The 49,655-nt window shown below is 68.8% G+C and carries 50 protein-coding genes; 22 read left to right on the forward strand and 28 right to left on the reverse strand.

The window, feature by feature from the left end:
• Positions 1-103 precede the first annotated feature (103 nt).
• From mltG to fabD, 5 genes are all read right to left on the reverse strand, one after another.
• The gene (mltG, locus tag OCL97_RS17505) at positions 104-1,168 is read right to left on the reverse strand and encodes an endolytic transglycosylase MltG (RefSeq protein ID WP_370690163.1); all 1,065 of its coding nucleotides are present in this window, start codon (positions 1,166-1,168) and stop codon (positions 104-106) included.
• 44 nt (positions 1,169-1,212) lie between these two features.
• Positions 1,213-2,496, reverse strand: coding sequence for a beta-ketoacyl-ACP synthase II (gene fabF, locus OCL97_RS17510; RefSeq protein ID WP_377371123.1), 1,284 nt, complete (start codon positions 2,494-2,496; stop codon positions 1,213-1,215).
• 76 nt (positions 2,497-2,572) lie between these two features.
• Complete coding sequence (locus tag OCL97_RS17515; RefSeq protein WP_056019455.1) at positions 2,573-2,812, reverse strand: acyl carrier protein; 240 nt, start codon at positions 2,810-2,812, stop codon at positions 2,573-2,575.
• Between the two features lie 140 nt (positions 2,813-2,952).
• On the reverse strand, positions 2,953-3,693 hold the full coding sequence (gene fabG, locus OCL97_RS17520; protein WP_377371124.1) for a 3-oxoacyl-[acyl-carrier-protein] reductase: 741 nt from the start codon (positions 3,691-3,693) through the stop codon (positions 2,953-2,955).
• Positions 3,693-4,637 (reverse strand): ACP S-malonyltransferase, encoded by a 945-nt coding sequence (fabD, locus tag OCL97_RS17525; protein ID WP_304774725.1) that lies wholly within the window; start codon positions 4,635-4,637, stop codon positions 3,693-3,695. The genes fabG and fabD overlap by 1 nt, the downstream gene beginning before the upstream one ends.
• Positions 4,638-4,796: 159 nt before the next feature.
• Between fabD and OCL97_RS17530 the strand changes: the two genes are divergently transcribed.
• The 3 genes from OCL97_RS17530 to ku are packed head-to-tail and all read left to right on the forward strand — an operon-like array spanning position 4,797 to position 7,566.
• On the forward strand, positions 4,797-5,891 hold the full coding sequence (locus OCL97_RS17530) for a zinc-binding dehydrogenase (RefSeq protein ID WP_377371125.1): 1,095 nt from the start codon (positions 4,797-4,799) through the stop codon (positions 5,889-5,891).
• The gene (locus tag OCL97_RS17535) at positions 5,888-6,658 is read left to right on the forward strand and encodes a dienelactone hydrolase family protein (protein WP_377371126.1); all 771 of its coding nucleotides are present in this window, start codon (positions 5,888-5,890) and stop codon (positions 6,656-6,658) included. The genes OCL97_RS17530 and OCL97_RS17535 overlap by 4 nt, the downstream gene beginning before the upstream one ends.
• 53 nt (positions 6,659-6,711) lie before the next feature.
• Complete coding sequence (gene ku, locus OCL97_RS17540) at positions 6,712-7,566, forward strand: non-homologous end joining protein Ku (RefSeq protein WP_377371127.1); 855 nt, start codon at positions 6,712-6,714, stop codon at positions 7,564-7,566.
• A gap of 11 nt (positions 7,567-7,577) precedes the next feature.
• Here the strand turns inward: ku and ligD are convergent, their stop codons facing one another.
• Positions 7,578-10,214 carry a DNA ligase D gene (gene ligD, locus OCL97_RS17545; protein WP_377371128.1) on the reverse strand — a complete coding sequence of 879 codons (2,637 nt, stop codon included), beginning with the start codon at positions 10,212-10,214 and terminating at the stop codon, positions 7,578-7,580.
• A 213-nt stretch (positions 10,215-10,427) separates the two neighbouring features.
• On the opposite strand from ligD, the gene OCL97_RS17550 reads away from it, so the two are divergent.
• Positions 10,428-12,092, forward strand: coding sequence for a M10 family metallopeptidase C-terminal domain-containing protein (locus OCL97_RS17550; RefSeq protein ID WP_377371129.1), 1,665 nt, complete (start codon positions 10,428-10,430; stop codon positions 12,090-12,092).
• A 7-nt stretch (positions 12,093-12,099) separates the two neighbouring features.
• Here the strand turns inward: OCL97_RS17550 and OCL97_RS17555 are convergent, their stop codons facing one another.
• From OCL97_RS17555 to OCL97_RS17570, 4 genes are all read right to left on the reverse strand, one after another.
• Entirely contained in the window at positions 12,100-13,689 is a 1,590-nt protein-coding gene (locus tag OCL97_RS17555) for a methyl-accepting chemotaxis protein (protein WP_377371130.1), read from the reverse strand.
• Positions 13,690-13,698: 9 nt separating this feature from the next.
• Positions 13,699-14,022 (reverse strand): hypothetical protein, encoded by a 324-nt coding sequence (locus tag OCL97_RS17560; protein WP_377371131.1) that lies wholly within the window; start codon positions 14,020-14,022, stop codon positions 13,699-13,701.
• A gap of 123 nt (positions 14,023-14,145) precedes the next feature.
• Positions 14,146-14,400: a hypothetical protein gene (locus OCL97_RS17565; RefSeq protein WP_377371132.1), complete on the reverse strand. Its 255-nt coding sequence runs from the start codon at positions 14,398-14,400 to the stop codon at positions 14,146-14,148.
• A gap of 76 nt (positions 14,401-14,476) precedes the next feature.
• A complete protein-coding gene (locus OCL97_RS17570; protein ID WP_215340899.1) occupies positions 14,477-14,686 on the reverse strand; it encodes a cold-shock protein in 210 nt (69 codons plus the stop codon).
• A 222-nt stretch (positions 14,687-14,908) separates the two neighbouring features.
• On the opposite strand from OCL97_RS17570, the gene OCL97_RS17575 reads away from it, so the two are divergent.
• From OCL97_RS17575 to OCL97_RS17590, 4 genes are all read left to right on the forward strand, one after another.
• Positions 14,909-15,052, forward strand: a complete 144-nt coding sequence (locus OCL97_RS17575) for a hypothetical protein (protein WP_304774744.1) — start codon at positions 14,909-14,911, stop codon at positions 15,050-15,052.
• A gap of 90 nt (positions 15,053-15,142) precedes the next feature.
• Positions 15,143-15,712, forward strand: coding sequence for a carboxymuconolactone decarboxylase family protein (locus tag OCL97_RS17580; RefSeq protein ID WP_304774746.1), 570 nt, complete (start codon positions 15,143-15,145; stop codon positions 15,710-15,712).
• Positions 15,713-15,714: 2 nt separating this feature from the next.
• On the forward strand, positions 15,715-16,515 hold the full coding sequence (locus tag OCL97_RS17585; protein WP_377371133.1) for an SDR family NAD(P)-dependent oxidoreductase: 801 nt from the start codon (positions 15,715-15,717) through the stop codon (positions 16,513-16,515).
• Positions 16,512-17,243: a peptidylprolyl isomerase gene (locus tag OCL97_RS17590; protein ID WP_377371134.1), complete on the forward strand. Its 732-nt coding sequence runs from the start codon at positions 16,512-16,514 to the stop codon at positions 17,241-17,243. The genes OCL97_RS17585 and OCL97_RS17590 overlap by 4 nt, the downstream gene beginning before the upstream one ends.
• On the opposite strand, the gene OCL97_RS17595 is transcribed toward OCL97_RS17590, so the two are convergent.
• Both OCL97_RS17595 and OCL97_RS17600 read right to left on the reverse strand, forming a co-directional pair.
• Positions 17,209-18,012 (reverse strand): thioesterase family protein, encoded by an 804-nt coding sequence (locus OCL97_RS17595; protein WP_377371135.1) that lies wholly within the window; start codon positions 18,010-18,012, stop codon positions 17,209-17,211. The genes OCL97_RS17590 and OCL97_RS17595 overlap by 35 nt on opposite strands.
• A 58-nt stretch (positions 18,013-18,070) precedes the next feature.
• Positions 18,071-19,045 carry a phosphoribosylaminoimidazolesuccinocarboxamide synthase gene (locus OCL97_RS17600; RefSeq protein ID WP_377371136.1) on the reverse strand — a complete coding sequence of 325 codons (975 nt, stop codon included), beginning with the start codon at positions 19,043-19,045 and terminating at the stop codon, positions 18,071-18,073.
• A gap of 70 nt (positions 19,046-19,115) precedes the next feature.
• Here OCL97_RS17600 and OCL97_RS17605 point away from each other — a divergent pair, with 70 nt between their 5' ends.
• The 7 genes from OCL97_RS17605 to OCL97_RS17635 all read left to right on the forward strand — a co-directional run bounded on the left by OCL97_RS17605 (position 19,116) and on the right by OCL97_RS17635 (position 25,010).
• The gene (locus OCL97_RS17605; protein ID WP_377371138.1) at positions 19,116-19,682 is read left to right on the forward strand and encodes a peroxiredoxin; all 567 of its coding nucleotides are present in this window, start codon (positions 19,116-19,118) and stop codon (positions 19,680-19,682) included.
• A gap of 193 nt (positions 19,683-19,875) precedes the next feature.
• The gene (rpsF, locus tag OCL97_RS17610) at positions 19,876-20,247 is read left to right on the forward strand and encodes a 30S ribosomal protein S6 (RefSeq protein WP_304774756.1); all 372 of its coding nucleotides are present in this window, start codon (positions 19,876-19,878) and stop codon (positions 20,245-20,247) included.
• 18 nt (positions 20,248-20,265) lie between these two features.
• Positions 20,266-20,544, forward strand: a complete 279-nt coding sequence (gene rpsR, locus OCL97_RS17615; protein ID WP_215340908.1) for a 30S ribosomal protein S18 — start codon at positions 20,266-20,268, stop codon at positions 20,542-20,544.
• Positions 20,545-20,556: 12 nt separating this feature from the next.
• Entirely contained in the window at positions 20,557-21,141 is a 585-nt protein-coding gene (rplI, locus tag OCL97_RS17620) for a 50S ribosomal protein L9 (RefSeq protein WP_304774758.1), read from the forward strand.
• A gap of 240 nt (positions 21,142-21,381) precedes the next feature.
• On the forward strand, positions 21,382-22,884 hold the full coding sequence (locus OCL97_RS17625) for a replicative DNA helicase (protein ID WP_377371139.1): 1,503 nt from the start codon (positions 21,382-21,384) through the stop codon (positions 22,882-22,884).
• Between the two features lie 163 nt (positions 22,885-23,047).
• Complete coding sequence (gene alr, locus OCL97_RS17630; RefSeq protein ID WP_377371140.1) at positions 23,048-24,142, forward strand: alanine racemase; 1,095 nt, start codon at positions 23,048-23,050, stop codon at positions 24,140-24,142.
• A gap of 136 nt (positions 24,143-24,278) precedes the next feature.
• Positions 24,279-25,010 (forward strand): DUF4386 domain-containing protein, encoded by a 732-nt coding sequence (locus OCL97_RS17635; protein WP_377371142.1) that lies wholly within the window; start codon positions 24,279-24,281, stop codon positions 25,008-25,010.
• On the opposite strand, the gene OCL97_RS17640 is transcribed toward OCL97_RS17635, so the two are convergent.
• A complete protein-coding gene (locus OCL97_RS17640; RefSeq protein ID WP_377371143.1) occupies positions 24,985-26,178 on the reverse strand; it encodes a Yip1 family protein in 1,194 nt (397 codons plus the stop codon). The genes OCL97_RS17635 and OCL97_RS17640 overlap by 26 nt on opposite strands.
• 136 nt (positions 26,179-26,314) lie before the next feature.
• Here OCL97_RS17640 and radA point away from each other — a divergent pair, with 136 nt between their 5' ends.
• From radA to OCL97_RS17665, 5 genes are read left to right on the forward strand one after another with little or no spacing between them, the layout of a single operon-like run.
• Positions 26,315-27,682 (forward strand): DNA repair protein RadA, encoded by a 1,368-nt coding sequence (radA, locus tag OCL97_RS17645; protein WP_377371144.1) that lies wholly within the window; start codon positions 26,315-26,317, stop codon positions 27,680-27,682.
• Positions 27,683-27,687: 5 nt separating this feature from the next.
• On the forward strand, positions 27,688-28,308 hold the full coding sequence (locus OCL97_RS17650) for a CvpA family protein (RefSeq protein ID WP_304774768.1): 621 nt from the start codon (positions 27,688-27,690) through the stop codon (positions 28,306-28,308).
• The gene (purF, locus tag OCL97_RS17655) at positions 28,305-29,795 is read left to right on the forward strand and encodes an amidophosphoribosyltransferase (RefSeq protein WP_305337214.1); all 1,491 of its coding nucleotides are present in this window, start codon (positions 28,305-28,307) and stop codon (positions 29,793-29,795) included. The genes OCL97_RS17650 and purF overlap by 4 nt, the downstream gene beginning before the upstream one ends.
• Entirely contained in the window at positions 29,792-30,790 is a 999-nt protein-coding gene (locus tag OCL97_RS17660; protein WP_377371145.1) for a bile acid:sodium symporter family protein, read from the forward strand. The genes purF and OCL97_RS17660 overlap by 4 nt, the downstream gene beginning before the upstream one ends.
• 10 nt (positions 30,791-30,800) lie before the next feature.
• Positions 30,801-31,556: an SDR family NAD(P)-dependent oxidoreductase gene (locus OCL97_RS17665; protein WP_304774774.1), complete on the forward strand. Its 756-nt coding sequence runs from the start codon at positions 30,801-30,803 to the stop codon at positions 31,554-31,556.
• On the opposite strand, the gene der is transcribed toward OCL97_RS17665, so the two are convergent.
• The 5 genes from der to OCL97_RS17690 form a co-directional block, all read right to left on the reverse strand.
• Positions 31,501-33,102, reverse strand: a complete 1,602-nt coding sequence (der, locus tag OCL97_RS17670) for a ribosome biogenesis GTPase Der (RefSeq protein WP_377371146.1) — start codon at positions 33,100-33,102, stop codon at positions 31,501-31,503. The genes OCL97_RS17665 and der overlap by 56 nt on opposite strands.
• A gap of 24 nt (positions 33,103-33,126) precedes the next feature.
• Positions 33,127-34,518, reverse strand: a complete 1,392-nt coding sequence (locus tag OCL97_RS17675) for a PQQ-like beta-propeller repeat protein (RefSeq protein ID WP_305761180.1) — start codon at positions 34,516-34,518, stop codon at positions 33,127-33,129.
• Positions 34,515-35,285: a tetratricopeptide repeat protein gene (locus OCL97_RS17680; RefSeq protein ID WP_377371147.1), complete on the reverse strand. Its 771-nt coding sequence runs from the start codon at positions 35,283-35,285 to the stop codon at positions 34,515-34,517. Before OCL97_RS17680 ends, OCL97_RS17675 begins: the two co-directional genes overlap by 4 nt.
• A gap of 95 nt (positions 35,286-35,380) precedes the next feature.
• Complete coding sequence (locus OCL97_RS17685) at positions 35,381-36,238, reverse strand: SDR family NAD(P)-dependent oxidoreductase (protein WP_377371148.1); 858 nt, start codon at positions 36,236-36,238, stop codon at positions 35,381-35,383.
• Positions 36,239-36,254: 16 nt separating this feature from the next.
• Entirely contained in the window at positions 36,255-36,857 is a 603-nt protein-coding gene (locus OCL97_RS17690; RefSeq protein WP_377371149.1) for a TetR/AcrR family transcriptional regulator, read from the reverse strand.
• Between the two features lie 97 nt (positions 36,858-36,954).
• On the opposite strand from OCL97_RS17690, the gene OCL97_RS17695 reads away from it, so the two are divergent.
• Positions 36,955-37,938, forward strand: coding sequence for an aldo/keto reductase (locus OCL97_RS17695; protein ID WP_377371150.1), 984 nt, complete (start codon positions 36,955-36,957; stop codon positions 37,936-37,938).
• Between the two features lie 3 nt (positions 37,939-37,941).
• Here OCL97_RS17695 and OCL97_RS17700 read toward each other — a convergent pair whose 3' ends face one another.
• Both OCL97_RS17700 and crcB read right to left on the reverse strand, forming a co-directional pair.
• Entirely contained in the window at positions 37,942-38,928 is a 987-nt protein-coding gene (locus OCL97_RS17700) for an RluA family pseudouridine synthase (RefSeq protein WP_305337218.1), read from the reverse strand.
• Positions 38,925-39,308 carry a fluoride efflux transporter CrcB gene (gene crcB, locus OCL97_RS17705; protein ID WP_377371151.1) on the reverse strand — a complete coding sequence of 128 codons (384 nt, stop codon included), beginning with the start codon at positions 39,306-39,308 and terminating at the stop codon, positions 38,925-38,927. Before crcB ends, OCL97_RS17700 begins: the two co-directional genes overlap by 4 nt.
• A 95-nt stretch (positions 39,309-39,403) precedes the next feature.
• Here crcB and OCL97_RS17710 point away from each other — a divergent pair, with 95 nt between their 5' ends.
• Positions 39,404-40,663 carry a hypothetical protein gene (locus tag OCL97_RS17710; RefSeq protein WP_377371152.1) on the forward strand — a complete coding sequence of 420 codons (1,260 nt, stop codon included), beginning with the start codon at positions 39,404-39,406 and terminating at the stop codon, positions 40,661-40,663.
• 41 nt (positions 40,664-40,704) lie between these two features.
• Here the strand turns inward: OCL97_RS17710 and OCL97_RS17715 are convergent, their stop codons facing one another.
• From OCL97_RS17715 to OCL97_RS17750, 8 genes are all read right to left on the reverse strand, one after another.
• Positions 40,705-41,193 carry a CC0125/CC1285 family lipoprotein gene (locus OCL97_RS17715; protein ID WP_377371153.1) on the reverse strand — a complete coding sequence of 163 codons (489 nt, stop codon included), beginning with the start codon at positions 41,191-41,193 and terminating at the stop codon, positions 40,705-40,707.
• Between the two features lie 81 nt (positions 41,194-41,274).
• A complete protein-coding gene (locus tag OCL97_RS17720) occupies positions 41,275-42,033 on the reverse strand; it encodes an RluA family pseudouridine synthase (protein WP_377371154.1) in 759 nt (252 codons plus the stop codon).
• Positions 42,030-43,337, reverse strand: a complete 1,308-nt coding sequence (locus OCL97_RS17725; RefSeq protein ID WP_377371155.1) for a replication-associated recombination protein A — start codon at positions 43,335-43,337, stop codon at positions 42,030-42,032. Before OCL97_RS17725 ends, OCL97_RS17720 begins: the two co-directional genes overlap by 4 nt.
• Before the next feature lie 49 nt (positions 43,338-43,386).
• Positions 43,387-44,802: a Do family serine endopeptidase gene (locus OCL97_RS17730; RefSeq protein ID WP_377371156.1), complete on the reverse strand. Its 1,416-nt coding sequence runs from the start codon at positions 44,800-44,802 to the stop codon at positions 43,387-43,389.
• Between the two features lie 155 nt (positions 44,803-44,957).
• On the reverse strand, positions 44,958-46,184 hold the full coding sequence (locus OCL97_RS17735) for an MFS transporter (RefSeq protein ID WP_377371157.1): 1,227 nt from the start codon (positions 46,182-46,184) through the stop codon (positions 44,958-44,960).
• Between the two features lie 136 nt (positions 46,185-46,320).
• Complete coding sequence (locus OCL97_RS17740; RefSeq protein WP_377371158.1) at positions 46,321-47,625, reverse strand: MFS transporter; 1,305 nt, start codon at positions 47,623-47,625, stop codon at positions 46,321-46,323.
• 157 nt (positions 47,626-47,782) lie between these two features.
• On the reverse strand, positions 47,783-49,033 hold the full coding sequence (locus tag OCL97_RS17745; protein WP_377371159.1) for a TCR/Tet family MFS transporter: 1,251 nt from the start codon (positions 49,031-49,033) through the stop codon (positions 47,783-47,785).
• Positions 49,034-49,090: 57 nt separating this feature from the next.
• On the reverse strand, positions 49,091-49,558 hold the full coding sequence (locus OCL97_RS17750) for an SRPBCC family protein (protein ID WP_304774807.1): 468 nt from the start codon (positions 49,556-49,558) through the stop codon (positions 49,091-49,093).
• Positions 49,559-49,655: the final 97 nt, after the last annotated feature.

Genomic DNA, 49,655 nt, shown 5'->3' on the forward strand with positions numbered 1-49,655 from the left:
CCGGGATGACGACACCTGGACAGGTCGGCACGACCCCTCATCCGACCCTGCTCCGCAGGGCCACCTTCTCCCGCAAGGGGAGAAGGAACCCGAGTCGTCTGGCTCAAGGTTCCACCGTCACCGCCGGCGCGTCGACGGGCGCGCCGCCGGCCAGGCCGGGCTCGGGCGCCGCCACCGCCGGCGCCGACCCGCGGGTGCGCTCGATGGCGCGCCATTTGGCGACATTGGCGTTGTGCTCGGCCAGCGTCGAGGCGAAGACGTGCCCCCCCGTGCCGTCGGCCACGAAATAGAGCTCCGTGGTCTTGGGCGGGTCCAGCACCGCGGCGATGGCCGCCCGGCCCGGATTGGCGATCGGCGTCGGCGGCAGGCCGTTGATGGCGTAGGTGTTGTAGGGCGTCTCCGCCGCCAGTTCCGAGGCGCGGATGCCGCGCCCCAGCGGCCGGCCCTGGGTGATGCCGTAGATGATGGTCGGGTCGCTCTGCAGCCGCATGCCCTGGCGCAGGCGGTTGATGAACACCGCCGCCACCCGGGGCCGCTCACTGGCCTGGCCCGTCTCCTTCTCCACGATGGAGGCCAGCGTGATGGCCTCCTCCGGGGTGCTGAAGGGCAGGCCCGGCTGGCGCTTGGACCACAGGCTGGCCACGAGCTGGTCGCGGGCGTCCATCATCCGGCGCAGCACGGCCGAGCGGTCCTCGCCGCGCTCGTACTGATAGGTCTCGGGCAGGATCGAGCCCTCGGGCGGGGCGGCGGCCACCCCGGTCAGATCGCTCTTAGCGGCCAGGGCCTCCACCACCATCTCGCTGGTGCGGCCCTCGGGAATGGTGATCTGGTGGCGGACGATCTTGCCGTCGCGGATGTCGGCCAGGATGCTGGCCATCGAGGCGCGGCTGGCGATCTCGTACTCGCCGGCCTTCAGCCTGCGCGCCGCGCCCGTCACCTGGGCGGCGGCCACGAAGATCGGGGCCGAGCGGATCACCCCCTCGTGCGACAGGGTCGAGGCGATCTCGGGCAGGCTCGAGCCGTGCCGCAGCATGACCGTGGTCATGTCGCCACTCTTGGCGGTGGGGCCGGGGCCCTGGAACGACCAGGCCACCCACACCGCCACCAGCATGCCGGCCACCGCCAGCGTCGCGGCGGCGCTCAGCAGCATGATCATTAGCCTGCGCATGGGGGAGAGGCCGCCGGCCTTCTTGGGCGCTCGGGGCCTCTTGCTCACGTGACCTTCTTGAACACAACCGACGCGTTGGTCCCGCCGAAGCCGAAGCTGTTGGACAGGGCGTACTCGATCGCCATCGGTTTCGCCTTGTGCGGGATCAGGTCGATGACCGTCTCAACCGAGGGATTGTCCAGGTTCAGGGTCGGCGGCACGATCTGGTCGCGGATGGCCAGGCAGGCGAAGGCCGCCTCGATGGCGCCCGCCGCGCCCAGCAGGTGGCCGGTGGCCGACTTGGTGGAGGACATGGAGATGTCCTTGGCGTGGTCGCCCATCAGCCGGGTGACCGCGCCCAGTTCGATCTCGTCGCCCATGGGGGTCGAGGTGCCGTGGGCGTTGACGTAGTCGATCTCGGACGGCGGAATGCCGGCGTCCTTCAGGGCCATCTGCATGGCGCGGAAGCCGCCGTCGCCGTCCTCGGCCGGCGAGGTGATGTGATAGGCGTCGCCGGCCAGGCCGTAGCCCACGACCTCGGCGTAGATCTTCGCGCCGCGCGCCTTGGCGTGCTCGTACTCCTCGAGGACGACAATGCCGGCGCCCTCCCCCATCACGAAGCCGTCGCGGTCCTTGTCATAGGGACGGCTGGCCTTGGTGGGGGTGTCGTTGAAGTTGGTCGACATGGCGCGGGCGGCGATGAAGCCGGCCATGCCCACCGGACAGATGGCCGCCTCGGCCCCGCCGGCGATCATGATGTCGGCGTCGCCGTACTTGATCAGCCGGGCGCCGTCGCCGATGGCGTGGGCGCCGGTGGCGCAGGCCGTCACCACCGAGTGGTTGGGGCCCTTGAAGCCGTAGCGGATGGAGACCTGGCCCGAGGCCAGGTTGATCAGGGCCGAGGGGATGAAGAACGGGCCGATGCGGCGCGGGCCCTTCTCGTGCAGCTCGATGGCGTTCTTCTCGATGGTGGCCAGGCCGCCGATGCCCGAGCCGATGATGACCCCGGTGCGCTGCTTGTCTTCCTCGGTCTCCGGAACCCAGCCCGAATCCTTCACCGCCTCGTCGGCCGCGGCCATGGCGTAGAGGATGAAGTCGTCCACCCGGCGCTGGTCGCGGGCACTCATGGTCTGGTCGGGGTCGAAGGAGCCCGGAACGTCGGGGCCGCCACCGCCGCGTCCGTCAACGCGCGGCACCTCAAAGGCCACCTGACAGCCATAGTCGGCCGGATCAAAGGTGGTGATCCGGCCTGCGCCGGACTTGCCCTCAAGGAGCGCCTTCCAGGTGTGCTCGGTTCCCTGCCCCAAGGGGGTCAGCAGACCGATGCCGGTGACCACGACTCGACGCATAGCGGGGCTCCAAAACGCAGACCGCCGCGGCTCATGTGAGCGTCGCGGCGGTCAAATCTTGAACGAACTCTGGGCCTTAGGCGCCCAGACGCTCTCCGATGAACTTCACCGCGTCGCCGACGGTCTGGATGTGCTCCGCCGCGTCGTCGGGGATCTCGATATCGAATTCTTCTTCGAAGGCCATCACCAGTTCGACGTTGTCGAGGCTGTCGGCGCCCAGATCGTCGATGAAGCTCGCCTTCTCGGTGACCTTCTCCGGATCGGCGTCGAGGTGTTCGATGACGATCTTACGCACGCGCTCGAGGATGTCGGACATCAGGTTTAGTTCCTCAATTAGTCACTTGATCCATCCGTGACCGCCGACATGTTGTCAACCGGTACGGAGCTTCGATTTCGGCCTTGGCCCAACCGCTTCGGGCGTGGCCGTAGCATGTTCGGTTGGCGGAGGCCAACAGGTTAGATCATCGCCATGCCGCCGTTCACATGCAGGGTCTGCCCCGTCATGTAGGCGGCCTCATCGCTGGCCAGATAAACGCACGCCGCGGCCACGTCGCTCCCCAAACCCAGGCGACCGGCGGGAATTGTCGCCAGGATCTGGCCCTTCTGGGCCTCGTTCAGGGCGTCGGTCATGGGGCTCTCGATGAAGCCCGGCGCGACGCAATTGACCGTGATCCCGCGGGTGGCGACCTCCTGGGCCAGGGCCTTGGAAAACCCGATCATGCCCGCCTTGGAGGCCGCGTAATTGGCCTGGCCGGGATTGCCCATCACCCCCACCACCGAGGTGATGCCGATGATCCGGCCCGCCCGGCGCTTCATCATCCCGCGCATGGCCGCCCGACTGAGTCGGAAGTAGCTCTCCAGGTTCACCTTCAGGACGGACTCCCAGTCCTCGTCCTTCATGCGCATCAGCAGCCCGTCCTTGGTGATGCCGGCGTTGGCCACCAGGATGTCGAGCGGCGCGCCGGCGGCCTCCTCGGCCTTGGCGATCAGGCCGTCCACTGATTCGGCGTCGGCCAGGTTGGCCGGGGCGATGGAGGTGCGCTCGCCCAGCGCCTTCGCCAGCTCGGCCAAGACCGGCTCGCGGGTCCCCGACAGCACCACGTGCGCGCCCTGGGCGTGCAGCGCCCGGGCGATATGGGCGCCGATGCCGCCGGTCGCACCGGTGACGAGGGCGGTCTTTCCAGTCAGGTCGAACATCAGAGGCTGCTCGCGAAGGCTTCAAGGTCGGCAGGCGTATTCAGCGGCGTGGCCTCGGCGTCCGGCGCGATGCGCTTGGCCATGCCCGACAGGACCTTGCCCGAGCCGGCCTCGGCGAAGCGGGTCACCCCGCCCTCCTCCACCAGCCAGATCATGCTCTCGCGCCAACGGACGCGGCCGGTGACCTGTTCCACCAGCAGGCGGCGGATCTCTTCCGGGTCCAGCGTCGGACGGGCGGTGATGTTGGCCACCAGCGGCGCGCGGGGCGCGAGGATCGTGGCGGCGCCCAGGGCCTTGGCCATCTCGTCGGCCGCGGGCTGCATCAGCGGGCAGTGGAAGGGCGCCGAGACGTTCAGCGGGATGGCGCGGGCCCCCAGCTCCTTGGCCTTCTCGATGGCGGCGTCGACGGCGGCCTTGGCCCCGGAGATCACCACATTGCCGTTGTTGTTGTCGTTGGCGACAACGCAGACGCCGAAGGCCGAGCCCGCCTTGGCGGCCTCCTCGGCCAGGGCCACGTCGCTCTTGGGACCGATCAGGGACGCCATGGCCCCCTCGCCCACCGGCACGGCCCGCTGCATGGCCTGGCCGCGCAGCTTCAGCAGGCGCGCGGTGTCGGCCAGGCTGATGGCGCCGGCGGCGGCCAGCGCCGAGTACTCACCCAGCGAGTGGCCGGCCACGAAGGCGGCCTTGTCGACCCCGATCTTGAATTCCTTCTCCAGGGTCCGGCTGACCGCCAGGCTGACGGCCATCAGGGCCGGCTGGGCGTTCTCGGTAAGGGTGAGCTGATCCTCCGGCCCCTCCTTCATCAGCTTGAACAGCTTCTGGCCAAGGGCGTCGTCGACTTCCTGGAACACTTCGCGCGCGCTGGCGAAGGCTTCGGCAAGGTCGGCGCCCATGCCCACGGCCTGGCTGCCCTGGCCGGGAAAGAGAAAGGCGAGGCTCATCTGGGGCTCCCTTCGGCGCGCGTTGGCGCCACTTCGATTCAAGGGCGGAGGGTTAGGGGATTGCGCCCCGCCGGGCAAGGCGGCCCGCATTCCGCAACGACAGGCTGGAAATCGCCACGCTCCCCCCGCAAGCTGGTCAAAACCCTGGGAGGGAAAGCCATGCGCGCCGTCATCCGCCGCAACAAGCAGCTGGTCTGCGATGAGATCGAGGAGCTGACCCCCGGCGCTGGCCAGGTCCTCGTCAAGACCCTCGCCTGCGGGATCTGCGGCTCGGATCTGCACGCCCTGCACCACATGGAACACATGATCGAGACCACCCGCCGCGCCAGCGGCGGGGATGGCGGCGCCATGGGCGGCGGCTTCGACCCCACCGCCGACACGGTCTTCGGCCACGAGTTCTGCGCCGAGATCCTGGAACACGGGCCTGGGACCACGGGCCTGTTGAAGCCCGGAACCCGCGTGGTCAGCGTACCGGCCACCATCACCGGGACCGGCGTCGAACTTCTGGGGTATTCGAACAACCTGCCCGGCGGCTTCGCCGAGCGGATGATCCTGTCGGAGATGATGCTGCTGGAGGTCAAGAACGGCCTGCCCACCGACCAGGCGGCGCTCACCGAGCCCTTCGCGGTCGGCGCCCATGCCGTGGCCAAGGCGCGGCTCGACAAGGACAGCGTAAGCCTGGTGATCGGCTGCGGGCCGGTGGGCCTGGCGGTGATCGCGGGCTTGAAGGCCAAGGGCCACGGCCCGGTCATCGCCGCCGACTACTCCCCGCGTCGTCGCGCCGCCGCCGAGATGCTGGGCGCCGACGTGGTGATCGATCCGGCCAGTGAGAGCCCGCACGCCCGCTGGGAGGCCTTTGGCGTGCCGACGGCCCGCGCCGCCCAGAACATGGCCAGGATGATGGGCAAGACCTTCGGCCAGCCGGTGGTCTTTGAATGCGTGGGCTCGCCCGGCATTCTGCAGCACCTGATCGAGGCCAGCCCCGCCGGCAGCCAGATCGTGGTGGCCGGCGTCTGCATGGAGACCGACAAGATCGAACCGGCCATCGCCATCACCAAGGAGATCGAACTCACCTTCGTGTTCGGCTATTCGCCCGAGGAGTTCGCCCACACCCTGCACCAGATCTCCGAGGGCGTGATCGATGTCAGCCGCGTGGTCACCGGCAAGGTGGGCCTGTCCGAAGTGGCGCAGGCCTTTGTCACCCTCGGCGACCCCGAGGCCCATGTGAAGATCCTGGTGGAGCCCGGTCGTTGAGAACCTCCTTTATAAGCTTTCCCACCTCCGCCGGCCTCAACGTCGCTGGCCTGTTGCGCACGCCACGTGACGCCGGCGACCCGGTCGGCGCGGTCCTGATCTGCCACGGCTCCGACGGGGTCGATGGGCGCGGCGAGTACTATGCGGGCGCGCTCAACGCCGCCGGCTTCGCCACCCTGGAGATCGACATGTGGGCGGCGCGCAGCACGTCCCGCGGCGCCGCGGGCCGCCCGCGCTCGCCCATGGAGACCTTGCCCGACGCTTTCGGGGCGCTGAAGTTCCTGGGCGAGCAGCCGGAGATAGATCCTGCCCGCGTGGGCATCCTCGGCTTTTCCTGGGGCGGGGTGGTCAGCCTGCTCAGCGCCACCAAGGGCCGGGCCGATCCCCTGCGCGGAGACCTGGCGGGCTTCGCGGCCCACGTCGCCCACTACCCAGTCTGCTACGCCTATGCCGCCGATCCGCGCATGGCCCTGACCGACCTGACTGGCGCGCCGATCCTGATCCAGACCGGCGACATCGACACCTACGATCATCCCGACGCCGGGGAGAAGCTGGCGGCGGCGCTGGCCGCCCAGGGCACGGCGCCGGTCCGCAACATCACCTATGCTGGGGCGGGCCACGGCTTTGACCGCGATCTGCCGGCCCAGACCATCAACGACCCCTTCGCCCACAACGGCGCGGGAGGACCGGTGCTGATGGAATTCAACAAGCCGGCCGCCGAGGCGGCGCGCGCCGAGGTGGTCGCGTTCTTCACCGCGGCGTTCTAGGCAACACAGCGCCGCCTGACGCGTTCACGGACTCGAACTTCGTGGAGGGTATCATGGCGGCGCGTCCAACCTGGCAGGGGCACCTTCGGCTCTCGCTCGTTTCCTGTCCGGTGGCCCTCTACACGGCCACCAGCCGGACCGGCGACGTGTCCTTCAACATGCTCCACAAGACCACCCACAACCGCATCCGGATGATCCCCACCGATCCGGAGACCGGGCCGGTCGAGCGCTCCGATATCGTCAAGGGCTACGAGATCGAGAAGGACCACTACGTCGTGGTCACGCCCGAGGAAATCGACAGTGTCCGGCTGGAGAGCACCAAGACCATCGACATCGACAAGTTCGTCGACGCCGAGGAGATCGACCGCCTCTATTGGAACGACCCCTACTTCCTGGTCCCGGACGGCAAGGTGGCCGTCGAGGCCTTCACCGTCATCCGCGAGGCCATGCAGAAGGCCGGCAAGATCGCCCTAGGCCGCCTGGTCATGCACCAGCGCGAACGCATGTTGGCCATGGAGCCGCGCGGCAAGGGCCTGGTGGCCTACACCCTGCGCACCTTCGACGAGGTCAAGAAGCCCGAGAGCTTCTTCGACGACATCCCGGAGGTGAAGGCCGACAAGAACATGATCGAGATCGCCGCCAAGATCATTGAGCAGCAGGAGGGCGATTTCGACGCTTCGGAGTTCAAGGACCGCTACGAGGAAGCCCTGCGCGCCTTGATCAAGGAAAAGGAAAAGGGCGCGGGCCGCAAGGTCACCGTCGACGAGCCCAAGGGCGCGGAAGTCATCGACCTCATGGAGGCCCTGCGCCGCAGCCTGGCCGGAGACAAGAAGGGCGCGGGGAAGGCGACCAAAGCCCCCGCCAGGAAGGCCGCCGCCAAGTCCGCGCCGGCGAAGAAGCGGGCCTGACCCCCCTTCCCCTAAACCTTCCCCAGCCGCTTGATCGCAGGCGCCAGGGGCCGCTCGCTATCGCAATATTCCTCCCACGCCGTCAGCTTCTTCAGAAGGCCCGGCACGGTGCGGATCGTGTACTTCGCCGGATCGAGGCCCTTCTTCACCTGGCTCCAGGTCACCGGCAGGGACACCGGCGCGCCCGGACGGCCGCGGGGTGAGAATGGGGCCACCGCCGTCGACATGCGGTCATTGCGCAGATAGTCGAGGAAGATGCGGCCGCCCCGGTCCTTCTTGGCCATGGTGATCAGGAACTTGTCCGGCGCGTCCAGGGCCATGGCCTTGCAGACATCCCGGGCGAAGGCCTTCGCCGTCGGCCAATCCACCTTGCCGGCCTTCAACGGCGTCACCACGTGCAGACCCTTGCCGCCGGTGGTCTTGCAGAAGCTGACCAGCCCCAGGACCTCCAGCCGGTCGCGCACCTCGCGCGCGGCCTCGATCACGGAATCGAAGTCCACGTCGGGCGCGGGATCGAGGTCGAACACCAACCGCCCCGGAACCTCCGGCTTGAAGGGCTCGCAGTTCCACGGATGCAACTCCACCGCCCCGATCTGGGCGGCGGCAACCAGGGCCTCGGGACGATCGATCTGCAGATAGGGCTTGTGATCCCCCGACACCTCGACCTCGGTGAACAGGGCTGATGACCCCCGCGAGGCGTGCCGCTGGAAGAACGTCTCACCGCCGGCGATGCCGTCCGGCATGCGGATGATGGAACAGGGCCGGCCCTTGATATGCGGCAGGATCACGTCGGCGACCGTCTCATAGTACCGGGCCAGGTCCAGCTTGGTGACCGGCTTGCCGTCGTGAGCGTCCGGCCAAAGCGGCTTCTCGGCGCTGGAGATCGTCACGCCCATCACAACCGATGAGCCCCTCGGCGACACGGTCTTCGAAACGACGGCCTTAGGCGCCGGCTCGGCCAGGTCGGCGCTTTCGGCCGGCGCCGGGATCTCGGCCTCCACCTCCTGGGCCGGCTTGTCAGCGCGCAGGCCCTTGAAGGCGGCCTGCCGGATCGAGCCGTCGCCCGTGAAGCCGGCATATTCAATCTCGGCCACCAGTTCGGGCTTCACCCAGTGAACGCCGGCGGCTTTCTTGGGCGCGCCCTTGCCGCTGAAGGGGCTCTTGTCTGTCTCCAGGGCCTTGAGCTTGGGCATCAGGCTGTCGACCTTGCCCCGGCCAAAGCCGGTGCCGATCCGGCCGACATGGGCCAGGTGGCCCTCGCGGTAGACCCCGGCGATCAGCGAGCGGAAGGCGTCGCCCGTCGTCGTCCAGCCGCCGATAACCACCTCATGGCCCTGGCGGCATTTCGACTTGGCCCAGGTGTCGCTGCGGCCCGAGCGATAGGGCGCGTCGATCCGCTTGGAGATGATGCCTTCCAGGTCCATGCGGCAGGCCGACTGCAGCACCGCGTCGCCCGCGGTGAGGAAGTGGTCGACATAGCGCACATTGGCCGGCGGCATGGCCAGCAAGGCCTTCAGCCGTGCCTTGCGCTCCGAAAGCGGCAGGGCCCGCAGGTCTTCGCCGTCCACGAACAGCAGGTCGAAGACGAAGAAGATCAGGTCATCGGTCTTCCCCGCCGAGATCGCCGCCTGCAGGGCCGCGAAGTCCGGCGCGCCGGTATGATCCAGGGCCACCACCTCACCGTCGATGATGCTGTCGGGCAGGCCGGCGCCGGCCTTCACGATCGCCTTGAACTTGGCCGACCAGTCCAAGCCCTTGCGGGTCTTCAGGGCCGCCTCGCCGCCCTGGGTGCGCAGCTGCATCCGGTAGCCGTCGAACTTGATCTCGTGGGCCCAGCCCGGCCCCTGCGGCGGCTTTTCCAGCGACTTGCAGAGCTGCGGCTCCACGAAGTCCGGCAGGGTCGCAACGGTCTTGGCCTTGGGGGCCTTGGCCGGCCTGGCGGCGGTCTTGGTCATCTTCGGCGAGGCTGCGGCTGTCGAGTTGGCGTTCTGATGACTCTGCCAGACTGCGTCGGCGGCGGTCTTGGAGGCGGTCATGAAGGGCGGCGCGGGCTTGCCCTCCCCCGCCGCGATCTGGGCCATGGTGCGGTCCGAGGCGATGGAGCGGTCCTCGGCGGCCAGGGCCCCGCCCTCACCCTCCACGGCGCCCTCGTCGCGATGCTTGATCAGCAGCCAGTTGTGACGCTTGGACTTGGCGTCGTCCCGCAGGCGCACCAGCACCCACGAGCCGTGCAGGCGTCCGCCCTCCATGACGAACTTCAGCTCGCCCTTCTTCAGGGCCTTGTCGACATCCTCCATGCCCGGTTCCGGCGCCCAATAGCCCCGGTCCCACAGCTGCACCGTGCCGCCGCCGTACTGGCCCTTGGGAATCGTCCCCTCGAAGTCGCCATAGTCGAGCGGATGGTCCTCCACCTCCACCGCCAGGCGCTTGTCGGCCGGGTCGAGCGACGGGCCACGGGTCACGGCCCAGGACCTGAACACCCCCTCGTGTTCCAGCCGCAGGTCGAAGTGGAGGCGGGTCGCCGCGTGCTTCTGGATGACGAACCGCAGGCGCTCGGACGTCACCACCTTGGCGTCACGCCCGGAGGGCTCCGCCGTCTGTCCAAAGTCCCGCATCTCCTGGTAGCGCGCGAGTTTCGACGTGGCCATGGCCGCCTCCGTTTCCGGTTAGAACTGGCGAAACGATTGACGCGGATACTCGATCCAGGGCCGCACGAAGTTCAAGGGTGGATAACAAGGTCTTACAGCTAAGCCTTTGAACCTGCGGGATAACGTCGCAATCCACAGTCGCCTGTTGCGGCGATTCCGCGCGCGCCTTACGAAAGTTGGACGCTGAGGGGCGTGTAGTGTGGTGACCTTTCAATGGCTTTGACCATCTCCGGTGATCCGTCCGCCCTCGGAATCGGGATGGACGCCGACACCTCACCCCAGGCCTTCCAGTCCGCCGACGCCCGTGGCGGAACCTCTGGCGGCAAGGAGAGCTTCACGGTCGCTGAGGCGGCCAACCGCCTGGTGGGCGGCGAACCGGGTTGGTCCCATGCGCTGGGTGTGGGCTTCACGATCACCTACGGCTTCCGCGCCGATGCGCCCAACGCCATGCCCGACGACGCCACGGGCTTCAGCCGGTTCAACGCCACCCAGATCACCACCGCCGAACAGATCCTGAAGGGCTGGTCCGACGTCGCCAACATCACCTTCGTTCGGGTGGGCGCGGGCGCCAGCGGCGAGGCCGCCTACAGCAATTCCGCCAGCATCCTGTTCGCCAATTATTCCGGCGGCGTCGAAGGCGCCTCGGGCTTCAGCTATTATCCGGGCCGGATCGACTTCTCCTCATCGTCCGGGGACGTCTGGATCTACAGCGGGTCCAACTACAATGTGAACCCCACCATCGGGAACTACGGGGGTTCGGTCCTGGTCCACGAACTGGGGCACGCCATCGGCCTGGCCCATCCCAGCGACTACGACGCCAGCGACGAGGCCTCCCCCACCTACAGCTCCAGCGCCGACTATGCCGAGGACAGCCGGCAGTACACGGTGATGAGCTACTTCAGCGAGACCAACACCGGCGGCGCCTTCGCAGGGACCTATTCCGCGGCGCCGATGCTCGACGACATCGCCGCCGCCCAGTTGGAATACGGCGCCAACACCGCCACCCGCACCGGCGACACCACCTACGGCTTCAACTCCAACGCCGCGCGGCCCTGGTTTGAGGCCACGTCGAGCGGAAGCCGGCTGGTCTTCGCCGTCTGGGACGCCGGCGGCAAGGACACCTTCGACTTTTCCGGCTTCGGCCAGAACCAGATCATCGACCTGCGCGCAGGCTACTTCTCGAACGTCGGCGGCCTGACCGGCAATGTGGCCGTGGCCGTGGGCGCGGTGATCGAGAACGCCATCGGCGGCTCCGGCTCCGACCAGATCAACGGCAACAGTTCCGCCAACAACGTCGCCGCGGGCCTGGGCAATGACACCGTCGACGGCGGCGCGGAGGACGACTATCTGCGCGGCGATTCCGGCGACGACAGCCTGATCGGCGGCGCGGGCTTCGACGACATCAACGGCAACCAGGGCGACGACACCGTCCGCGGCGGCGACGGTCCTGACTGGGTCGTCGGCGGCCAGGCCCACGATCACCTGTTCGGCGACGCCGGGGACGACGTGGTCTATGGCAACCTCGGAAATGACACCCAGGACGGCGGCGATGGCCGCGACTGGGTCCGCGGCGGCCAGGGCTCAGACAGCATCGCCGGGGGCGCCGGCGATGACTGGATGTCCGGCGATCTCGGCGACGACACTGTCAGCGGCGGAACCGGCGCGGACATCTTCCACACCTGGGGCGCGGCCGGCCTTGACCAGGTGACGGACTTCAGCCGCGCCGAGGGCGACCGCGTCCAGGTCGATGTGGGCACGGTCTACACAGTGGCCCAGCTGGGCGCCGACACGGTGATCTCCATGACCGGCGGCGCGCAGATGGTGCTGCAGAACGTCCAGGCCGCCAGCCTCACCGGCGGCTGGATCTTCGCCGGCTAGCGGACCGCTAGGCGGCTCGGCGCGCCGGCCTGCCGGTGGGCGCGTCGCTGACACGGAACTTGGCGGCGGACTGCGCCAGGGTCTGGGCCTCGTTGGCCAGGCCGTGACTGGCGGCGGTGGACTGCTCCACCATGGCCGCGTTCTGCTGGGTCACCCGGTCCATCTCGTTCACTGCGGTGTTGACCTGGGCCAGGCCGATGGACTGCTCCTGGGCGCTGGCGGCGATCTCGCCCACCAGGGTGTCGATCTCCGAAACACGGCCGACGATCCTCTGCAGGGCCTCGCCGGTCTGACCGACCAGATGCACGCCTGAGCCCACCTGCTGGCTCGAGGCGCTGATCAGGGCCTTGATCTCGCGGGCGGCCTCGGCCGAACGCTGGGCCAGGGCCCGAACCTCCGACGCCACCACCGCGAAGCCGCGGCCGGCCTCACCCGCCCGCGCGGCCTCGACCCCGGCGTTCAGGGCCAGCAGGTTGGTCTGGAAGGCGATCTCGTCGATGACGCCGATGATCTGGCTGATCTCCTGGGCGGACTTCTCGATCTCGCTCATGGCCGAGACAGCCTGCTGCACGACGTGACCGCTGGTCTGGGCGTCGCCGCGGGCGGCCAGCACCACGTCTGCCGCCGCCTTGGCGCCCGTGGCGGTCTTGCGCACCGTGGCGGTGATCTCGTCCAGCGCCGCCGCGGTCTCCTCCAGGCCGGCGGCCTGCTGCTCGGTGCGGCGCGACAGGTCGTCGGCGGCCGAGGCGATCTCCGAGGCCCCGCTGCGGATGGTGCGGGCTGACTGAACGATGCCGGCCAGGGTCTGCTCCAGCCGCTCAGCCGCGCCGTCGAAGTCGGTGCGCAGGGTCTCGTACTTGGGCGGGAAGGCCTGTTGCAGGCGGGCGGTCAGGTCGCCGTCGGAGAGCTGCTTCAGCCCCCGGGCCAAGCCGTCCACCACCAGGGTGCTCTCGTTCTCCACGGTGCTTTGCAGGCTCTCACGGGCCTGGGCGGCGGCGCTCTCGGAGGCTCTGGCCCCTTCGGCCGCGCGCATGGCGGCCTCGGCCTCGGACCTGGCCGCGGCGGCCTGGCCCAGGGACGCGCCGGAGCGGGCGAACATCGAGGAGATGTTGGACGCCGCCCACATCAGGACGACGGCCTCGACGATCAGGATGACCGCGTGCAGCACCACCCGCCCCAGGTCACCGCCGCCGGGAAACACCGCGGCGGGCAGGACAAAGCTCAGCAGCAGGTGATGCACCGCCACCACGACCGCGCCGGCCGCGATGGCGCGCCAGTCGCAATAGACGATCAGGGCGGCCAGGGCCGCGAAATAGGCCATGTGCATGTCGATCTGCCACGCCTGCCCGGCGAAGGCCGCCACCAGCAGCGAGACCGAACCCATCAAAGCCGCCGATGCGGCGATCCGCACGCCTTCCGGGTTCAGCTTCCAGAAGACGGTGACGGCGCCCGCCAGACCCGCCGAGGCCAGGCCGAACCCCAGCCAGGGGGCCTTGATCAGCAGGGCCGTGATCAGGGTGACCGGGGCCAGCACCCAGAGCGCGCCGACGATGATGCGGTCGGCGAACCTCCGCTGTTCCTCGATGGATTGGAACATGGCGTTCTCCTAGAGGCTGCAGGGGGCGACACGCCCCGGATCGATGGAAAAGAGCGCGCCGGCCTCGCGCAGGCGGGCGGACGCCACGCCTTGGTCGGAGCGGACGATGACGATGAAGGGCAAGGCGCCGACGGCCAGGATGGAGCCGGCTTCCGAAGCGGCCACCAGAGCGGCCTCGCGGCCCCACCATGGCGGGAAGACGCCGGCGGCCTCTTGAGGATCCAGCGGCCGCGCGCCCAGCAGGGTGGCCGCGGCGACCCCGATCACGGCGATCAGACCCGTGAAGATCAGGCTCGAACGCGGCATGGGATCGGAGGGCGAGTCGACGCTCATGCCCAAGAAGTAGGCGGCGCGGATTGAAGAAGGTTTAACCATAGACCGCCAGGGGCGGGTTTGATGAGCGAATTCAACGCTCAGGATTGCGCGACATCAAGCCGGCGCCACCCCGGGGTGCGCCTAGTCGTCGGCGAAATCTTCGTCGTCATCCGCCGCTTCGGCGAGGGCTACCGCCTTCTTGGCGCGCGGCTTCGGCGGGGCCTTCGGCGGAACGCGGGACAGCCGATCGGCCAGTTCGGCGTCGATCAGGGGCAGCAGAGCGGCGGCCTGCTCGGCCTGGCGCGCGACGTCGGAATTTTCGAGGCGCTGCGCGTTGGCGCGCAGATTGGCGAGGCCTTCGTCGTCGAGCGTGGGGATAAGATCGGCCATGGACATGGGCAGCTCCCGTCAGCGCGAACGCCGCGCAAAAAGACCGGGGCCGGCGCGAGGATCGCGCCGGCCCCTTATCGTCTTAGGCCGACTTCAGATTGACGGCGCTTTCCTTGCCGGAGCGCTGGTCGCGCTCCATGTCGTAGGAAACCGTGTCGCCTTCGTTGAGACCATTGAGGTCCGAACGCTCGACGGCGGAAATGTGGACGAAGACGTCCTTGCCGCCGTCAGCCGGCTGGATGAAGCCGAAGCCCTTGGTGGAATTGAACCATTTGACAGTACCGGTCGCCATGACAGCCTCCGAGAGATGCGTAGGCTCGCCGGAAGAGCCCGGCGGGCCATCGAGGTCTGAGAGGGTCGGCTTCGAAAGTTCCGCGCGCTGAGCGAGAGGGCTTAAGAGCGTTGCGCGGCAGAGATCGACGCAGGCATCATGCGCCTTTCCCGGGCCATAGACCAGACAATCCGCCGCCTGCTCCGTTGCGGGCGATGACATGGGCGTGATAGGCCGCGCCTCATGACCGACCAACCCGAGCCCACGCCTGAGGAACTCAAGGCCGCCCATCGCCGCAAGTGGTTCGGCCGCGCCCTGCTGATCGGCTTCGGAATCCTGCTCATCCTGCAGATGATCCCCTTCCTGATGCGCTCGGGTCTCGGCTAACCTTCGCCGAACATTCGTTTGACAGGCCGCGCCGGCCCTCCGGTAAGATGTCCGCAATGACGCTGCGTAAGGCGTCGCGGAGGAACCTGCATGCGCCTGACCCAACCCCGGATCCAACCCGTCGATCTCGGCAAGCTCGACGAAGCCCAGACCGAGGTCCTGGCCCCCATGGTGGCCACGGGTCGGGTGCTCAACATCTTCCGGACCATGGTCAACGCCCCCAAGGCCGCCAAGGGCTTCCTGGCCTGGGGCAACTACATCCTGTCGCGCCGCAATGACCTGCCCGGCCGCGAGCGGGAGATCGTCATCCTGCGCATCGGTTATCTCTGCAAGTCCGGCTACGAGTGGACCCAGCACGTGCCCATCGGCAAGCGCGAGGGCCTGACCGCCGAGGAGTGCGAGCGCATCAAGGGCGGCGCCGAGGCCCCCGGCTGGAGCGCCGCTGACCAGGCGCTGCTCAAGGCCTCCGACGAACTGCACCACGACCAGTTTATCACCAACGCCACCTGGGCCCAGTTGAAGGCCCACTTCAGCGACAAGCAGTGCATGGACGTGGTCTTCACCGCCGGCCAGTACACCCAGGTCTCGATGATCCTGAATTCCTTCGGGGTGCAGCTTGATGAGGGCCAGACCCTCGATCCCGACCTGAAGGGGTTCTGAGCATGGGCGACCGCCTGAAGGGCAAGACCGCCATCATCGTCGGCGCCGGCCAGACGCCCGGGGAGACCATCGGCAATGGGCGGGCCATGTCGATCCTGTTCGCCCGCGAGGGCGCGCAGGTCCTCTGCGTCGACCGCGTCGCCGAGCGCGCCGAGGAGACCGCCGCCATGATCGCGGCCGAGGGCGGCCAGGCCACGGCCTTCACCGCCAACGTCACCAAGGCCGACGACGTCGCGGCCATGATCGAGGCCGGCAAGGAACGGCTCGGCCGCATCGACATCCTGGTGAACAATGTCGGCATCGGCGGCGGCGACGTTCCGGCCCACCGGGTCGAGGAGGCCGCCTTCGACCGCATCCTGTCGGTCAACCTCAAGGGCATGTGGCTGACCATCAAGGCCGCCATCCCCACCATGCGGGAACAGGGTGGCGGGGCCATCGTCAACATCTCGTCCCTGGCCGGAATCGCGGGAGGCAATCAAGTCGCCTACGAGGTCTCCAAGGCGGCGGTAAACCGCCTGACCACCAGCGTCGCCCAGTCCAACGCCGCCAAGGGCGTCCGCTGCAACGCCATCATGCCGGGCCTGATGGACACCCCCATGGCCGTGGCCGGCATCGCCCAGGCCAGCGGCCAGGAGCAGGAAGCCGTGCGCGCCGCCCGCAATGCGCGGGTCCCGCTGGGCGGAAAGATGGGCAACGCCTGGGACACCGCCTATGCGGCGCTGTTCCTGGCCTCCGACGAGGCCGGCTTCATCACCGGGGCGATCCTGCCGGTGGACGGCGGCATGGGGAGCCGCATCGGATGATCCTGCAACGCAGAACCTTCCTGGCCGGGGCCGGCGCGCTCGCCGCCTCCCCCGCCCTGGCCGCGACTGGTCTTGTCCACGTGAAGCTCACCACCCCGGTGGGCGCCATCACCCTCGCCCTCAACCAGGGCAAGGCCCCGATCACCGTGGCCAACTTCCTGCGCTACACAGACACCAAGCGCTATGACGGCGCGACCTTCTACCGGGCCTCCCGGCCCAAGGGCTACACGGCCGACGACTACGGCTCGATCCAGGGCGGGCTGCAGAACGACCCGGCCAAGGTGATGAAGCCCATCGGCCATGAGCCGACGACCAGGACCGGCCTGTCCCACACCGACGGCGCCATCTCCATGGGCCGCTTCGCCCCGGGTAGCGCCACCTCGGACTTCTTCATCTGCATCGGCGACAACACCTATCTGGACGCCAACCCCAAGGCCAAGGGCGACAACCTGGGCTTCGCCGCCTTCGGCTATGTGGTCGAGGGCATGGACGTGGTGCGCAAGATCCTCGTCAAGCCGCGCGACCCCAATGCCGGGGTCGGCGTCATGAAGGGCGAGATGCTCAAGCCTCCGGTCAAGATCCTCAGCGCGCGCCGGACCACGGCGCCCGTCCCGAAGGTCGAGGCTCCGCCTGTCGAGGCCGCACCAGCAGCGCCCGCGGAGCCGGCTGTGACACCGGCGCCGGCTGCCCCCGCTACGCCTTCGCCGGCGGCGGCGCCCCAGGGGTAAGCCGCCGCTGGGCCAGGGCCGCGCAGGACGCCTGCCCGATCGGCCCCTGCTCGTCATAGAGCCAGCATTCGCCGATCGCCACGCCGTCGGTGGCATGGTGGTCGGCGACCTCGAACCCGATCCACTCGGTCGCCGGCAGGCGGTGCAGATAGACCGTCACGTCGGAGTTGATATAGCCTAGCCCCTCGGTGCTGGAATTGGCGAAGGGGCTGGAGAAGTCCGCCGCCAGGGACACCCGCTGGAACGGCGTCAGCGGCGCGCCGTCAACCATCTCGCGGACCTCGCTCATCCAGGTCTTGCGCGGGCCGGGCTGGCCGAAGCCGCCGGTGATTGGCCGCATGGCCCACATGCCGCCCATGCCCTGGCGCCCATCGGTGGGAGGCTCAATGTCGGCGGGCTTGGGGACGTCCCAGTCAGGACGATGCCAGGACTCGCCCGGCGAATTCTCGGTGCGCTTCAGGAACTGCACCGAGGCCCGCGCCATGCTGACCCCGCCGGAGATGAACTCGGCGTCGACGACCCGGATGCGATTGCCGTCGCGGACCACGGTGGTCTTGACCTCGATGGGGTCGAAGCCCGGCAGCCGGTACATGTCCACCGTCAGGCGGGCCGGCATGAAATCAGGACTGCCGTGCTTGGCCTCGATCTCGAAACCGAGCAGGCCGACGATGACGCGGCCGTGCAGGGACTGAGGATTCCAGGGACCACGGCAGGACGGTTGCGGGACGTAAAATTGACCGTCCCTCTTGAAAAAAGGTTCGTTTTGCATGGGGCGGGACCATGACGGATTCCCGCGGGCGGCGCGACCCCGCGCTCACCCAGTTTTTCTAGGCGGGAGTATAGACCGCAAGGTTCCTGCGGATCCGCGCCAGGATTGGCTCATCTCCCGCGTCGACCTCGAAGGTCTGGCCGGTGATGGTCTCGAAGGCCTGGATATAGACCCGCGCCGTCTCGTCGATCATCTCGGCTGGGATCTCCGGGATGGGGTCCTTGTACGGGTCGCAGCGCGCTGCCACCCAGGACCGGACGAAATCCTTGTCGAAGCTGTCGGGCCGCTCGCCCTTGGCGAACTTCTCCGCATAGGTCTGGGCGAACCAGTAGCGGCTGGAGTCCGGAGTGTGGATCTCGTCGGCCAGGATGATCTGGCCGTTCCGGTCAACGCCGAACTCGTACTTGGTGTCCACCAGGATCAGGCCGCGGGCCGCCGCCATCTCCTGGCCGCGGGCGAACAGCGCCAGGGCGTACTTCGACAGCGTCTCCCACTGCAGGGCGCTAAGCAGGCCCTGCTCGACGATCTCGGCGGGCGTCAGCGGGGCGTCGTGGTCGCCGTCATTGGCCTTGGAGGTCGGTGTGATGATGGGGGTCGGAAGCTTCTGGTTATCGGCCAGGCCGTCGGGCAGCCGGTGGCCGTACATCTCCCGCTCGCCCTTCCTGTAGAGCGTCAGGATCGAGGTGCCCGTGGTCCCGGCCAGATAGCCGCGCACCACGATCTCCACCGGCAGGATGTCCAGGCGCGTGCCCACCACCACATTGGGGTCGGGATAGGCCAGGACGTGGTTGGGGCAGATGTCGGCGGTGGCGTCGAACCAGAACCGCGCCGTCTGGGTCAGGACCTGCCCCTTGTAGGGGATCACCGCCAGGATGGAATCGAAGGCCGAGAGCCGGTCGCTGGAGATGATCACGATCCTGCCGTCGCCCAGGTCGTAGGTGTCGCGCACCTTGCCCCGGTAGTGATTTGGCAGCTCTGGAAACTTGGCGTCCGCCAGGATCTGGTCAGGACGCGCCGGAAGGGTCGGTTTCATTGTCTCGCTATGCTGCGAAGACAAAGCGACGTCCAGTTCGTATGATCACCGAACCCCGGAGAAACGCCCCATGAAACGCCTGTTCGCCCTCGCCACCCTGGCCGCTGTGACCGCCGCCACGCCCGCCCTCGCCGACCTCGCCGTGGGCTCCAAGGCCCCTGACTTCAAGGCCCAGGCCTTCCTGGCGGGCAAGCCCTTCACCTTCGACATGGCCGCCGCCCGCAGGAACGGCCCCGTGGTGATGTACTTCTTCCCATCGGCCTATACCGGCGGCTGCAACCTCGAGGCTCACCTGTTCTCCGAGGCCGCCGACGAGTTCAAGGCCCAGGGCGCGACCCTGATCGGCGTCACCGCCGGCAAGGTCGAACGGCTGGCCGAGTTTTCCGCCGACACCAAGACCTGCGGCGGCAAGTTCCCCGTCGCCGCCGATCCCGGCGCCAAGATCGCCAAGACCTATGATGCGCCGCTGAAGATGGCCGGGATCAAGGCGCCGGTGGATATGTCGGCCCGCACCTCCTACGTCATCGCGCCGGACGGCACGGTGCTGCTGGCCTACGACAACATGGCCGCCGACGACCACGTCACCCAGACCATGGGCGCGCTGAAGGCCTGGAAGGCCAAGCAGAAGAAGAAGTAGGGCTCAGCGGGGCGAGACGGGAAAAGCTTGCGAAACAACCGCTTTTCCCGTATCTGCCCGCCTCTTCACGGACGGCGGTCTCAAGTCGGAACGTAAAAGGCGCGGGAACCTCCCGCGCGCCGCATTGAGATCCATCGTTTTCGCCGGGCTTCCGCCGACGAACGCGCCGCCTCCACAACGGAAGAAGGAACACATGGCGCTCTACGAGCACGTCGTTATTTCGCGGCAGGATATCTCGCCGCAACAAGCCGAAGCCCTCAATGACCAGATCAAGGCCCTCATCGAAGAGGGTGGCGGCGTGGTCGCGAAGATCGAGTACTGGGGCCTTCGCAACCTGACCTATCGCATCAAGAAGAACCGCAAGGGCCACTATTCCCTGATCTCCATCGACGCCCCGGCGCCGGCGGTGAAGGAAATGGAGCGCCAGCTGTCTCTCAATGAAGACGTGCTGCGCCACCTGACGGTCCGCGTCGAGGAGCTCGACCTGGAGCTCTCGCCGGTTCTGGCCCGTCGTGACCGCGATCGTGAGCGCGAACCGCGCCGCGAAGACAGCTTCCAAGCCTAAGAAAGGGAGGATCATCACATGACCGACGAAACCTCCGAAGCCACCACCGCCGGCGCCCCCGCCGCGGGTGGCCAACGCCGCCCCTTCTTCCGTCGCCGCAAGGTCTGCCCGTTCTCGGGCGCCGGCGCGCCGAAGATCGACTATAAGGACGTCAAGCTGCTGCAGCGTTACGTCTCGGAACGCGGCAAGATCGTGCCCTCGCGCATCACCGCGGTGTCGGCCAAGAAGCAACGCGAACTGGCCAAGGCCATCAAGCGCGCCCGCTTCCTCGCCCTCCTCCCCTACGTCGTGAAGTAGGGAGACAGGCACATGAAAGTCATTCTGCTCGAACGCGTCGAAGGCAAGGGCGTCCTGGGCGATGTGGTCACCGTCAAGGACGGCTACGCGCGCAACTTCCTCCTGCCCCGTCACAAGGCGCTCCGCGCCAACGCCGCCAATCTGAAGGTCTTCGAAGGCCAGCGCGCCGACATCGAGGCCCGCAACCAGAAGGCCAAGGAACAAGCCGGCAAGACCGGTGAGAACCTGGACGGCACGTCCTACATCCTGATCCGTCAGGCGGGCGAAAGCGGCCAGCTCTACGGTTCGGTCTCCGGCCGTGACGTCGCCGACATCGTCAACGCGGCCGGCGGCAAGCTGGAACGCTCGATGGTGGCCCTCGACAAGCCGATCAAGACCCTGGGTCTCCACCCGGTGAAGGTCGTCCTGCACGCCGAAGTCATCGTCACCGTGACCCTGAACATCGCCCGCAGCCAGGACGAGGCCGAGCGCCAAGCCCGCGGCGAGGACGTGATCAACTCGCAATTCGAGGAAGATCGCGTCGCGGCCGAGGAAGCCGCCCAGGACATGCTGGCCGGCGGCGCCGGTTCGCACGAAGGCGACTACGTCGAGAGCTAAGCCTCCCGACCTCTACCGATCTGGCGACGGCGCGGAACCCAAGGTTCCGCGCCGTTTCCTTTTGTCTGCGACAGACGCGGTCGTAGCGCCCCAGAACGGCGCTGAATGTCGCCGATCAATGGGCTAGGTTCCGTTCGCCGAACCCTACCCAGACTGAGGTCATCCACAGGCGCCGGATTTCCTGTGCGTAGGCCATCTCGTCACACTGCCCGAGACCTGTCGTTAAGCTATCGGTAACCCATGGCCCTCGTCCCAGCACTCGACCTTCGTCCCGCCCACAACGACACGGCGATCCCCCACGCCCCGGCCAATATCGAGGCCGAGCAGGCCCTGCTTGGGGCTGTTCTCTATGACAACGCCACCTTCGAGCGCATCGGCGACTATCTGCAGGCCCGCCACTTCTACGAGCCCTTCCACGCCCGCCTCTACGCCGCCATCGAGGTCCATGTCCGCAAGGGCCAGCTGGCCGAGCCGATCCTGCTGGCCGAGCAGTTCGGCCGCGACCCGGCCTTCGAGGAGCTGGGCGGCATCCGCTACCTGGCCGACCTGGTGGACCGCGCCCCGCCGGCCGCCAACGCCCCGGACTATTCGCGGGCCATCTATGACCTGGCCCTGCGCCGCGACCTGATCCGCATCGGCGGCGACATCGCCACCACCGCCACCGCGCCCGACGAGGAAACCTCGGCCCGCGACCAGATCGAGGCGGCCGAACAGCAACTCTATCAACTGGCCGAGAGCGGCGGGACCAGCCAGGGCTTCATCCCCCTGTCCCAGGCCCTGCACGGCGCCGTCACCATGGCCGCCGAGGCCCACAGTCGCGACGGCGGCCTGGCCGGCCTCTCCACAGGCCTCATAGACCTGGACGCCAAGCTTGGCGGCCTGCACCCCTCCGACCTGTTGATCCTGGCCGCCCGTCCCTCGATGGGGAAGAGCGCGCTCGCCGTGAACATCGCCTTCCACGTGGCCCGCAACTACGCCTGGGAGCCCCAGCCCGACGGCAGCAAGAAGACCGTCTCGGGCGGCGTCGTGGCCTTCTTCCAGCTCGAAATGTCCGCCGACCAGCTGGCCATGCGTATGCTGGCCGAGGTCTCGGGCGTGTCCGGCGACCGGCTGCGCAAGGGCGAGATCGACGCGGTGGAGTTCGGCCGCGTGCGCGACGCCGCCCTGGAAATCCAGGACGCGCCGCTCTACATCGACGACACCGGCGGCATCACCATGGCCAAGCTGGCGGCCCGCGCGCGCCGCCTGAAGCGCATGGTCGGCCTTGACCTGATCGTGGTGGACTATCTCCAGCTCGTGACCATCGGCCCCGGCGGCAAGGTGGACAACCGGGTGCAGGAGGTCAGCGCCATCACCCAGGGCCTGAAGACCCTGGCCAAGGAGCTTTCGGTGCCGGTCATCGCCCTGGCCCAGCTGTCCCGCCAGGTGGAGAACCGGGAGGACAAGAAGCCCCAGCTCTCCGACCTTCGGGAATCCGGCTCCATCGAGCAGGACGCCGACTGCGTGATGTTCATCTACCGTGAGGAGTACTACCTCTCCCGCACCGAGCCCCGCGAAGGCACCCCCGAACACCTGACCTGGCAGGACCAGATGGATCAGGTGGCCGGCCAGGCCGAGGTGATCATCGGCAAGCAGCGTCACGGCCCCATCGGCACCGTCAAACTGGCCTTCAACTCCGACCTCACCAAGTTCGGCAACCTGGCGCGCGATCCCAGCCGCTACGACCAGCACAACCGCGACTGACCCCGGCGATTGAACCGGCTTTCCCTTGCCGCCGGCAGCCTCGCCGAGCGTGACAGCCTGAAGTGGTTACCGGTTCAGGCGCCCGTCACGCTCAAACCCGTAGAACTAGAGCGTTCGTTTCAGATGTTTCCATCTGAAACGAAAAGGCTCTAAGGGAGCGCCAATGGCTCTCCCCTCCTCCGCGCGCCTGACGATCGATCTCGACGCGCTGGCCCACAATTACGGCTTCCTGCGCGACCAGGCGCCGGGCGCGGAGGCCGCGCCGGTGGTCAAGGGCGACGGCTATGGCCTGGGCGCCGGCCCAGTCTGCCGTCGCCTGTGGACGGAGGGGGCCCGCAGCTTCTTTGTCGCCCGCCTGACTGAGGGCGAGGCCCTGCGCGCGGCGCTTGGCCCTGACCGCCCCGCCGTCATCTATGTGCTGGACGGCATGACCGGGGGCACGGGCCCGCGCCTCGTCGCCGCCGACCTGACCCCGGCGCTCACCAGCGTGCCGCAGGTCGAGGCCGCCGGCAGCTTCGCCTCGACCCTTGGCCGCGCCCTGCCCGTCGCCCTGCACATCGACACCGGCATGAACCGCCAGGGGGTCACCCCGGACCAGGCCGTGGCCCTGGCCCAGTCCGGCGACCGCCTGGCCCATCTCGACATCGGACTGGTGATGAGCCACCTGGGTTCGGCGCCCGAGCCCCGCGATCCGCGCAATGGCCGGCAGCTCGAGCGCTTCGCCGCGGCGCGCAAGCTGTTCCCCGACGCCCGGGCCAGCTTCGCGGCCTCGGCCGGCATCTTCCTGGGCGACGACTACCGCTTCGACATGGTCCGTCCGGGCGTCAGCCTCTATGGCGGCGGCCCCGAGGAACGGCCCGATCCGCGCCTGAAGGCGGTGGCGACCCTGGAAGCCCCCATCCTCGACATCCGCAACATCCAGGCCGGCGAGACCGTCGGCTACGGCTCCAGCCGCATCGTCGCCCGCCCCACCCGCGTCGCCGTGGTGGCGGCGGGCTATGCCGATGGCCTGGTGCGCGCCGCCAAGCAGACCGGCCATGCCTGGTTCGCAGGCGCGCTGCGGCCCTTCCTGATCGTCACCATGGATCTCATCCTGATCGACATCGGCGACACCCCGGCCAGCCCCGGCGAAATGGTCGAACTCATGGGCCCCAACGCCCATATCGACGACCTCGCCGCCGCCGCCGGCACCGTGGCCCACGAATGCCTGGTCCGCCTCAGCCCGCGGGCGGAACGGGTCTATCTGGGCGAGGTCTGAGCTACACCCAAGCCACGCCCCTCAGCCCTTCTGCGGTGCCGCGTTGACTCGCGAACATGTGTCAGATATTTCTGACACATGAAATGACTTCCTGGGCGACACGCCCGGGAGCCCATGCCCGTCGAGGATTCGCCCCATGACCCGCCGCACGTTTGAGAGTCACCCCAACGCCTATCTTCGGATAGCTGGCGTCATCTACCTGCTGGTGATCGTGTTCGGCGGCTTTTCCGAGGGGTTCGTGATGAGCGCCCTGATCGTGTCTGGAGACCCCGCGGCGACGGCGCGGAATATCACGAGCTCACCGGCGCTCTGGAACCTCAGCCTGGCCGGGAACCTTCTGGTCCCGCTGATCGCGGTTCCCCAGATGCTGATCGAATTCCTGCTTCTGCGGCCTGTGAACCGGAACCTTGCCCTGCTGTTCCTGCTGCTGAATGCGATCTCGCTGGCGGTCGAGTGCGTCAGCAAGCTGTTCCTGCTGATGGTCGTTCCGATCCTTGGCCGCTCGGACGGGGCCTTCGATCCGCAGCAGATCCAGGCCCTGGCGAGCGTGGCCCTGATCGGCCACAACCTCGCCTTCCACATCACCCTGATCTTCTTCGGCGCCGCCTGCCTGGTGAGCGGCTACCTGATCTTCTGGTCGGGCTATCTTCCCCGACTGTTGGGACTACTGGTCCAGGCGGCCGGAGCCAGCTACCTGATCGCGACCTTCTCGCGACTGTTTGCGCCGGCCTTCGCCGATCAGCTGACCTCGGCCATCCTGCTCCCGGCGCTGATCGGCGAGTCTGCGTTCTGCCTGTGGCTCCTGTTGAAAGGTGTGAACCTGACCGCTTGGCGCGCGCGGATTACTTCCCAGGCGCAGCCGGCTTAGCCGGCCGGGCCAGGGCCTGCAGACGCCCCATGTCGATCCCCGCCACCGCGGCCTTCAGGTCGGCCATCGCCACCGCGTCCCCCTCGGCCTGGACCATGAACCGCTCGCCCACCAGGACACCGTAGCTGCCGTGCTTCGATGCATTGTCGAAGGATTCCGTGCTCATCCTCCCCTCCGGCGTCTGGTCGATCCGGTCATAGCGGCGACCGTTCTCGGTGGAGGACTGGACGTTGAAGGCCGTGGCGACCCCGGCCAGGGCGCCGGCCGCCCCCAGGTCGGTGATGGTCAGGGTGTAGGTTCCGTCGCCCTTGGCGTAGCTGGCCTCGGCCGAGGCGCCGGAGGCGCCGCTCGCCCCCACGCTGCCGGCCCGAACCGCGGTGCGCGGATAGCCCGCCGCCGTCGCCGGCAGCATCGCCTTCAGCACCTCGGGGTCAGTCGGCACGATCTCGCGCGCGCGCTCGGCGGCCGCCGCGATCTGGTCCCCGGCCGCCTCCAGCTTGGCGATGTCGACGGACCGGCCTCCCGACGCCGGGACCGTGGTGACCGCCGACCCGGCGCCGGCGCCCTCGCCCATCCGCCGGATGGGCTGCAGGACCGCGGTGACCACCAGGCTGATGAGGATCGCTGCGACCACCGCCAGCACCACATAGGCCGCCGCCTTGCCCTGCGCCGGCTTCATCAGCTTGGGCAGGCCCAGGTACAGCAGGTAGAGGCTGTAGATCCCCGCGAGAAAGGCCAGGAGCCCGAAGGGCGGGAAGACGAAGACGATCCCGGCCAGCCAGCCCGCCGTTCCCGAATAGGCCGCCACCTTCAGGGCCTGGACCTGGTTGCGCTTGGCGCCAAATGACGGCGCGAAGGCGTTGATCACCACCGCCAGCATCATCACGCCCAGCAGGGTGGTGAGATAGGCGGCGACGCCCGCGCCCAGGGCGTGCAGCACCGGCGGACGGAACGACACCCCGTCCTTGGGATTGCCGAACACCATCGCGCCGATGAACCCGGCGACCGGCCCGATGGCGGCCAGCGGCATGACATAGGTGAGGTAGAGGCCCGCCAGGCTGGCCGGCTCCTGTTCGATCTCGTCCCAGGTGGCCGCCGGCGCGGTGAGGATCGCCCGCACCCGCGCGATCAGGCGCTTTCCCGGCGATCGCGGCTCTGCGACGCTCATGCCCAGTTCCCGGCCTTCAACATCCTGCCCCCGCCCCCATATGAGCAGGCCAACGCCCCTAGCCAGCGCCCGTTCCGCCGCCTTGTGAAGTGCGTTTCGGGGTAGTCTCGGGCTCGACCCCGAATCAGGAGACCCCATGGCCCGCGACGGCGCAGTCTATGTTTGCCAGACCTGCGGCGCGACGCAGACCAAATGGGCGGGCCAATGTCCCGCCTGCCTGGCCTGGAACTCCCTCGTGGAGGAGGTGCAGAGCCGCCCGCCCGGCGCGCTTGCCCCCACCCGCAGCAGCGCGCGCGGCAAGGGCCTGCCCTTCCAGGGCCTTGAGGAACACACGCCCGCCCCGCCCCGCATCCAGACCGGTGTCGCCGAGTTCGACCGGGTCTGCGGCGGCGGCGTCGTGCCGGGCTCCGCCATCCTGCTGGGCGGCGATCCGGGCGTCGGCAAGTCCACCCTGCTGCTGCAGGTGGCGGCCTTCGCCGCGCGGCGCGGCGCCAAGTGCGCCTACATCTCCGGCGAGGAGGCCGTGGAGCAGGTCCGCAGTCGCGCCCAGCGCATGGGCCTGGCCGACGCCCCGGTGCGCCTGGCCGCAGAGACCTCCCTGCGCGAGATCGTCGAGGGGCTGAAGCGCGAGAAGTTCGACCTGGTGGTCATCGACTCCATCCAGACCATATGGAGCGACGCCCATGAGGCGGGGCCCGGCTCGGTCACCCAGGTCCGCGCCGCCACCGGCGAGCTGGTGCGCCTGGCCAAGAAGCAGGGCGTCGCCATCATCCTGGTGGGTCACGTCACCAAGGAGGGGACCATCGCCGGTCCCCGGGTTATCGAGCACATGGTCGACGCCGTCCTGGCCTTCGAGGGCGAGCGTGGCTACCCGTTCCGCATCCTGCGCGGGGTCAAGAACCGCTTCGGCGCCACCGACGAGATCGGCGTCTTCGAGATGGGCGACGGCGGCCTGGCCGAGGTCAAGAACCCCTCGGCCCTGTTCCTCGACACCTCCGGCGAACGCGCCGCCGGGGCCGCGGTCTTCGCCGGCATCGAGGGGTCGCGGCCGGTCCTGGTGGAGTTCCAGGCCCTGGTGGCGCCCTCGGCCTATGGCACGCCGCGGCGCGCCGTCGTCGGCTGGGACACCGGGCGGCTGGCCATGGTGCTGGCGGTATTGGAGGCCCGCTGTGGCCTCGGTCTAGGCAATCGCGATGTCTATCTGAATGTGGCCGGCGGCCTGCGCATCAGCGAGCCGGCGGCCGACCTGGCGGCGGCGGCGGCCCTGGCGTCCTCGGCCCTCGATGTCGCGCTTCCCCAGGACTGCGTGGTGTTCGGCGAGGTCAGCCTCTCGGGGGACGTCCGTCACGTCAGCCGCATGGATTCACGTCTGAAAGAAGCCGCAAAGCTCGGTTTCAAAAGGGCTTTCGGGCCGGCCGACGTTGACGGCGGCCCCCTGAAGATGACCGGTGTCGCCCGCCTGGGTGACGCCATCCGCCGGATCGGCGACGGCGATTGGGATTAGACGGTTTGCCCTGGTTCGACATCGTCGTGCTCTCCATCCTCCTGGCCTCGGCCGGGGTGGGGTTCTATCAGGGCGCGGCCCGCGAGATGGTCGCCGTCCTCTCGTTCCTGATCGCCGCCATCGTGGCGGTCGTGGCCCTGCGGTTCACCGGACCCATGGGTCGGGCGATCGTGGATCCGGACTGGGCCGGCACCGCCGGGGCGGTCCTGGCCACCTTCATCCTGGTCTACGGGGTCCTGCGACTTACGGGCGCAGGCCTTGCGCGGCGAATCCAGGAAACTCAGATCCTGGGCCTGTTGGACCGCACGGTCGGCCTGGGCTTTGGCCTGATCCGCGCCTTCGTGGTCCTCGGGGCCTTCAACCTGGCCTTCAACGCCGCGACCCCTGTGGAGTTGAGGCCCGCGTGGATGACCGGCGCGGTCTTCTATCCCATGACCACGGCGGCAGGTCAGATCCTCAAGGCCTTCGCGCCGCGGGGTCTGGACATGGCCAACAAGCTGAAACCGGCGGTTTCCAGCGCGGTCCGTGAAGGTTCTGCGAACGCTCCGCGTGACTCCAACGACGGTCGCGGCTATGACGCCCGCGATCGCGGCAGTATCGATGATCTAGTGGAGAAATCCCGATGACCCAGTCACTGGATCGATGGCGACAGGCTCCCCGCGATCCCGATGACGATACGCCCCGCCTGGAGTGCGGCGTGTTCGGAGTCTTCGACACCGACGGCGCTTCGGCCATCACCGCGCTCGGCCTCCACGCCCTCCAGCATCGCGGACAGGAAGCCTGCGGCATCGCCAGCTTCGACGGCCAGGGTTTCCACACCGAACGCCATATGGGCCACGTGGGAGACGCCTTCGCCGGCGGCGACCTCATGGATCGCCTGCCCGGCCAGACCGCCATCGGCCACACCCGCTACTCCACCGCCGGCGGGTCTTTCATCCGCAACGTCCAGCCGATGTTCGCCGACCTCGAGGCTGGCGGCCTGGCCATCGCCCACAACGGCAACCTCACCAACTTCCTGACCCTGCGCCAGCAGCTGGTGGCCGAGGGCGCCATCTTCCAGTCCACCTCGGATTCCGAGGTCATCCTCCACCTCATCGCCCGCTCGCGCCGCGCGCGGCTGGTGGACAAGTTCATCGACGCCCTGTCGGTGATCGAGGGCGGCTACGCCCTGGTGGCGCTCTCCAACAAGAAGCTGATCGGGATCCGTGATCCCCTGGGCATCCGCCCCCTGGTGCTGGGCGACCTGGACGGCAAGGCCGTGCTGGCGTCCGAGACCTGCGCTCTCGACATGATCGGCGCGGCCTTCGTCCGCGACATCGAGCACGGGGAGATGGTGATCATCGATCACGACGGCATCGAGTCCATCCGCCCCTTCCCGGCGGCCAAGGCCCGTCCCTGCATCTTCGAATATGTCTACTTCGCGCGCCCCGACTCGGTCGTGAACGGCCGCTCGGTCTACGAGGTGCGCAAGCGCATGGGCCGCAAGCTGGCCATGGAGAGCCACGTCCCCGTGGACGTCATCGTCCCCGTCCCCGACTCCGGCGTCCCCGCGGCCCTCGGCTATGCTCAGGAAACCGGTGTCCCCTTCGAGATGGGCATCATCCGCAACCACTATGTCGGCCGCACCTTCATCCAGCCGACCCAAGGCGCGCGGGAAATGGGCGTGCGCATGAAGCTCTCCCCCAACCGCTCGGTGCTGGCCGGAAAGAGGGTGATGCTGATCGACGACTCCATCGTGCGCGGCACCAACTCCGTCCGCGTCGCCCGCATGGTGCGCGAGGCCGGGGCCGCCGAGGTTCACCTGCGCTCGGCCTCGCCGCCGATCATGTGGCCCGACTACTACGGCATCGACATGCCCGACCGCGACAAGCTGCTGGCCGCCAACCATTCGGTGGAGGAAATCGCCAAGATCCTGGAGGTCGACTCCATGGGCTACCTCTCCGTGGACGGCCTCTACTGGGCGATGGAGTCGGCGCCCCGCGATCCCGACCAGCCGCAGTTCACCGACCACTATTTCACCGGCGACTACCCGACCCGTCTGCTGGATCGCGAGATCGCCGAGGGCCGGAACGAGACCTCGGAGCGGCAGCTGTCGTTCCTGGTCGACGCGTGAGCGGAGAAAAGGCTGGCGGCTGGCTCAGCCGCCTGAAGCCCGACTGGTACATCATCCTGATCATCAGCATGGTGGCGCTCGCCTCCCTGCTGCCGGCGCGCGGCGCGGCTGCTCCGGTGTTCGGCGTGGCCACCCAGGTCGCCATTGCGCTGGTTTTCTTCCTGCACGGCGCCAAGCTGTCGCGCGAGGCGGTGATCAAGGGCGTCACCCACTGGCGGCTGCACCTGCTGGTCCTCGCCGCCACCTTCGTGATGTTCCCGGTCCTCTGCCTGGGCCTGGCCGCCCTGCCCGGCGCCATCACGCCTGCGGCGCTTGCGCCTGGCCTGATCTTCCTGGGCTGCCTGCCCTCCACCATCCAGTCCTCGATCGGCTTCACCGCCATCGCCCGGGGCAATGTGGCCGCCACCGTCGCCTCGGCCACGGCCTCCAACCTGCTGGGCATCGCCCTGACCCCGATCCTGGCGGCGGTGCTGATGCACACCCAGGGCGGCTTCTCCCTGGAGTCCGCCCAGTCCATCGTCCTGCAGCTGCTGCTGCCCTTCATCGCCGGCCAGCTGCTGCGGCCCTGGGTCGGGCCCTGGATCGCCAAGCGTTCGAAGATGGTGGGCTATGTGGATCGCGGCTCCATCCTGCTGGTGGTCTATTCCGCCTTCTCGGAGGCCGTGGTGGAGGGGATCTGGAGCAAGGTCAGCACTCTCGACCTCGCGCGCCTGCTGATCCTCTGCTGCGTGCTGCTGGCCGCGGTCCTGCTGATCACCCTGTTCGCGGCCCGCGCCTGCCGGTTCAACAAGGAGGACGAGATCACCATCGTCTTCTGCGGCTCCAAGAAGAGCCTGGCCAGCGGCGTGCCCATGGCCGGCGTCCTCTTCCCGGGCGCGCAACTCGGCATGATCCTGCTGCCGGTGATGATCTTCCACCAGATCCAGCTGATGGCCTGCGCGGTCATCGCCAACGCCTACGCAAAGCGGGCGGACACAGAACCCCAGACCAGCTAGAAGCGCCGCCATGACTGATACGAACCTCCCCCTCGCCGGCAAGATCGCCCTGGTCACCGGCGCCTCGCGCGGCATCGGCCGCGCCTCCGCCCTCGCCCTGGCCAAGGCCGGCGCCCATGTCATCGCCGTGGCCCGCACCACCGGGGCCCTGGAAGAGCTGGACGACGAGATCCGCGCCGCCACCGGCCAGCCGGCCACCCTGGTCCCCATGGACATCTCTCAGGTCGAGGGCCTCGACCAGCTGGGCCTGGCCATCCATGAGCGCCACGGTCGCCTGGACATCGTGGTTCACGCCGCCGCCATCCTGGGGGTCATCACCCCGGTCAGCCACATTGAGCCGGCGCTGTTCGACAAGGTGGTCACCACCAACCTCACCGCCACCTTCCGGCTGATCCGCGCCACCGAGCGGCTGCTGCGGGCCTCGGAGGCCGGGCGCGCCATCTTCATCACCACCGGCCGCGTCCAGCGCCCGAAGGCCTTCTGGGGCGCTTACGGTGTCTCCAAGGCGGGCATGGAGCACCTGGTGCAGACCTGGGCCGACGAACTGGAGAACACCACCGTCCGCGCGGTGCTGGTGGACCCCGGCGTCATGCGCACCAAGATGCGCGCCGAGGCCATGCCAGGCGAGGATCCCATGGACCTGCCCCATCCGTCGGAGATCGGACCCATGATCGTCGACCTGGCCCAGGCCGACCTCGGCCAGCCGAAATCTAGCGTTTTGTTTTCGGACTGGAAGCTGACGTCCGGCTCGCCCGCTTCGGCTTGACGCCGGGCCGGGCCAGCTTCTGGGTGCGCCCCTTGGGGTTGCCCACCAGCTTGGGCTTGGCCACGTAGGACCGCTTCGGCTTGGCCTCTGCGCCCGCCTTGGCCTTGGCCGAGGCCGCCGCCTTGGATTTCGCCCGCATCCCCGTCGTCGGGCCGCCCACAGCCTTGGCGGCCGCCCTGGCCGCGAAGCCGCCGGTGGGGCCGCTCTTGGCCTCCCCCTCGGCGAAGGGGTTCTTGTTGGACTTCACCGTCAGCCGCATGGGCACGCCGGGCAGGTCGAAGCTCTCGCGCAGCGAGTTGATCAGGTAGCGGCGGTAGTGGTCGGGTAGCTGGTCGGCCCGGCTGGCGAACAGCACGAAGGTCGGCGGCCGCGCCTTGGTCTGGGCCATGTACTTGGGCTTGATCCGCCGCCCGCCCACCGAGGGGGGCGGATGGCGTTGGGTCGCCATGGAGAGCCAGTCGTTCAGGTCCCGCGTCTTGACCTTGGTGGACCAGTCGCCGTGCACCTTGAAGACCGCGGGCATCAGCTTCTCGAGGCCACGGCCGGTCTCCGCCGACAGCGCCACCACCGGGGTTCCCCGCAGCTGCGGCAGCAGGCGGGCGGCTTCCTCGTTGAACATGGCCAGGGTCTCGCGCTGGTCCTCCACCAGGTCCCACTTGGCCAGGCAGAAGACCAGCCCGCGGCCTTCGCGCTCAACCAGATCGGCGATCTGCAGGTCCTGCACCTCGAAGGGGTGGGTGGCGTCCATCACCAGGATCACCACCTCGGCATAGGTGATGGCGCGGATGGAATCCTGGCCCGACAGCTTCTCCAGCTTCTCCTCGACCCTCGCCTTCCGGCGTAGCCCGGCGGTGTCCACCAGGCGGATGGCCCGGTCGTCCCAGGTCCAGTCGACGGGAATGGCGTCGCGGGTGATCCCGGCCTCGGGGCCGGTCAGCAGGCGGTCCTCGCCGATCAGCTTGTTCACCAGGGTCGACTTGCCCGCATTGGGGCGCCCCACGATGGCGATCTGCACCGGCTTCTCGACAGCGTCGCCGTCCTCGAACTCGTACTCCACCGCATAGGGGGCGATGGCCTGATAGAGGTCGGCCATCCCTTCGCCGTGCTCGGCGGAGATCGGAATGGGTTCGCCCAGGCCCAGGCTGAAGGCGTCATTGATGCCGTCGTCGCCGCGCTTGCCCTCGGCCTTGTTGGCCAGCAGCAGCACGGGCTTGTCCCGGCGGCGCAGGATCTCGCCGAACACGCGGTCCATGGGCGTGATGCCGTCGCGGGAATCCACCACGAACAGCGCCACGTCGGCCTCGTCGATGGCCAGTTCGGTCTGGGCGCGCATCCGCGCCTCAAGGCTCTCGTCGGTGACGTCCTCGAAGCCGGCGGTGTCGATCAGCTCCAGTTCGATGTCGCCAATCCGCCCCGCGCCGAAGCGCCGGTCGCGGGTGACGCCCGGCCGGTCATCGACAATGGCGAGCTTCTTGCCCGCCAGCCGATTGAACAGGGTGGATTTACCGACGTTCGGACGCCCTACGATCGCAAGCCTGAGCGGCATGGGGTCCTGGTCTTTTCTCTTCGTCTATCGCAGCGCGATGAGTTGGGCCTCATCGGTCGCGATATAGATCGTGTTGTTGATGGAGATCGGGCCGAGCAGAACGCCCGAGCCGAGGTTCATGGTCTTTTCCACCGCGCCGGTCTTGGCGTTCAGGGCCACCAGCTCGCCCTGGTTGGAGGCGGTGATCACCTTGCCGGAGGCCAGGATCGGGCTCGACCAGATCGGCTTGGAAACGTACTTCTTCTTGCCCAGGCTGATGCCCATCAGGCCGCCCTTGGCCTTGCCGCGGCCTTCGCCCAGGTCGCGGATCCAGTAGATCTGGCCGCTCTCGCGGGCCACGCAGATCACCTGGCCGCCCTTGTCCACCACATAGACCACGTCGCCCGAGGGCCAAGGCGTGGTGATGCCGGTGATCGGCAGGGTCCAGCGCGCCTGGCCGGTGCGCAGGTCGGTGGCGGCGAAGACGCCAGAGTGGCTGACCGCGAAGACGTCGCCCTGGAAGATCACCGGGCGGCCGGGAATGTCGCGGATCTCCGACAGCGCGTTATTGCGGCTGGCCCGCGACAGGGCTTCGTTCCACAGGTCGTTGCCGTTGGCGGCGCGCAGGGCCACCAGTTCGCCTGAGCCGAAGGCGGCCACGACGGTGTCGCCGGAGACGGCGGGGCTGGAGGCGCCCAGGATGCGCGAGGATTCCGACAGCGCCTGATAGGTCCAGCTCGCGGTCCCATCGGCGGTGTTGTAGCTCAGCAGGGTGTTGTCCACCGCCACCACGAACAGGCGTCCGCCCGCCACGGTGGGGGCCGCATGGATCGGCTGCTCGGTGGCCACCTTCCAGCCGACCGCGCCGGTGTCGGCGTTCAGCTGGGCGATGAAGCGGTAGCCCGAGGCGACATAGAGCTTGCCGTCGGCGATGGCGATCCCGCCGCCAAAGGCTTCCTTGTCGCGCTTGGAGTCGGGACGCAGATTGACCTTCCACACCTCGGCCCCGGTCTGGGCGTCGAGGGCCGAGACCGTGGCCTCGCCGTCCATGACATAGATTTTGCCGTTGGCGGCCACCGGCGGCGCGGTGACATGGGCGCCGCGGCCCGAGCCCTGGCCGAAGCCGCGCTTCCAGGCCACCGACAGCCCGCCGCCCGCGGCCACGTGGGCGACGGAGTTCTCAAGCGTGCCGCCCGGCATGGACCACTCGCTGAGCGCCACCGGGTCGGGCAGGAAGAAGTCGACGCCCTTCAGGGCCTCGGCGGCTTCCACATTCTGGTCGAAGGCGATGATGGCGATGCGTTCGCCCTCGCTGGCGACCTCGCCAGGGGCCTCGTCCTTCGGGAAGGGGTTGAGGCGGCTGAGCGTCGAGCACCCGCTCACGGTCAGGGCGGCCGTCAGGAGCAGGGCAAGGCCGGTGCGGCTGCGAAGCGTCATTTGGCGTCCGGGGTTGGCTGTTGCGTCGGAGCGGAAAGGCCCGCGGAGGCCCCCGGCGGAAGGAGCACGCTCTGCGGCGGCAGGGCCGCGGCGGCGCGCGCGGCGGCGGCGACATTCTTGGCCGAGCCGGAGTCGATCAGGTCCATGGCGGCCTTGGCGCGGTTGCGGGCGCCTTCCGAAGCGTCGGCGATCAGCGAGATGACCACGAAGTCGCCCCGCGCTCCGGCCAGGTCGCCGTGCATGATCTTCGCGAAGGCCAGGGCCTCACGCGCCTCGGTGCGGTACGGGCGGCCTTCCTTGGTCATCGGCGTCAGGCGGGCCTCCAGGTCCTTGTAGGGAGCCGTGTCGAGCAGGGCGAAGGCGGATTTGAGGCGGGCGACGTCGCCGATGATGTCGTTCGGCGCGGCCTCTGCGGCCTGGTCGAAATAGGTCACGGCCTCGGCCGGCTTGCCGGCGGCGATCTTGATGCCGCCCTGATGCTGCAGGGCCAGCGACTTGTAGGCCTTGGACCCGGACTTCGCGACCTCGCCGAACAGCCGGTCGGCCTCGTCGGCACGGCCCGCGCCGAAGGCCTCCAGGGCCTGGGCGTACTGCTCGGAGGCCTTCGAGGTCGTCTTGGTCTGGTAGGTGTCGTAGCCCCAGACCGCGAGCGCGATCACCAGGGCGGCGGCCAGGACGGCGCCGACCCAGGGCAGGGCTTTCAGCGCAAGCGCCTTGTAGCGGTCGGTGCGAAGCTGCTCCTCGACCTCTTCAAAGACATCAACCACGTATGGGAACTCCGCACGAAAGGCGCAAGGGGAATAGAGCGGCGGAACCTATAGCGGCAGCGTGGCCATCGCAACGGTCCGGCGTCGTCGGGGGCTTACCCTGCGCCGGGCTTCGACGCCATGAAAGTCTCGAAGGCGGCCTTGTGGTCGGGATGCCAGCGCGACAGGGCCGGCCGGTTGAGGATCAGGTCGTCAGCGGCCCAGGCGATGCGCTTTTCGTCCATCTCCCGGCTGACGTCGTTGTCGGGGCAGAGGATGTAGAAGTCTCCCTTCCCCATCGCCTCGACCATGAAATCCACCACCTGTTCCGCGCTCCAGGCGCCCGGCGGCTTCTCCGTCGAGCGCGCGGTCATCCCCGTGAAGGTGTAGCCGGGAATCAGCAGGTGGGCGCTGACCTGCCCACCCTCGACGTTGCGCAACTGGTGGGCCAGGCCCTCGGTCAGCGCCTTCACCGCCGCCTTGCTGGTGTTGTAGGCCACGTCTCCGGGCGGATTGGTGATGCCCTGCTTGGAGCCGGTGTTGATGATGGCGCAGGGCGCGCCCTGGTCCAGCATCCGGCTGGTGAAGGCCTGCACCCCGTTGATCACGCCCCAGAGGTTGATCTCCAGCAACCGGCGCCAGCGGTCCGGATGCTCCCAGGCGCCGGCCCCGCCGCCGACCCCGGCATTGTTCATCAGCACCGCCACCTCGCCGAACCGCTCATAGGCGGCGTCGCGCAGGCGGTTCACGGCGTCGGCGTCCGAGACGTCGGTGGCCACCGCGAACACGTCGGCGGGCGCACGCGCCGTTGCGGTGACGGCCTTCACGGCGGCCTCGAGCCCTTCGGCGTTCCGGTCCGCCAGGCAGACCTTCATACCCAGGCCCGCGAACCGCTTGGCGGCGGCCAGGCCGATGCCGCTGGCCCCGCCCATCACGACGGCGGCTCGGCCAGGGGTCAGGGCGGGGTGGCTCATCGGGTCTCTCCGAGGTTCAGGGGCGCAAGGCCGCGGCGGTCAGGGCCGCGATGCGGGCCAGGCTGGCGCGGTAGGTCGCCGGATCGGGCGGGCCGGTCTCGCTCTGCTTGGCGCCCTTGGCGGCGGCCATCATTGTGGCGGCGATTGCGGCGGCGTCGAGGCCGGATGCCGTCAGGTTCGCCTCCCCCGCATTTTCGGCGGCGTTCAGGAAGCCAATGAGGCGACCGGTATAGGTCCTGTCCACCTGACCGGCGATATCGGGCCCTACCGTAAGCCGCGTGGAGCTCAGCTCCACCAGATGCTCGGACTGGCCATAGCGGTCGTACATGCCGGCATAGAGCGCCTCCAGCACGCCGCGCAGCCGCGCGCCGAACCCGCCGCCCGCCGCCTCGGCCAGGTCGCAGGCCAGTTCCACCTCGGCCAGGTTGCGGGCCTGCATGGCGCGGAACACCGCCTCCTTGCCGTCGAAGTAGAGATAGACCGTGCCCTTCGCGATCCCGGCCTCGCGGGCGATGTCGTCGATGGAGGTGCGGCGGAATCCGAACTGGGTGAACAGTCGCTGGGCGGCGTTCAGGATCGCGTCGGCCTTGGTGCGGGACTCGGGGGCGGGCTCGGCCATGCACCTATTAGGCGGGCCAACCGATTGACATCAAGTGTCCGATGAGACGAAATGACCTAATCAATTGAATCGGTCATTTCGTCCAGGAAAGATGCGCATGAAGACCCGTCAACTGGGGGCCAAGGGCCCCACCGTCTCCGCCATGGGCCTGGGCTGCATGACCATGACCGCCGTCTACGGCGCGCCGTCGGACAAGGCCGAGAGCCTCGCCACCCTGGACCGCGCGCTGGAACTGGGGATCAACTTCTGGGACACCGCCGACATCTACGGCCCCTATGAGAATGAGGAGCTGCTGGGCGAGGCCCTGACCGGCCGCCGCGGGCGGGTCTATCTGGCCACCAAGTTCGGCATCGTCCGCAAGGGCGAAGGGACCGGCGTCGACGGCAGCCCGGCCTATGTCCGCGCCGCCTGCGAGGCCAGCCTGAAGCGGCTGAAGACCGATGTCATCGACCTCTATTACCTGCACCGCGTGGACCGCGACACGCCCATCGAGGAGACCGTCGGCGCGATGGCCGAGCTGGTGAAGGCGGGCAAGGTCCGTCACATCGGCCTGTCGGAAACCTCCGCCGAGACCCTGGAGCGGGCCTGCAAGGTCCACCAGATCACCGCCCTGCAGAGCGAGTACTCGCTCTGGACCCGCGATCCGGAGAGCGGCCCCCTGGCGGCCTGCGCGCGCCTGGGTGTCGGCTTCGTGCCCTACAGCCCGCTCGGCCGCGGCTTCCTCACCGGCGAGATCAGGACCCCCGACGACTTCGGGGCCGCCGACTGGCGGCGCTCCAACCCCCGCTTCCAGGGCGAGAACTTCGACAGGAACCTGGCCATTGTGGACAAGGTCAAGGCGCTGGCGCAGTCCAAGGGCGTCACGGCGTCGCAACTCGCCTTGGCCTGGGTGATGTCCAAGGGCGAGCACGTCGTGCCGATCCCCGGCACCCGCCGCATTAAGTACCTTGAGGACAACGCCGCCGCCGCCGACGTCGTTCTGACGGCGGCCGAGCTCGCCGAGATCGACGCCGCCTTCCCGGCCGATATCTCCGTTGGCGACCGCTACGCCGCTGGGATGATGGGGTCCCTCAACGGCTGATCCCTACTTGCGGCCCCGTCGGAAGGGCTCCGGATCGGCCTCGTGCTCGTCGAATCCGAAACGGCCGAAGCCCTCCTTCATCTCCACGCTCAGGGGCGCCTCCAGCACCAGGGTCCCGCTCGACGGGTGCGGCAGGCTCAGGCGGCGCGCGTGCAGCTGCAGCTTCAGCGGCCCCGACAGCTCCTTGGAGGCCGCGGTGTTGTACTTTGGGTCCCCCAGGATCGGATGGCCCATGGCCAGCATGTGGGCCCGCAGCTGGTGGGTCCGGCCGGTGTGGGGCCGCAGGGCCATCCAGGCCGCGCGAGGTCCCGCCCGGCTGATGGTGACGAACTCGGTCTCGGCGGGCTCTGCGCCCGGCTCCTTGGGCTGGGCGGGCACCACCATCTCCCGGTCGCCGATCCCCTTCTTCACCAGGGGCAGTTCAAGCACGCCCTCGCCCGGCTTGGGGAAGCCGATGACGATGGCCCAATAGGTCTTCTGCGCCTTGCGCCGCGCGAAGGCGCCGGCCAGCTTCGCCGCCGCGCCCGGCGTCTTGCCCAGCACCAGGACGCCCGAGGTGTCACGGTCGAGGCGGTGGACCAGGCGCGGCCGCTCCAGCCCCTCCCCCCAGGCGCTCAGCAGCCGGTCGATATGCTTGTGGGTCTTGGTCCCTCCCTGCACGGCGAGGCCGGCGGGCTTGTTCAGCACCAGGACCTCATCGTCCTCATAGAGCACTAGGCTCTTGGCGTAGGCCGCCTCGCGAGCGTCGATGCCCTGATCGGCGCGGGCGCCGGGCTCCGGCGGGTCAGGCAGCGGCGGCACCCGCACCTGCGCCCCGCCCGCCAGCCGGGTGTCGGGCTTGGCCCGGCCGCCGTCGACGCGGATCTGGCCAGAGCGGGTCAGTTTCTGGATCTGGATGTGATTGAGGTGCGGCCAGCGGCGCTTGAACCATCGGTCCAGGCGCACCCCGTCCTCCCCGGCGTCCACGAACAGGGTGCGGACCTCCTTCACGCGAACACCCGCCGCGCCACGATCAGACCGACGAACAGCGCTGTCACCGAGAGCACGACTGAGGCCAGCGCGTAACTCGCCGCCACGCCGTAGGCGCGCCGCTCGATCATCAGGGCGGTCTCCAGGGAGAAGGCCGAGAAGGTGGTGAAGCCCCCCAGGACGCCGACCCCCAGCAGCAGCCGCAACTTCTCCTGTTCGGCCCCGCCCTTGAAGGCCAGGAACCCCGCCAGCAGACCCATCAGCAGGCCGCCCGCGATATTGGCGATGAAGGTCCCATGGGGCCATCCGGCGCCGAACCATCGCAGGGCCTGGATCCCCAGGCCATATCGCGCCACCGCGCCGGCCGCGCCGCCCACGGCCACTAGAAGCACCTTGTCCATCGGCCCCTTATGCGACGGCCCAGGGGCGGCGTCGAGACGAGGAACGCCGCGCCGCAACGCCTGGTTAAGCCCGCCTCCCCATAATGGGGTGGTAGTTGTTCTTCACTGGTCGCTCCTGCGTGTTTTCTGGCGAGCCCAAGAGTATCGAGCGCATCACCGCCGGCGGCGCCGCCGCGGCGCTCGAACGGCTGGCTGGAACCGACCTGGTGGAGCGCGGCTGCGTCACCATCATCAGCGTCGACGCCATCCGCCAACGCTCCGGTGACCGCTGGCCACGCAAGCGCGACGCGGTCTGGGCCTATGTCGGCAAGAGGTTCGACGAGCACCTGGCCTATCAGGACATCCGTCATCGCATCGGCGAGACCGACTTCCTGGTGGCCGTGACCTCCGAGGAGGGCGTGGCCGCCCAGGCGCTCAGCCTGAAGATCCTGGAAGAGGCCCTGCTGTTCTTCCTGGGGGTCGCCGATCCCGCCGACATGAAGATCCGCGCCGTCAGCGCCATCAACGGCCAGGAACTCGCCTGCACCGACATCGACCCGGCTGGCGTCACCGGCCACCGTCCGGCTCCGCCGGTGGAGCTGGTGATCTCGGCTTCTCGCCCCACGGTCGATCCGGTCGAGGAGCGCCGGCGCAACCCGATCTCCTTCGTCACCGCCTCGGGCCAGAACCTGCGCATAGACTACAGCCTCGAGGAGGCCGTCAGCCTGCGCCACAAGGTGACCGCCGCCCTGCGGATCGAGCCCACCGTGACCCACATCGCCAGCGGGCGGTCGATCCCGGCCCGGGCCTTCGCCAAGCTGTCGGACGACGACATCGCCTTCATCGACCGCGCGTCCCTGGACTACGCCGCCCTGTTCGTAGGCCCGGAAGACCGGCCACAGCCGCTGATCCTGCCACTCTCCTTCCGCACCCTGTCGACCCGCAAGGGCCGGCAGGCCCTGATCAGCGCCGAGGGCCTGCCGCCGCAGCGGGTGAAGGTCGGTGTCATGGTCGAACTCATCGACGTCGATCGTGGCACGCCGGAGGCCCGGCTGCTGGAGGTCACTGGTCTCGTTGGCCAGCTGTGCAAGGGCGTGCTGGTCCGCCTGCAGCCCGGCCGCGACGCGGTTGGGCCGGTGAAGGGCGCCCGGCTGCAGGGCCTGACCGTGGCCGCTGTCGATCTCGGCGGTACGGACAGCCAGGTGGCCAGTCACATGCTGAACCTGGCCTCTCAGGCACGGGGCCGGACCCCGGTCCTGATGATCCACGGCCTGCCCTCCGAGGGTTACCTGGACGTCGCCCAGGTGGCGGGCTTCACCCACGCCTCGCTCAGGGTGACGCAACAGCTTCAGGCGCTGGAGCAGCCAGCGGCCTGAGCCATCCTTCTTCCCCCACGCAGTGGTGGAAGCAGATTGCGCTAGACCCTGGGCCCGAGCGCGCTGCGCAGGCCGCGCGCGTCGTAGACGTCTGCGCCGGGGGGCTTCTCGCCCTTGCCCATCACCACCTCGATGGTCTGGGCCAGGGCCGGTCCGCCGCCGAGATCAAAGCTGGCGCCGAGACCGATCCCGACCCCGCCGCCCCGGCCATAGCTGCCGCCGCCGGTGCCAAGCGATACGCGCGGACCGCTGTTGCTCCCGGCCTGCCGCATCATCCGATCCGACACCCGGAACCAGTCGTAGCCGTCGGCCAGGGCGATATCGGCGGCCCGCAGCAGGGCGTAGTCGGACACCTGTTCGGGCGACCCGCCGGGGCCGCCCCGGAAGGTGACGCGGTAGCGGCCCGGCTCGATCCGGTAGGAGGAGAAGCCCACGGCCTCTGGACCGTTGGCGGCGGTATAGACGGTGGGGGCGCTCGCGCAGGCGGACAGCCCGGCGCAGAGCGCGGCGGTAAGCAGCAGGCGTTTCATCGGCGGCCATCCAGTCGGGGCGAAAGTCTTGCGACTTCCAGGGCTTGGCGTGAGAACGGCCAGCCCCGGCCTCCGTTCCGGTCAGGCTTCGGTCAGGCCGATCGCCGCCAGCAGCGCGGCCATGTCCGGCGGGGTCGGCGCCTCAAGCTTCTTGGTCCCGCCCTCGGGGTGGGGGAACGACAGGGCGCCGGCATGCAGCATCAGGCGCGGCACGGGTTGGCCGCCCACCGCCAGCGCCCCGCCATAGCGCGCGTCGCCCGAGATCGGCCGGCCGATGGAGGCCAGATGCACCCGCAGCTGGTGCATGCGACCGGTGTCAGGCGACAACTCCAGCAGGGCCGCCACCGTATTGGACGACAGGGTCTTGTACCGGGTCTTGGCCGTCTCGGCGTCCGGGTGATCGGGCGGGCAGACACGCATGAAAGCCTCCCGGCCCGCCTCGTCCCGGCGCAGGGGAACCTCGATGGTCCCGCCCGTGGGGTCGGGGGCGCCGGGAGTCACAATGGCCCGGTAGGTCTTGGAGAACCTGCGTCCCATCATCGCCTTGCCGAGGAAGCCTGCCGCGGGCTTGGTCTTGGCCGTCAGGATGACGCCCGAGGTGTCGCGGTCCAGGCGGTGGATCAGGCGCGGCCGCGCCTTGCCGGGCTTGGCGAAGGCCCACAGCATCTCGTCCAGGGTATGGACCTGTCCTCGCCCGCCCTGACTGGACAGGCCGGCCGGCTTGTTGAGCGCCAGGATGTGCGGGTCCTCATAGATCACCAGGCTGCGGACCAGGGCGATCTCGTCCGGCGTCAGGACCACCGGCTTGGCCTCGGCCTTGGACTTCGGCGGAGACCTCACCGGCCCTCGCGCTCGGCCCGGATCGCCGCCCAGCGTTCCAGCCGGTCCTTGATACGCGCTTCCGATCCCTGGTCCTTGGGGTGGTAGAAGCTCTGCCGCGCCATGCCCTCGGGGAAGTAGTTCTGGCCCGAGAAGCCTTCCTCCGTGTCGTGGTCGTAGGCGTAGCCCTTGCCGTAGCCGAGGTCCTTCATCAGCTTGGTGGGGGCGTTTCGGATATGGGCCGGTGGCATCAGGGAACCGGTTTCCTTGGCCGATCGCATGGCGGCCTTGTAGGCCACATAGACCGCGTTGGACTTCGGCGCGGCGGCCAGGTGCACCACCAGCTGCGCCAGGGCCAGGTCCCCCTCCGGCGAGCCCAGGAAGTCGTAGGTGTCCTTGGCCGCATTCGCCAGCACCAGGGACATGGGATCGGCCTCGCCGATGTCCTCCATGGCCGCCCGGATCAGCCGGCGCGCGATGAACAGCGGGTCCTCGCCACCGGTCAGCATGCGGGCCAGCCAGTACAGCGCCGCGTCGGGATCGGACCCCCGGATCGACTTATGCAGCGCCGAGATGAGGTTGTAGTGCTCCTCCCGGTCCTTGTCGTAGGCCGGACTCCGCTTCTGAAGAATCTCCCCCAAGGCCTTGATCGACAACGGCTTCGCCGTGCCGATATTGAACAACGTCTCGGCCAGGGTCAGCAGATAGCGCCCATCTCCGTCGGCCAGGGCCACCAGGGCGTCGCGGGCCTCAGGCTCCAGCGGCAGCGCCTTGCCCTCATGGGCCTCGGCCTTGTCCAACAACGTGCCCAGCGCCTCGTCGTCCAGCCGCCTCAGCACATAGACCTGCGACCGCGACAGCAGCGCCCCGTTCAACTCAAACGACGGGTTCTCCGTGGTCGCCCCCACCAGGGTGACGATCCCCTCCTCAACGAAGGGCAGGAAGCCGTCCTGCTGGGCGCGGTTGAAGCGGTGGATCTCGTCGACGAACAGCAGGGTCGATTGCCCCGCCGAGCGTCGCATCTTGGCCTGTTCGAAGGCCTTCTTCAGGTCGGCGACGCCCGAGAACACCGCCGAGAGCTGCTGGAACTCGTAGCCCGCCTCCTTGGCCAGCAGCCGGGCGATGGTGGTCTTGCCGGTGCCGGGCGGACCCCAGAGGATCATCGACGACAGCCGCTTGGCCTCCGCCATCCGTCGGATCGGCCCCTCGGGTCCAAGCAGGTGCTCCTGCCCCACCACCTCGTCCAGCTTCTGCGGACGCAGACGGTCCGCCAGCGGCGAGGGTGCGTGCGGCGTCAGACCCGCGGCTTCGAAGAGGTCGGCCATCCAGGGGATATAGCCCTCCCTCCCCGCCATGGGGAGGGAGAAGCCGGTCCTACGTCCGGAAGTTCGCCGTGATCTCCTGGCCGCCGCGCACGATGGTCACCTGCCACTGGCCGCCATTGCTGCTGACGATGCCGACGAGGTCACGCACCGAGTTGATGTCGCGGCCGTTGACCCGGCGGACGATGTCGCCCGGGCGCAGGCCCGCGTTCATGGCGAAGCCCCGGCCCATCTTGGTCACCAGCACGCCCTTGCCCGAGAAGGGATCCAGGCCCAGCTCATCGGCCACCGCCGGCGACAGGTTCACCACCGTGGCCCCGTCGAAGGGGTTGCGGCCGGCGATCACGCGCTCGTCCCTGGCCGGCGTCGCGGGCGGCGCCTCGGCCTTCAGGTTCAGGGTCAGGTTGGCGCCGTCGCGCAGCACCCCCAGCTTCAGGATCTCGCCGGGACGGCTGGACCCCAGGGCGTAGCTAACGCCGGCCGGATCGGCCATGGGCTTGCCATCCACCGTCAGGATCACGTCCTCAGGCTTCAGACCGGCGCGGGCCGCGGGGCCGCCGGGCCAGATGTCGGCCACCAGGGCGCCCGACGGGATGGTCATGCCCAGGCTGCGGGCGATCTCGCCGCTCACCGGCTGGGTCCGCGCGCCCAGCCAGGGGCGCACCACCACCTGGCCGCCGCCGGCCGCCGTCTCGACGATGCGCTTCACCATCGCGCCGGGGATCGCGAAGCCGACCCCCGAAGACGAGCCCGAGCGCGACAGGATGAAGCTGTTCACCCCGATCAGGTCGCCGTCCATGTCCACCAGGGCGCCACCCGAATTGCCCGGATTGATCGCCGCATCGGTCTGGATATAGGCGTTGGCGGCGTCGCCATTGGGGTCGGCGGTGCGGTTCAGGGCCGAGATGATGCCGTTGGTCACCGTCTGGCCGACGCCGAAGGGGTCGCCGATGGCCAGCACCAGGTCGCCCACCTGGGCCTCGCCGGTGTCGTCGATGGGCAGGACCGGCAGGCGCTCGGACCCCACATCGATCTTCAGCACCGCCAGGTCGGTGCGCGGGTCGGCCAGCAGCAGCTTGGCGGGGAACTCGCGCCGGTCGGCCAGGGCCACGGTGATCTCCTGCCCGCCCTGCACCACGTGATTGTTGGTGATGATCACCCCGTCGCTGCGGACGATGACGCCCGAGCCCAGGGAGCCCTCGATCCGCTCGCGCGGCGCCCCCATGCCGAACATCTGCCAGAAGGGGTCGGACTGCTGGCGGACCAGCCGCTTTGACGAGATGTTCACCACCGCCGGCGCGGCGCGCTTCACGACCGGGGCGAAGGACATCTTCATGGTCATGGAGTCGCCGGGCGCCGCACGGGTCGGCTGGACCAGCTGCGGGATCTGGGCCTTGGACTTGGCCGAGGGGTCGGAACAGGCGGCCAGCAGGGCCACGAAGGGGATCAGGACGCGATAGGCTCGCATGGGCTCTCCGAGCGGGGAAACGTCGCCGGACTTTGACGAGGTTTCAGGCGCATTGATGGCCAGAGCACGATAGCCGAAAGTGGCCACCGGTTTCGGCGGCCATCGCGCTCCGACTTAAGATAGGGGGTGACCGATAGCCGGTCACCCCCTGGCATCTAGGCTGACTTCTGTTCGGGCGAAACAGGCCTCGCGAAAGCCAGGACAAGTATCCAGGCCACCAGGCTCAAGACGCCGCCGATCAGGATGGTCAGGCCAGACCAGGCCAGCCCCCAGGTCAGGGTGGCGGCGAACACCTGGGTCACCGCGATGGGGGCGGCGATACTGGTCAAACTGGCGATGGACCCCATGGCGCCCTGCAGCCGCCCCTGCTCCTCGGCGCCGACCTTGGAGCTCATCAGGGACTGCAGGGCCGGCGTGGCCATGCTGCCCAGCACGATGGGCAGGTTGGCGATCCAGAACCAGACCCCGGTGGGGGCGAGCCCCACGGCGAAGAAACCCGTGACCTCCAGGGCCAGGCCCAGCAGCACCGTGCGCTTGTCGCCCAGGGCCTTGGCGATCCGGCCCGTCAGGCCGGTCTGCACCGCGATGCTGGCCACCGCCAGGGCGCTGCAGAAGATCCCGAAGTCCAGCGGGCTCCAGCCGTAGCGGTGGGCGGTGTAGAGCACCAGCAGGTTGTCCTTGGCCTGGAAGGCCAGCCAGATCAGCAGCAGGGCGATCCCCAGCACCAGCAGGCCCTTGCGCTGGACAAGCAGGTCCACAGCGCCCCAGGGGTTGGCCTTGGCCCAGCGGATGGGCGCACGCTTCTCCTTGGGCAGGGATTCCGGCAGGACGAAGATTCCGTAGATCCCGCCGAGGAAGGCCACGGCGGCGGCGGCCCAGAACGGCGCCCGGATATCGTGCATGGCCAGCAGGCCGCCGATCGCAGGGCCCATGATGATCCCGCTCCACAGGGCCGCGGTCATCCAGCCATAGGCCTTGGTGCGCTCTTCCGGCGGCGTCACGTCGGCCACATAGGCCATGGCCGCGGCCTGGGCCCCGCAGGTCAGGCCGCACAGAATCCGCGCCGCCATCAGCCAGCCGACGGTAGGCGCCAGCGCCCCCATGACCAGCTCGGCCCCGACCCCGAACACCGAGATCAGGATCACCGGCCGGCGGCCGAAGCGGTCGCTCAGCATCCCCAGGAACGGCGCGGCCAGGAACTGGGGGATGGCCCAGCCCACCTCCAGGAACCCGACCCAGCGGGCGGCGGTGGCCGGGTCGCGGCCCACCAGCTCTTGGGCCAGCCGCGGCAGGACGGGGAAGGAGATCGATTGGGCGGAATAGTCCAGGAAGATGGTGATCGCGACGAAGATCAGCGCCGCGCGGCGGGTGCGATGGGGCATGGATGTCTCGAGGTTCCGGCGCCTGCCGGCATGACAAAGGGCCCGGCCGTCGGCCGGTTGCGAGGACGGCGGCGCCGAGGCTGGTCAGCCTCCGCCCGCGTCCTAGGCCCTGGTCTTCTCGAATGCGATCATGGGGTCAGCCTACCGCTCCGGCTCCGCTTGGCAAGCCCTCGGCCTTGGCCTGGGCCGGCACGTCGCGGGCGAAGGCCAGGGCCAGGCTCCAGGCCACCAGGGTCAGGGCCGCGCCCGCCAGAATGGTCAGGCCCGACCAGCCGGGCCCCCTCCCCGCCGCGACCGCCAGGGCGAAGACCTGGGTGAAGGCGATAGGCCCGAACAGGCCCGTCAGGCTGCCGACCCCCATCATCGCCCCCTGCAACCTGCCCTGCTCGTCCGGATCGACCTTGGCGGTCATCATCGCCTGCAGGGCGGGACCGGCGATGTTGGAGAGCGCCATGGGCAGGTTGGCGATCCAGAACCAGAAGCCCGTGGGCGACAGCCCCACGGCGGTGAAGCCGATCACCTGTAGGGCAAGACCGCCGATCAGCACCTTGCGCTCCCCCAGCCAGGTCACCGCCCGGCCGGTGAGCTGGCTGGTGACCACGATGTTCACCGCCCCCAGCGCGCTGCAGAAGATCCCCAGGGCCATCGGGTCCCACTGATAGCGATAGGCCGTGTAAAGGACGAAGACGCTGTTCATGGCGTGCATGGCGAACCACAGCAGCAGCAGGATGAGCGCCAGCATCGGCAGGCCCGGCCGCGAGAACACCAGGCTCAGCGAGCCCACCGGATTGGCGTTGGCCCAACGCATCGGCGCACGACGTTCCTTGGGCAGAGATTCGGGCAGCACGATCAGGCCATAGACTCCGTTGGCCAGGGCTACGGCGGCGGCGGCCCAGAACGGCGCCCGTGGATCCCAGGCGCCCAGGAGACCGCCCAGGGCCGGGCCCAGAATCACCCCGGTCCAGGCCGCGGCGTTGAGCCAGCCATAGCTCTTGGCCCGCTCCTCCTGCGGGGTGATGTCGGCCACATAGGCCATGGCCGCCCCCTGCGCCCCGGCGGTCAGGCCACACAGGATCCGCCCGATCAGCAGCCAGGCCAGGGTCGGGGCCAGCGCCATGATGGCCAGATCGATGGACAGGCCGAAGATCGAGATCAGGATCACCGGCCGGCGGCCGAACCGGTCGCTCAGCATGCCGATCACCGGGGCGGCGAAGAACTGCGCCACCGACCAGGCGGCCACCAGCACCCCCACCCAGCGGGCGGCGGAGGAGACCTCGCCTCCCACCATCTCCTCCACCAGCCGGGGCAGGACCGGGAACACCATGGTGTGGCTGACCACGTCCAGGCAGATGGTGATGGCGATGAACGGCAGGCCGGCCTTGCGGAGGTTGGCGGACGCGGGCGCCCCCGTATGGGGGCTGGGGTCGACTGGCAGGGTCATGAGATATCTCGAAACGCCGGCCGCCGGAGCGGTCGGGGAAAAGACGGTCGCAGGCGAACAGGCTCCGGCCAGTGTGGCCGGGCGCCGCCTAGCCCCTCATCGTCTCTGTCTGCGTCGTCGCCATGATTACCCTACGGTAGAGGTGTGACAGGTTCCGTCAAGCCGCCGCGGCGGCTGTCGCCGGCGCATGGGCCACCCGCATCCCCAGCAGCAGCGCCATCAGCAGCAGGAAGGCGGCCAGATAGATGGCCAGGCCCGGCGCATGCAGGGTGGCGTCATGCCGGATCGACCAGGCGAAGATCGTGCCGAACATGATCGGGCCCAGCACCGAGGCGACCCCTTGCAGGCTCTGGTTGGCGCCCTGCAACTGACCCTGGTGACTCGGGTCCACGCGACGGGTCATCAGCCCCTGCAGCCCCGGCTGCATGAAGTTCAGCAGGGCGAAGACCGGCGCTGAGGTGATATAGAACCAGCCGGTGGGCGCGAAGCCGTAGAGGGCGAAGCCGAGGCAACCGCCTGCCGCCCCCAGCAGCAGGGCCCCCCGCTCGCCAATCCTGGCCACCACCGGCCCCACCAGCAGGGTCTGCACCCCCACCCCCAGCAGGCCCGTCGCCATCATGGTCAGGCCGATGATCCCCGGGCTCCAGCCATAGCGGTAGCCGGAATAGAGCACGAAGATCGACGGCAGCACGGTGTGGGCCAGCTGGAACAGGAAGCCGACCCCGGCCAGGCCCAGCAGGTCGCCATGGGCCCTCAGGAAGGCCAGCGAGCCCACAGGATTGGCCCGCTTCCAGTCGAAGCTGGTGGTGCGCTTCTCCACCGGCAGGGATTCCGGCAGCACGAAATAGCCGTAGAGCCAGTTGATCGCCGTCAGGGCCCCGGCCACCAGGAACGGCAGCCGCAGGTCGAACTCCGCCAGGAACCCTCCAAGGGCCGGCCCCACCAGGAAGCCGAAGGAGAAGGCCGAGCCCATCCAGCCGAAGGCCTTGGCCCGGTCCTGCGGCGGCGTCACGTCGGCCACATAGGCGTTGGCGGTGGAGAAGCTGGCCGCCGTCACCCCGTTCAGCACCCGGCCGACGAACAGCCAGGCCAGGTTGGGGGCGAAGGCCATGAACATGAAGTCGACAGCCAGGCCAAACAGCGAGATCAGCAGCACCGGCCTGCGCCCGATCCGGTCGCTCAGCATCCCCAGGATCGGCCCGCAGAACAGCTGCATGATCCCCCAGACGCAGCCGAACACCACATTCCACAGGGCGGCCTCGGCGGTGTCGCCGCCGGTAAAGCTCTTGATCAGGTTGGGCAGCACCGGGATCATGATCCCGAACGACACCGCGTTCATCAGGGCGCAGACGAAGACGAAGCTGAAGGCCGCCTTGCGGCCACCGGCCGTGGGTGTTGCGTCGCTCATGATCTTGGTCTCCCCCCAGCACCAATCTGAAACAAAACAGGAACTCGTTCAACCGCGTTAGGTCGCGGTGTCCCGCAGCGCCGCAAGCTGCGCCTGCCAATATTCCGCCAGCCGCATCAGCAGCGCCTGGTCCGGGAAACCGTGCCGCGCGGCGCTCTGGAGCGGAACCTGGTCGAAGCCACGATGCTCGATGCTCACCCGCGTCTCGTCACCCACCGCCTCGAACCGCACCTCGACCTGCGTCTTGAGCTCGGGCGGGAAGTTCGCCTGCCGCCAGGAAAACTCCAGCCGGTGCGGCGGCTCCCAGGCGGTGATCCTGCCGATCTCGAACACCTTGCCGTTGGCGAGCGTCTCCGTCAGCCGGCCGCCCTCCCCGGGTTCGAAGGCCAGCAGGCCCGGCGCCCTGGGAGTCGTCTGGAACAGCGGGTTGGGCTTCCACCACATCCCGATCTCGCCGACAAAGGCCTCGAACGCCCGCTCCGGCGTCGCCTTCACCCGCAGGGCCACAAACACCTTCGACGTCATCGCTTTCCTCCCCCGTTCACGGGCAGGGGAATCGCATATGGCGTTGGAGTCGAAATCTTAGGTCGAAGCGGATTCTGCAGATGTCTCCTTGGTGTTT

This window comes from Phenylobacterium ferrooxidans (assembly GCF_042714595.1).
GTDB classification, from domain to species: domain Bacteria; phylum Pseudomonadota; class Alphaproteobacteria; order Caulobacterales; family Caulobacteraceae; genus Phenylobacterium; species Phenylobacterium ferrooxidans.

Excerpts from the sequence above, each read along its gene's own strand:
- mltG (WP_370690163.1), bottom strand. The coding sequence starts at position 1,168 with ATGCGCAGGCTAATGATCATGCTGCTGAGCGCCGCCGCGACGCTGGCG.
- fabF (WP_377371123.1), bottom strand. The coding sequence starts at position 2,496 with ATGCGTCGAGTCGTGGTCACCGGCATCGGTCTGCTGACCCCCTTGGGG.
- OCL97_RS17515 (WP_056019455.1), bottom strand. The coding sequence starts at position 2,812 with ATGTCCGACATCCTCGAGCGCGTGCGTAAGATCGTCATCGAACACCTC.
- fabG (WP_377371124.1), bottom strand. The coding sequence starts at position 3,693 with ATGTTCGACCTGACTGGAAAGACCGCCCTCGTCACCGGTGCGACCGGC.
- fabD (WP_304774725.1), bottom strand. The coding sequence starts at position 4,637 with ATGAGCCTCGCCTTTCTCTTTCCCGGCCAGGGCAGCCAGGCCGTGGGC.
- OCL97_RS17530 (WP_377371125.1), top strand. The coding sequence starts at position 4,797 with ATGCGCGCCGTCATCCGCCGCAACAAGCAGCTGGTCTGCGATGAGATC.
- ku (WP_377371127.1), top strand. The coding sequence starts at position 6,712 with ATGGCGGCGCGTCCAACCTGGCAGGGGCACCTTCGGCTCTCGCTCGTT.
- ligD (WP_377371128.1), bottom strand. The coding sequence starts at position 10,214 with ATGGCCACGTCGAAACTCGCGCGCTACCAGGAGATGCGGGACTTTGGA.
- OCL97_RS17550 (WP_377371129.1), top strand. The coding sequence starts at position 10,428 with ATGGCTTTGACCATCTCCGGTGATCCGTCCGCCCTCGGAATCGGGATG.
- OCL97_RS17555 (WP_377371130.1), bottom strand. The coding sequence starts at position 13,689 with ATGTTCCAATCCATCGAGGAACAGCGGAGGTTCGCCGACCGCATCATC.
- OCL97_RS17560 (WP_377371131.1), bottom strand. The coding sequence starts at position 14,022 with ATGAGCGTCGACTCGCCCTCCGATCCCATGCCGCGTTCGAGCCTGATC.
- OCL97_RS17565 (WP_377371132.1), bottom strand. The coding sequence starts at position 14,400 with ATGTCCATGGCCGATCTTATCCCCACGCTCGACGACGAAGGCCTCGCC.
- OCL97_RS17570 (WP_215340899.1), bottom strand. The coding sequence starts at position 14,686 with ATGGCGACCGGTACTGTCAAATGGTTCAATTCCACCAAGGGCTTCGGC.
- OCL97_RS17575 (WP_304774744.1), top strand. The coding sequence starts at position 14,909 with ATGACCGACCAACCCGAGCCCACGCCTGAGGAACTCAAGGCCGCCCAT.
- OCL97_RS17580 (WP_304774746.1), top strand. The coding sequence starts at position 15,143 with ATGCGCCTGACCCAACCCCGGATCCAACCCGTCGATCTCGGCAAGCTC.
- OCL97_RS17585 (WP_377371133.1), top strand. The coding sequence starts at position 15,715 with ATGGGCGACCGCCTGAAGGGCAAGACCGCCATCATCGTCGGCGCCGGC.
- OCL97_RS17590 (WP_377371134.1), top strand. The coding sequence starts at position 16,512 with ATGATCCTGCAACGCAGAACCTTCCTGGCCGGGGCCGGCGCGCTCGCC.
- OCL97_RS17595 (WP_377371135.1), bottom strand. The coding sequence starts at position 18,012 with ATGCAAAACGAACCTTTTTTCAAGAGGGACGGTCAATTTTACGTCCCG.
- OCL97_RS17600 (WP_377371136.1), bottom strand. The coding sequence starts at position 19,045 with ATGAAACCGACCCTTCCGGCGCGTCCTGACCAGATCCTGGCGGACGCC.
- OCL97_RS17605 (WP_377371138.1), top strand. The coding sequence starts at position 19,116 with ATGAAACGCCTGTTCGCCCTCGCCACCCTGGCCGCTGTGACCGCCGCC.
- rpsF (WP_304774756.1), top strand. The coding sequence starts at position 19,876 with ATGGCGCTCTACGAGCACGTCGTTATTTCGCGGCAGGATATCTCGCCG.
- rpsR (WP_215340908.1), top strand. The coding sequence starts at position 20,266 with ATGACCGACGAAACCTCCGAAGCCACCACCGCCGGCGCCCCCGCCGCG.
- rplI (WP_304774758.1), top strand. The coding sequence starts at position 20,557 with ATGAAAGTCATTCTGCTCGAACGCGTCGAAGGCAAGGGCGTCCTGGGC.
- OCL97_RS17625 (WP_377371139.1), top strand. The coding sequence starts at position 21,382 with ATGGCCCTCGTCCCAGCACTCGACCTTCGTCCCGCCCACAACGACACG.
- alr (WP_377371140.1), top strand. The coding sequence starts at position 23,048 with ATGGCTCTCCCCTCCTCCGCGCGCCTGACGATCGATCTCGACGCGCTG.
- OCL97_RS17635 (WP_377371142.1), top strand. The coding sequence starts at position 24,279 with ATGACCCGCCGCACGTTTGAGAGTCACCCCAACGCCTATCTTCGGATA.
- OCL97_RS17640 (WP_377371143.1), bottom strand. The coding sequence starts at position 26,178 with ATGAGCGTCGCAGAGCCGCGATCGCCGGGAAAGCGCCTGATCGCGCGG.
- radA (WP_377371144.1), top strand. The coding sequence starts at position 26,315 with ATGGCCCGCGACGGCGCAGTCTATGTTTGCCAGACCTGCGGCGCGACG.
- purF (WP_305337214.1), top strand. The coding sequence starts at position 28,305 with ATGACCCAGTCACTGGATCGATGGCGACAGGCTCCCCGCGATCCCGAT.
- OCL97_RS17665 (WP_304774774.1), top strand. The coding sequence starts at position 30,801 with ATGACTGATACGAACCTCCCCCTCGCCGGCAAGATCGCCCTGGTCACC.
- der (WP_377371146.1), bottom strand. The coding sequence starts at position 33,102 with ATGCCGCTCAGGCTTGCGATCGTAGGGCGTCCGAACGTCGGTAAATCC.
- OCL97_RS17675 (WP_305761180.1), bottom strand. The coding sequence starts at position 34,518 with ATGACGCTTCGCAGCCGCACCGGCCTTGCCCTGCTCCTGACGGCCGCC.
- OCL97_RS17685 (WP_377371148.1), bottom strand. The coding sequence starts at position 36,238 with ATGAGCCACCCCGCCCTGACCCCTGGCCGAGCCGCCGTCGTGATGGGC.
- OCL97_RS17690 (WP_377371149.1), bottom strand. The coding sequence starts at position 36,857 with ATGGCCGAGCCCGCCCCCGAGTCCCGCACCAAGGCCGACGCGATCCTG.
- OCL97_RS17695 (WP_377371150.1), top strand. The coding sequence starts at position 36,955 with ATGAAGACCCGTCAACTGGGGGCCAAGGGCCCCACCGTCTCCGCCATG.
- crcB (WP_377371151.1), bottom strand. The coding sequence starts at position 39,308 with ATGGACAAGGTGCTTCTAGTGGCCGTGGGCGGCGCGGCCGGCGCGGTG.
- OCL97_RS17715 (WP_377371153.1), bottom strand. The coding sequence starts at position 41,193 with ATGAAACGCCTGCTGCTTACCGCCGCGCTCTGCGCCGGGCTGTCCGCC.
- OCL97_RS17725 (WP_377371155.1), bottom strand. The coding sequence starts at position 43,337 with ATGGCCGACCTCTTCGAAGCCGCGGGTCTGACGCCGCACGCACCCTCG.
- OCL97_RS17730 (WP_377371156.1), bottom strand. The coding sequence starts at position 44,802 with ATGCGAGCCTATCGCGTCCTGATCCCCTTCGTGGCCCTGCTGGCCGCC.
- OCL97_RS17735 (WP_377371157.1), bottom strand. The coding sequence starts at position 46,184 with ATGCCCCATCGCACCCGCCGCGCGGCGCTGATCTTCGTCGCGATCACC.
- OCL97_RS17740 (WP_377371158.1), bottom strand. The coding sequence starts at position 47,625 with ATGACCCTGCCAGTCGACCCCAGCCCCCATACGGGGGCGCCCGCGTCC.
- OCL97_RS17745 (WP_377371159.1), bottom strand. The coding sequence starts at position 49,033 with ATGAGCGACGCAACACCCACGGCCGGTGGCCGCAAGGCGGCCTTCAGC.
- OCL97_RS17750 (WP_304774807.1), bottom strand. The coding sequence starts at position 49,558 with ATGACGTCGAAGGTGTTTGTGGCCCTGCGGGTGAAGGCGACGCCGGAG.